Source organism: Flavobacterium longum (assembly GCF_965137575.1).
Classification (GTDB): domain Bacteria; phylum Bacteroidota; class Bacteroidia; order Flavobacteriales; family Flavobacteriaceae; genus Flavobacterium; species Flavobacterium longum.
In genome coordinates this window covers 540,624-598,294 of record NZ_CBCRZJ010000002.1, presented here as the reverse complement: position 1 = coordinate 598,294, position 57,671 = coordinate 540,624, and the positions used below count along the sequence as shown (strand labels likewise).

Genomic DNA, 57,671 nt, shown 5'->3' with positions numbered 1-57,671 from the left:
ATTAAACTACATCACATGAAAACCGCCGAACTCTTATTGCGCTATATGGACGAACTGCAACGCATTGTGGGCTACATCAATACTTGGGTTGACAGGACTTCTGAATTCTTCCTCAAAGTAAAAACCTGGGTGATGAAAGTCGTGGAATGGATCGAGCAGGCCATCGACGCACTCGTACAATCGGTCGGCGGGCGAAAAACCCAGACTGAACACTTGCTTTCTGAAGACTTCCTGTTTGTTTAAACAGGAATTTTCTTTTTCATCTCTTCTACAATCCGGAAAGCCGCCGGACAGATGGCCACATTCTTTAATGTGAGATTCGCAATTTGTTGGAATTTCTTGCGGTCGGTGTGCGGAAACTCTCGGCAGGCTTTGGGCCGGACATCGTAAATCATACAGTAATTGTCTGCGTCCAAAAAGGTACACGGCAGCGACTGCAACACGTAATCCTTGTCTTCGTCAATGCGCAAATACTGGTCGATGAACTGTTGTGGCTTTTGTCGGAAATGTTTGGCGATGCGCTCCACATCGGCCAGCGTAAACAATGGCCCGGTGGTTTTACAACAGTTCGCACACTGCAGGCAATCGGTTCTTTTGAACTCGTCATCGTGCAAATCCTGCATGAGATAGTCGAGGTTTTTCGGCGGCTTCTTTTTGAGCTTGTCGAAATACTTCTTGTTCTCGTTATGCTTATCTTTGGCGAGCTTGGGCAACGCACTCAGGAACTTTTCCATACAGCAAAATTATGAAAGATTTGATGGGCAAAGCCATTCTGGATTATCAAACCGGGAATAATCCGGAAAATCTGGTGACCGAAACCTCTATTTCAGATGCCGACGAATTGTCCGTAGACTATTTGTTCCGGGGGTTTAACGATATGCCCAAAATCGAACAGCAAGCGTTGCGGTTGGCCTCGGGGAAAGTGCTCGACGTGGGATGTGGCGCCGGAAGCCACAGCCTATATTTGCAAGAGAAAGGAATAGACGTGACAGCCATCGATATTTCGCCCAACGCCATCGAAGCCTGCCGTTTGCGCGGCGTAAAAAATGCTGAAGTGGCAAATCTGCGCGATGTGGAAGGCGTGTTCGATACCATTTTACTGCTGATGAACGGCACCGGGATTTTCGGACGATTGAAAGACGTGTCGGCTTATTTGGCCAAACTAAAATCTTTGCTTTCAGTGGGCGGGCAAATCCTGATCGACTCTTCGGACATTATTTACATGTTCGATGAAGATGACGATGGCGGACGATGGATAACTTCAGACCGTAATTATTACGGCGAATTGACTTTTTACCTCTCGTACAAAGGCGAACAAGAAACGCCGTTTGATTGGCTGTATATGGATTTCAATACGTTGCAGAATGCCGCCAACGCGCACGGGTTGCACTGCGAATTGGTGGCCGAAGGCGTGCACTACGACTATTTGGCGCGGCTGACTATTGCAGGAAATCGGTCGCAGCCTTGATTTCGGTCAATGCGGTGTAAAGCCTTTCCAAATCTGCTTCGGAATTGTATGCGTTAAGCGAAATCCTGATAAAAAAACGGTTGTTGATTTTCATCACCGGGATTTCAATCTTGTAGGTATCGATAAGCGTTTCCTTTAACGCGGTCGGGTGGCTTGTCCGAATCGGGATGCTGCACATTTGCCCCAAGAATTCTTCCGTGACCGGGCAAATCGGTTCGCTGCCGAGCAAGTCGCAAAACCGCGGATAATGTTTCCGGATCAATGCCTTGCCTATTTTCGATTGTTGCCACCAATCGTTTTCTTCAAGAAACTGTATCGCTGCCGGCGCGGTCAAGAAGGCCGCCATGTCACGCGTACCGATAAACTCATGGTAATCAAGAAATTGGTTGCCCGGCGAATCGCTTTGGTAACCCCAACTCACAACAAGCGGATCGAGCCGTTCCTGGAACTCCTTTTTCACCCAAAGAAACGAATTGCCTTTTGGCGCCAGCATCCATTTATGCATCGTCCCGGTGTAGAAATCAGCATCGATTTGTTGCATATCCAGCGGGATGTGTCCGGGCACGTGCGCGCCGTCGACGATCACGATCAAACCCAACTGCTGGGCTTTCTCGCAAATTTCCCTTACCGGGAAAATAAGTGATGTCACGCTGGAAATCTGGTTCAGGAAAACGACTTTGGTGTTGGCGTTGTAACCTTTCCAGAACTCGGAGATAATTTGTTCCTTGGACTGTATCGGAAGCGAAATCTCCTGCCGCACATACTTAGCGCCCGACTTTTTACAATAGAAATCCCAAGTGCGGTCCATGGCACCATACTCGTGGTTCGTAGCCAATATTTCGTCGCCCGGTTTCAGATCAAGGCTGCGCATCACCACATTGATGGCGAAGGTAGGATTGGACACGAAGAAGAAATCGTCTGCGTCGCAATTGATGTACCGGGCCAGCGCCTGCTTGGACGTCCTGAGATACTGCGGAAGTTTCTTGGTGATGAATGCCGTGGGCTGGTGTTCCAATTCGGCCTGCCATTTCTGGTAGTCTTCGAATATGGGTTTTGGGCACGCCCCGAACGCGCCGTGATTTAAATAAGTTATCTCGGAATCAAGCAGGAATTTTGATTTCATCGCATAAAAAATCCCGAACCAGTCGGGATTTATTGTTTGGTTATTCGCCCATGTATTTCATCATCATCGGCTGTAAGCTTTGTCCCCATTCGGCGCCGGCTGCTTGCGACTTCTCGGTCACTTCACCGGCTTTGGCGGCCATCTTTTTCCCAACCGGCGACTCATAAAAAGCAATCATGTCTTTTACATCTTGCTTGGTGTAAACCTCCATATATACTTTGGCGATTTTCTCGTAAAACGACGGAAGAGACGCATTGAACTCAATCAGGAAAGCGTCTTGCTTTGCAGCCGGAATCATCTTCAGGATTTGGGTTTTAGCGACGTCCATAGACGCACCGCTACCATTGATTTCCAAAAGCTTCATTACATCTTTCTTGAACGCTTCGTCTTGGGCCATTGACAATTGTGCAGCAAGCACGCATGCTACAACTAGAAGAATTTTTTTCATGTTTAAGGTTTTAGTTGTGATAAAAATAGTGATTAAAATGGCCTGTACTGACGGGCAATATTAAATTTTAAGGAATATTCAGGTATTTATGCGTTTGCAACGACACCCGCCACTTTGGGTTGCTCATCACATAATCCACAATCAACGGCGTCATCTCTTCCCGTTTGCTCCATTCCGGCTGTAGGAATAGAATGGCGTTCACATTGACTTTCTCGGCTTGCTGCTCGGCAAATATGAAATCGTGTTTGTTGTGGATGATGACTTTCAGCTCATCGGCGCAATCATAGGCTTCATCAACCGGAAGCTTAGTTTTTTTGGGCGACAGGCAAAACCAATCCCAATTTCCCGTGACCGGATAAGCGCCCGACGTTTCGATATGAACGCGCATACCTTGACTTTTCAGTTCGCTTGTGAGTACAGACATGTCCCAAGTAAGCGGTTCACCTCCGGTAACCACAACGGTATCGGCGTATTGCCTCGCGTGGGCGACAATCTCGCTGGTAGCCGTCGGCGGATGCAAATTGGCGTCCCAGCTTTCCTTGACGTCACACCAATGGCAACCCACATCGCAACCGCCAACCCGAATGAAATACGCGGCCGTACCGGTGTGGAAACCTTCACCTTGAATGGTGTAGAATTCTTCCATGAGCGGCAACATTTCGCCTCGGGCAACAGCTTGTTTAATTTCTTCTGACATATTTTAAAATAGTGCGCAAAGATACAGAATTGCAGTTTCGGAAATGCAATAAAAAAACCGGCAAAACTGCCGGTCTCTTTTTATTATCGCTTCAAAGTCTTTAACGATTCGGTGGCATAAGCGTTTGCCGGATCGAGCGCCAAGGTTTTGTTGAAATATTCAATTGCCTTGGCTTTGTCTGTATCGGCATAGTTTGCGGCGATCGTGTTGTAGGATTCGGTCAACTTGCTTTTGTTGGCAGGCTTCGCCAATTCTTCGGCACCTTTTTCGGTCAAAACCCTGATGTAGTCTTCATAGGCTTTCACCATCGAGACGCCATCTTCCAGCGTGCTAAACAAACGCGCTTTGTAATAGTAAGCATCTTGATAAGTCGGATACTTGGCCAAAATGGCGTCTAATCCTGCATTGGCTTTCTGGAGCGCTGCTTTGTCACGTTGCGCGACATCAAGTTTGGCATTTACGGTATTCACCGCGATGGCGTAATACAAAATGTCATCATTGTACGTTTTGGAATCTGGATTCATCATCGCAATCTCAAAAATCGCCGCTGCTTCCTTGTATTTCTTGTCGGCGAAAAACTTCTTGCCGACGTCAGACAAATCGCTGCTCATGGTGATTTCCATTTCTACCGACTTCCTTAAATCGGCAACACCAGCGGTGAACAAGGTGGCATCAACTGTACCCGTCGCGTTCGCTTTCTTCAATTTCGCCTGACCCAAATACAGATAGTCGCGGGCAATGACTTTATTGGAAGGGTTGGCGATGAAATCTTCGAGTGATTTGATGGCCACATCCACATTTCCGTTTTCGTAGGCGGAATAACCCAAGTAACGCAAAATCCTAGGATTGACTTTGTCCAGTTGCTTCATTTTTTCAGCCTCGGCTTCCAGCGCCTTGTAATCTTTGGCCAAAATCAGGAAGTCGGCATGACGCATCCTGGAATCCAGCGAATAGTCTGTCATGCTCATGTATTTTTCATAATAGGCAAGCGCCTTCTGGATGTTTTCTGTGTACTTCTTTGGTTCGTTGACGCCCCAGAGGTAATACGTTTCGGCCAACTCGCGATAGACTGGGCCGTAACTCGCATTGCTGGCGACAACTTCATTCAACGACTTTACCGCTTCATTGAAGGCGCGCGCACCTTTCAGTAAAACGCCTTGCTGCATTTTCGCCCTGATCATCGTGTTGTCGGCCATCAAGGCGTCACGATAGGCGGTATAAGCGTCGTTCTGATTTTTATCTTTGTAATAGGCATCGCCCAAAGCCAGCAATACTTGCGCATCATTTGGATTGGCGGTTTTCGCCTTGTTGAGAAAGGTCAACGCGGCTTTGTAGTCAGGCTTATCGCTGTTGGTGTACGCCTTTCCGACAGCCACCAATTCTTCGGTATCTTTCTTCTTCAGATCTTTGGTCGCGTTGGCAAAATTGGCTTGGGCGGCCGCCGTATTGCCTTTGTCAAGCTCGAGCTGGCCCAAACCGGCGTAGTTCAATTTGCTGCCTTCGGAAGCCAGAACACCTTTGTCAAAAAATATCTTGGCCGAATCGGGAACGTTTAGTTTTAGATAGATATTTCCCAAAAGATAGGCGGCGCGGCCGTTTGAAGGTTTGCTCTGCAAAATACCCTTCAACATTCCTTTGGCTTTGTCGTACTGCTCAGCATCGATGGCCTTTTTCGCTTGCTCCATGTCTTGTGCATGGCTGATTCCGGCGATTGACAACAAGGCAATGCTGAATATTTTCAATTTGTTCATTACGTTCAATTTAAAATTAATACTATTTCTTTATGGCGATTTTCCGGGTTGGAACTCTTGCGGGTAAAAGGCCGGATTTTAAAACAATCCGTTGCCCTCTTTCCCCGGCGATGAATGAGGCGAACCCCATACCAAGGCCTGAAAAACCTTGACAATTCGCGACGACCAAATCACGTGCCAAAGGATACTTTCCTTCGCCAAGGTTGTTTTGCGAAGGAAAAACGTAGTCGCCTTTATCTTTTACCCTTACCACGGAAATCTTTTCGAGATAAGGCTGCATTTCGGGCGAAGGTTGCGACAGCCAATTCAGGCCAATCACCCCGACAATACCATCGTTTTCAGACACGTATTTTATGGCTTCGGCGTTGTTATGGAAGGAATAAATCTCGGCTCGGTTTGACTTCACTCCCGCGAGATCGCTCAGGTAACGAAGTGTGCTCGAGTTCGGATTATCGAACGCCAATCCTTTAAGTGACGCAACGTTCTTGCCTTTCATGAAATCGACTACGTCCGACAAAGTTACCAACGTATCCCCTGTCTTTTTATTGCAAATCAGGGCAATGCCGTCAACAGCAAATTTGGTGACTTTCGGGATGATTTTCCGATTGGAAAAAACCTTCAACTCCTGTGGCGTAAAGTTTCGTGACAAAATGGCAACTTGTGCACTATCAACCAATAGCGCATTGATGATTTCAGCTTCAGACTTTGCTTCCAAATTGATTTTCGCATCGTATTGGCTTTCGAATATCATCGCTTGATCTTCGATTACAGGAAACACGGTTTCGTCAACCCATATAGTGACTTTGCCCTCCAATATGGTTTCTTTATTTTCCTTCTTGCCGCATGACACCATCCAAGTCAGCAGGAATACAAGGGTCAATCTGTTTAAAAAATTAGGCATCAGTGTCTTTGTTAGCGGTGAAAAATCGCATGAAGCGCAAGAACGCATACACAATCAGGATGATACCGAGCGCGATTTTATATGGCTTGGCGATGTTGAGCGGCAGGCCCTCCCAGAAAATGACGGCCAAGCCCATGAACAAGTATACAAGGAAAAACAAAATTCCTATAACGAGAAGAAATCGCTCTTTCGGCGATTTCTTCTGCTGATTTCTTTCTGAAAAATTACGCACTAGTCCGGAGATTTGATTGTAATTGGCAGCGAGTATTGTACCCTGACTTTCTTACCGTTCTGCTCACCTGGATTCCAACGTGGAGAACTTTTCAATACGCGGATGGCTTCTTTTCCGGTGCCAAAACCAATGTCACGGATGACTTTGATATCGGTAAGCGAACCGTCCTTTTCCACTACGAATGTGATGAATACTTTCCCGTTAAGGCCATCTTCTTCCGGAATACGGTAGTTTCGGCTTACATAGTCATAGAATTTCTGAAGTCCACCAGGAAAATCCGGTTTCACTTCGATACCTGCCATGTTGTGGATACTGTTGTCTTCTTCCACTACATCTGTTGGGCCATTTCCTACCGGCTCAACTGTAAGCTGCGCGTTCGGATCGCCTTTGATGTTTTCGTCACCAATCTTCTTGTTCTTGGTATCGTCAATCTTTGGCGGTTCTTCTACGACTTCTTCAGCTTTTGCGACCACCGGTTTCACGAATTTCACCTGATCCACTTTTGGCGGCGGCGGTGGCGGTGGCGGAAGGTTCTTCGGAACTTCTTTTTTCGGCGGCAGCTTTACCGTTACGATTTTCTTGTCGAGCGTGGTGTCGTCCGCACTACTTTCCGGAAGCAACTTCACCAAAACTGGGATGCTGACCAAGAAGCTGAAAATAACGCCGCCTATCAGCAAAGCCCGCAATGACGTCTTCGGATTGGTTAACCGGAGCTCGTATGCGCCATAGGCTTTGTTCCGCCCTTCGAAGACGATATCAAGCCATGTTTTCTTTAATAAATCTAGTTTCATTGCACTAAGTTTTTATCCCGGATCAGGGAGTTGCAGTTTGTTCAGCGCCGCCATCTAATTTCGCGCCAGCGTTGTCAACACCAATGAGTTTACTTTCTTCGGGAGTAAAATCGTTTACGATAGCATACGTGGGCACGTCTGTGATGGCCATTTCGTCGAGGATATCAACGAGGTTGCGATACGTAGACTTTTTTGTTGGCTTGATGATTACAATCATGCCTTTGTCTTTGTTTCCGGTGTATGCCAACACTTCCTTTTTCCTTTTCAGGATTTCCTGACGGATGCCTTCTTTGCCATAAGTGATGTCTTTCGGTGCCACTTTAGGCGTAGCCAACAACCCCATGTACATTTTCATTTTATTGTTGTCTCCGAGAAGAAGTGTCATGGTGCGGTTTTCATCCACCTTGATGTCCTTGTTTTTGGACGGATCATCGTCTTTATCTGGCAAGCCGAGATCCATAGACTGCGGCTTTGACAATGACGTGGTGAGCATGAAGAACGTGATGAGCAGGAACGCCAAGTCAACCATCGCGGTCAAATCCACTTTTGAGTTGAGCTTTTTACTCCGTACTTTTTTCGCGCCTTTCTTACCACCGCCACCGTCGCCGGTATTTAATTCAGCCATTTTTCTTTCTTTAGTAGATTAAAAATTCTCGTTCCTTAAACCGGTCACCAGGTTAAAACTGTTGATCTTTTGGTTCTGAAGAATATCCATGATTTGACGGATCTGCGGATACTGCTCCTTCGCATCGCCTTTGATGGCTATCGCGATTTCCTTGTCGTGCAGGTCAATGGTAGCCCTGCGCGCATACTGGATCCAATCTGCCAATTGGTTATTAAGAGAATCTTTTGGAATGCCGGGTTGTACGCCTTTCTTATTTCTTTCCGTGCTGTTCATCGCAATGATTTCCTTAAGATTTTGCGCCGGAACGCCAAAAGTTTCAATTAGCGCAAATCTTTTCTTCTCTTCTTCCGAGAAAGTAAGGTTATACTTTTGCGCCATCATGTTCAGGGTTTCTTCCCTGATATCCCTGTCGGTCATCCCGAAAAACACCACGCCTTTGTTGCCGATGGTAATGGTGGCCAAATTGTTTTCAGGCAACTTGGTCTGTACCGTCGATGCCGGCGTATCCACCGGAAGCGGTTCTTGCTGTTTTGCGGTGGCCGTCAGGATAAAGAACGTCAAGAGCAGGAACGCAACGTCACACATCGCGGTCATGTCAATAGACGTCATCTTTTTTGACATTTTAACTTTAGCCATCTGTTTCTTTTTAAATATTAAACGATGCTAAAATCTTAGTTCTTTGCCCTGTAGTGACGGTAAGTGTTTACAATCGTTGAAGCAGCTTCGTCGATTGAATACGTCAACGTATCGATTTTAGAAGTAAACAAGTTGTACGTGATGATCGCCAAGGCCGAAGTCGAGATACCCGTAGCGGTGTTGATCAACGCTTCCGAGATACCGTTTGCCAACATCGCTTGGTCTGGCGTACCTGCTGTTGCCAACGCGCCAAACGCCTTGATCATACCGGTAACCGTACCCAAGAGACCTGCAAGCGTACCCAGTGATACAAGTGTAGACAAAATAGTAAGGTTTTTCTCCAGCATCGGCATTTCGAGCGCCGTAGCTTCTTCGATTTCCTTATGGATGGTTTCAGCCGCTTCTTCGCTGCTCAAGCCTTCCCTTTTTACTTCCTGGTATTTCAGCAATGCCGATTTGATGGCATTCGCTACAGAACCTTGTTGTTTGTCGCAAGCGGCGATGGCACCGTCAATGTTTCCGCTGGTGATGCTTGCCTGAACATTCCTCATGAATGAATCCAGGTTGCCTTTTCCTGCAGCTTTAGTGATGACCATGAACCTTTCAATCGAGAAAACGACAACCATCAAAAGCAATCCCATCAGCACAGGTACAATTGGACCTCCTTTGTACACCATTGCAAGATAGTTGCCTGGCAGTGGGTGACCTGAATTATCGCCACCTTCAAAGTTAGAGCCGGCTCCCATCACGAATTGCCAAATGACCCATCCAATTAAGATACATGCTACAATTACGATCAATGAGAACATGCTTCCTCCATTTGATCCACTCTCTTTTTTAACGTTTGCCATTTTTCTGAATTTTAGTTTTTGAAAATAATTTATAAGTTTTTATTGATTTGTGGTTAACACGAAAGCGACAAATTTAAATTTTTACTTTTAATAAAAAAACTTTTTTTAATATTATTAGCAATAGCTTAACCCAGCCAAAAGCGTTGTAAATACTGACCTTTTGATTGATTCGCAAAAACTTTCGGGAAATGGTTTTGATTTTTAAATCCGTCTTGCATTATTCCACGTTCAGATAACGTTTCGCCTACTTTAATATTATGGAACGGCTTGATTTTTATTTTTGAAAAAGTAATACCTTGTAACAGATTTTCAACAATTCCCTAAATGAGTACGAAAGACAACTTCATCCAAACCATCAACGACGGATACGCCAGCAAAGGCGATAGCATCACTTTAGGCGCGGCCATGCTCGACGGCGCACCAATCGCAGACGCACATGTAAAAGTGCCATTGAAAACCCTGAACCGGCACGGCCTGATTGCGGGCGCTACCGGAACCGGAAAAACAAAAACCATCCAAGTGCTGTCTGAACAACTCTCCAGCTTCGGGATTCCGGTGCTGATGATGGACATCAAAGGCGACTTCAGCGGCATCGCACAACCCGGCGAAGAAAAACCGTTCATCACCGAGCGACACCAGAAAATCAACCTGCCGTTTGTCCCGAAAGGCTTTCCGGTGGAACTCATGACGCTGTCTGAAGAACACGGCGTCCGGCTTCGCGCAACCGTTTCGGAATTTGGCCCGGTGCTGTTTTCCCGCATCCTCGATTTGAACGACGTACAAGCAGGCGTCATGTCGGTCATCTTCAAATATTGCGACGACAACAAAATGGCGCTTATTGATTTGAAGGACATGAAAAAAGTCCTGAACTACATCACCGAAGAAGGAAAAGCGGAAATCGAAGAAAATTACGGCCGCATTTCGACATCCACGACCGGAATCATCCTGCGGAAAATCCTTGAACTTGAACAACAGGGCGCCGATTTGTTCTTCGGGGAAATGTCTTTCGACATCCACGATTTGATGCGGATCGACGAAAACGGCCGCGGCTACATCAACATCATCAGGTTGACCGACATCCAGGACAAACCAAAATTGTTCTCGACGTTCATGTTGAGCCTGCTCGCGGAAATCTACGACCAGATGCCCGAACAAGGCGATGCCGGACAGCCTGAACTGGTGATCTTCATCGACGAAGCGCACCTGATTTTCAACGAAGCGTCCGACGCGCTGCTCAACCAGATCGAAAGCATCATCAAACTCATCCGATCCAAAGGCATCGGCGTGTACTTCGTGACGCAAAACCCAATGGACGTGCCGTCTGCGGTACTGGCGCAGCTCGGTTTAAAAATCCAGCATGCGCTTCGTGCGTTTACGGCCAACGACCGAAAAGCCATCAAGATGACCGCGGAAAATTACCCGATTTCCGAATTCTATAAAACCGATGAACTCATCACCAGCTTGGGCATCGGCGAAGGGTTGGTTACCGCGCTCAGCGAAAAAGGAACGCCCACGCCATTGGCCGCCACCATGATGCGTGCGCCCGAAAGCCGTATGGATGTGCTCACCACGGGCGAGATCGACGCCATCAACGCCAAATCAAAACTGGTCAGGAAATACAGCGAAGTCATCGACCGTGAGAGCGCGTACGAAATGCTGAACAAGAAAATCTCGGTAGCAGAAACCGCGAAAGTGGAGGAGCAGAAACAAGTGGAACAAAAACAGCAGGAGCAAAAACAGTCTTCCGGCGAGATGAGCACCGTGACCAAATCTGCCATAAAAGTATTGACCAGCGCGACCTTCATCCGGGGCGCATTCAGCATCCTGAGCAAGATATTCAAGAAATGAGAGGGTTTTTCACGATTGGGCTGCTTGTGCTGTCCAACATTTTCATGACGTTGGCCTGGTACGGACATTTGAAGTTCAAGGAATGGAAATGGTTTGAACAGGCCGGACTCGTTACGATTGTATTGATCAGCTGGGGCCTGGCGCTTTTCGAATATTGCTTTCAGGTGCCTGCCAATAGAATGGGCTATGAAGGCAACGGCGGACCTTTTTCGCTCTTACAATTGAAAGTCATACAGGAAGTAGTCACCTTGGTGGTTTTCGTTGGATTCTCAATGCTGTTCTTTAAAAATGAAACGCTGAAATGGAACCATTTGGTGGGTTTTGTATTCTTGGTGTTGGCAGTGTATTTTATTTTTAAGAAGTGATTTTTCGACGGCGGCGCTTTTCACTCTTGAATTATTTTGCTAATTTTCAGGCAACTACCATCAAGTAATCCAATTTAAAAAAATCAATTGTATTGTGTTGCTGCTTTCGTTTGCTGTCACCACAGACAAAGGAACGAAAACACAGAAAATCATCAAGGAATAATGCCGAATTATACCATCCAGAAATCGCCCTTTGTTGTCCCGACCGACGACGGCAAGTTGATCGAGGAGCACCACGGGCTGGCCACAACCAGGAATGCGGATATTTCCATTGCGCATATGGTTGCGCCGCCGGGTTGGAGCGAGCCGTTCCAAACGCCGGAGTTTGAAGAGTACACCTACATCATCCGCGGGAAAAAGCAATTCATCATCGAAGGTGAAACCGTAGTATTGGAAGCAGGGCAATCCATCAAAATCGAAAAGAACGTCCGGGTGCAATATTCCAATCCGTTTGATTCGGAATGCGAATATATCGCCGTGTGTCGTCCCGCTTTTTCCATAGAAAAAGTTAACAGGGAAAGTTGATTCGGGGTTTATTTGCTACCTTTAAGCAAACCAAATACACATGCTCAACCGAAAGAGAATCGTCATCGTGGGTGCCGGTTTCGGCGGGCTTCGGCTCGCACAGGAACTAAAAAATGCGCACTACGAAATCTTCCTGATCGATAGAAACAACTATCACCAATTCCAGCCGCTGATGTACCAAGTGGCCACGGCACGGCTTGAACCGTCGAGCATTTCGTTTCCGCTCAGGAAAGTATTCCAACATTCCAAAAATGTCCGGATCAGGATTGCAGAAGTGACCGGCGTAGACTCGGGCGCGAAAATCCTGCACACATCCATCGGCGACTATCCTTACGATTATCTCGTTATGGCGCAAGGTTGCAAAACCAACTATTTCGGAAACGTAAATCTGGAGAAATGTGCATTTCCGATGAAATCCGTGCCCGAGGCGTTGCAGTTGCGCAACCGGATCCTGCAGACCTTTGAAGATGCCGTGATGACGCGGCCCGAAGATTTGCAATTCCTCTTGAATTTCGTGATTGTAGGCGGCGGGCCAACCGGAGTGGAACTCGCCGGGGCGTTGGCCGAAATGAAAACCAACATCCTGCCCAAGGATTATCCTGACAAAGACTTTTCGAAGCTGACGATTTACCTCATTGAAAGTGCGCCGAATGTGCTCAATGTGATGAGCGACAAATCGAAAAAAGCGGCGCGCGGTTATCTTGAAAAACTGGGCGTTATCGTCAGGACTGAATCTTTCGTGGAAAGCTACGACGGACGCACGGTGCAATTGCGCGGCGGCGACACCATCGAAGCCAAGAACGTCATCTGGGCGGCGGGCATCACTGGCGCTACCATAGACGGCTTACCGGCCGAAGCCTACGTTCGTGGCAACCGTTTGGTTGTGGACCGATTCAACAAAATCAAAACCGTTGACGATGTGTTTGCCCTAGGCGACATCGCCTACATGGAAACCGAAAAATTCCCAAAAGGACATCCGCAGTTGGCCGCAGTAGCCATTGCCCAAGCGAAAGTTATGGCCAAGAATTTCAAACTGCTCGCCGAAGGCCGGCAACCACAGGAATTCGAATACGACGACAAAGGTTCGATGGCGACCATCGGAAAGCGGAAAGCCGTCGTGGACTTGCCAAGTTTCCATTTTCAAGGAAGATTCGCATGGTTATTCTGGATGCTCGTCCACTTGATGTTGATCTTGAACATGAAAAACCGGCTCATCATTTTCATCACCTGGATGTACAGCTATTTCAACAACGACAGCACGCTGCGTGTCATGATCAAACCGGTGACGAAAGAGGTGAAAAATTAGGAATGGGCCGATCGCAAACGGCTTGCACGAATATGCAGCGGCTAACTGTGATCAAGCGGTGATTTGCGCAACAGATCTAAAATCATTTCCTCTACCGCGTCGCTGTCCCACTTTTCGAAAATATCAGGCATGGCCATGACTTCGGCCATGATTTCGTTTTGCTTGTCTCCGATGGCCAGCGCTTCGGCGTACGGCCTGTGGCTAAACGTGACGCGGCTGTACAACGGCTGCCATTTTTCGGGATATTTCGCCGAGAATTTTTTCTCGATTTTCTTCTGCAACAGGAATTTTTCGTCGGCCGTGCTCGATGACATTTCCATGAAATTGCGGTAAGACAACTCGGCGATGGCGTCGGCGTTGGGCTTGCGGCTCTTTTCGTATTCGGAGAAAATCTTCACCCAATCATCGCCATGAGTTTCGATGCATTCGTTCAGCACCGTGATGTCTTCAAAACCGGCGTTCATGCCTTGCCCGTAAAAAGGCACGATGGCATGGCAAGCGTCGCCGATGAGCGCTACCTTGTCGGCAAATGTCCATGGGAAACACTTCATGGTCACAAGCGTACTGGTCGGGTTTTTAAAGAAATCCTCGGCGAGTTTCGGGATGACATCAATCGAGTCAGGGAAATTCTTCTCGAAGAACGCTTCCACAGATTGTCTGTCAGGCAACGACGCAAACGAATTCTCGCCCTCGAAGGGCATGAACAGCGTACAGGTGAAACTGCCGTCGAGGTTCGGCAATGCAATGAGCATGTATTGCCCACGCGGCCAAATGTGGAAAGAGTTTTTGTCTAGTTTATGCGAACCGTCCGGGTTGGGCGGAATGTTCAATTCCTTGTAACCTATCTCGAGGAATTCCTGTGAATAGTTGAACATGCTCTGGCGCTGCATCCGGTGGCGTATCCGGGAAAAAGCACCGTCTGCACCGAACACCATATCGTGCTTGATGTCAGTCCATTCGCCGCGTTCGGTTTCACCAATATGCAGCGTCGCATCGGCCAAAGTGACGTCCCAGATTTTTTGCTCGAAGTGGAATATGGCACCGGCGGCTTCGGCCAGATCGATCATCTTCCGGTTCAAAACGCCACGCGAAATGGAATAAATCGCTTCGCCGTCTTTGCCGTACTGCTGGAATTTTACTTCGTTGCCGATGTGGATGGCGCGTTTGTCCATGGCAATGGCGATTTTACGAACTTCATCGCCGATGCCCACGCCGTCAAGCGCTTTCCAGCCCCGGTGTGACATGGCCAAATTTATGGAACGCCCGGAAAAAGTAATGGTGCGAATGTCCGGGCTTCGGTCATACACATGCACCGAATGGCCTTGTCTGCGCAAGTAAATCGCGAGTAGTGAACCCACGAGCCCAGAACCGACAACGGCGATATCCAACGGTTTTTGCATGCCGCAAAGCTAGCAATAATTACCCGTTCGCCCAGCATTTTCCTGCGTTTTTACACCTTCAACGATTGATAAGAATTTCATAATTCGGTGCAGGCGGCAAATCGAATCTGTATTTTTAAGCCATGAAAACCTTGCGGCTTATCTTGGGCGACCAACTCAACGCCAAACATTCTTGGTTCCGGGAAACCCATCCGGACGTCGTTTACCTGATGGCCGAAATGCGCCAGGAAACCGATTATACATTGCACCACATCCAGAAAGTAGTCGGGTTTTTCAGGGCGATGCGCGGGTTTGCGGAGTGGCTGAAGACATCCGGACACCAAGTCATTTACTATAAAATAAACGACATCAACAATCCCCAGGCGTTGGAACCGATGTTGCAAAATTTGGTGGCCGGCCGCGGCTTCGCGAAATTCGAATACCAACTCCCGGACGAATACCGTCTTGACCAATTGCTCATGGCCATCGCGGGCAAACTTCCCATTCCGTCGGAAGCGGTCGACACCGAACATTTCTTCACCACGCGCACCGAACTTGGGGAATTCTTCCGAGGCAAAAAAACGTTCCTGATGGAGCGGTTCTACCGTCATTTGCGGGAAAAGCACGGCATCTTGATGGCTGGCCCGAACCCCGAAGGCGGCCGCTGGAATTTCGACCACGACAACCGCAACCCGTACAAAGGCGAAGTCCCGATTCCCGATGCGAAACGCTGGCGCCACGAGGTATCGGATCTTCTCGCCGACATCGATAGTGCGCAGGTCAAGACATTCGGCCACATCGATGAAAAGTCATTCGATTGGCCAACGACACGGCCGGAAGCCTTGGAAACGCTCAAGTATTTTTGTTTGCATTTGCTGGAACATTTCGGAAAATACCAGGATGCAATGACCACGCAAGACAAATTCCTGTTCCATTCGCGGTTGTCGTTCGCGATGAACATCAAGCTCATTTCGCCCAAGGAAGTCATTACGACCGTTTTGAATTTTTACCGAAAGCATCCGGAAGTTGCGCTGCATGAGGTGGAAGGTTTCGTGCGGCAAATCCTCGGTTGGCGGGAATACATGCGCGGGATGTACTGGCTTCGGATGCCGGAATTCGCTGGTGAAAATACGCTCGGCAATCGTGGAAAGCTACCGAAGTATTTCTGGAACGCCGACACCAAAATGAACTGTCTGCGCCATGCCATCGGGCAAAGCCTGGACGAAGCCTACGCGCACCACATCCAGCGGCTGATGGTCATCGGGAACTTCGCGCTGTTGGCCCAAACACATCCGGATGATGTTGACGCTTGGTATCTGGGCGTTTACATTGATGCCCTTGAATGGGTGGAAATGCCCAATACGCGCGGCATGTCGCAATGGGCGGATGGCGGCTTGATTGCAACGAAACCCTATGTCGCTTCTGGGAATTACATCAACAAAATGAGCAATTATTGCAAAGGTTGCCGGTACGATGTAAAGCAGCGCGTCGGTGAAAATGCCTGCCCTTTCAATAGTTTGTATTGGAATTTCCTGGACACGCATCGGGAGCAATTCAAGGACAACCAGCGCATGACGATGATGCTGGCGCTGCTCGACAAAATAAAAGCGCCGGAACTTTCGCTCATCAGGGAAAAAGCCCGGCACTTGTTATTGCATATCGACGACCTATGATCGTCTGAATTGTATTTTTTCGCCGGTGGCCAGCCCGTTGTTCTTGGCCAGCATGCCGCACATGTGGTACAGCATCCGTGCGCCGACGTTGCCGTCCCAGTCGTCTTCGCCGGGCGCCACTTCCACCAGATCAAACCCGATGATGTCTTTGCCGCTTTCACATAGACGACTCAGTAAATAGGCTGCTTCCTCAAAGGAAATCCCGCCGGGAACAGGCGTGCCGGTGTTCGGGCAATACCACGAATAGAGGGCATCGATGTCAAAACTAACGGCTACTTTCTGTGGTAAATGTGCGATGATTTCCTCACAATGCTGCTGCCAGTTCTTGCCGCGGAAGGTGTCGGCTTTCAAGTCCATGTCTGTGTAAACCATCACACGCGAATCAGCCTGCGCAACTTCGACTTCCTGCTTGCAGAAATCGCGGATGCCCACTTGGACCAATTTGGACACTTGCGGCAATTGCAATGTGTTGTACATGATCGACGCGTGCGAATACGTAAATCCTTCGTATGCGATGCGCAAATCCATGTGCGCGTCGAGGTGCAAAATCCCAAAACTGTCATGGATCGACGCCAAAGCCTCGTAATAACCCAGCGGTGTAGAATGGTCGCCGCCCAGTAGCGCCACTTTCTTGCCACGGTTCATCCAGAACAACACGCGTTCGCGCACTTCGTCTTTGAGTGTCTTACACACTTGGTTGATGGCATCGAGATCCTTTTGCAAGGCCGGATGATTGGCTATGGTTTCGCCGCCTTCAAGCGCCTCGATAATGGGTTGCGCCAACGCCTTATATTTGACGCTATTGGTTCCCCAACGGGTAGTATGCTCACCCAAATCGAGATACATCCCAAGTTTCCACAATTCGGGAAATTCCTGATGGTGCAAATCAACCTGAAAAGACGCCTCGAGGATGGCCGCCGGGCCTTCAGACGCGCCTGCACCGTAACTTACGGTTACTTCCCAAGGCACGGGAATGATGACAATGTCGCTTTCATCGGCGGTGAAGGGCAGCCCGTAAATGCTTTGGTCGGCCAGGCCGGGTTGCGAAGGGTCGAAAGAATCTATTTTTTGTTGTTTGTTCATTGCAGTGGCTAGTTGTTAGTGGTTAGTCGCTAGTTGCTGGTGGGTGGTGACTGGTTGTTTAGTTATAATGATAAACTTAGTTCTTGATTCTTGTCTTTCCTAGTGCAACGATAAGATGCCTTGTTTGAGGATTTGGCCGAAGTCATACATGTCTTCAAAAGAACAGTACAGCGGCACGGGCGCCAGCCGGATGACGTTGGGCTCGCGCCAATCTGTAATAACGCCGTTTTGCATCAAGTAATCAAACAAAGAGCGGCCTTCGCCATGCAGGAAAACCGACAATTGGCAAGCACGCGCAGACGGATCAGATGGCGTGATGATTTCAAAATTACTGTCAACTTCCTTGTCAATTTCATGCAGGATAAATTCCAGGTATGACGTGATCTGGTTGCGTTTGGCGATGAGTGCGTCCATGCCTGCCTCGGCGAACATTTCTACCGATGCGAGATACGGCGCGAGGGTCAAAATGGGCAGGTTGCTGATTTGCCAACCGTCTGCGCCACGTACCGGATCGAAATCAGGTTCCATCTTGAAGCGTCGCTCTTTGTTGTGTCCCCACCAGCCGGCGAATCGCGGCAAGCCTGGGTTGTTATGGTGCATCTGGTGGACGAAACAGCCCGAAGCGTTGCCCGGCCCTGAATTCATGTATTTGTAACTGCACCAAGCCGCAAAATCGACATTCCAATCGTGGAGTTCGAGTTTGATGTTGCCCGCGGCGTGCGCCAAATCCCAACCGACATACGCACCGACGTCGTGGCCCGCTTGCGTGATGGCTTTCATGTCAAAGACTTGGCCCGTGTAGTAATTCACCCCGCCGATGAGCACGAGCGCCAATTCGTTTCCGACCTCGGCAATCTTGGCCAATACATCTTCGTGGCGGATGTTATGCTCACCCTCTCGGCGCTTGATCTCTACGATGGCCTCGTGTGGGTTGTAACCATGGAAACGCACCTGGCTCTGGATCATGTATTGGTCACTAGGAAAGGCTTTTTCTTCGCAGATGATTTTGTAACGCTGCGGCGTTGGCCGATAAAACGACACCATCATCAGGTGCAGGTTCACGGTGAGCGTATTCATTACGGTGATTTCATCGGGCAACGCACCGACAATCTGGCTGAGCGGCCCAGCGAAACGTTCGTGGTAATCCCACCAAGGTTTGTCTGCATAGAAATGCCCTTCGACAGCGAGCTTGGCCCAATCATCCATGACTTCATCAACGTATTGTTTGGCGCGGCGCGATTGCAGACCTAGGGAATTCCCGGTAAAATAAATGACGCGGCGGCCATTGACTTCGGGGAAGAAAAACTCATCGCGGTAGCTGGAAAGCGAATCTTGTACGTCAAGGCTGCGTGCAAATTCACGGGTGTTTTCGAAATGCATGGGTGTTGTTTTTCGGTGCGTAAAAATAGCGAGAAACGCGGGATGCGGCAAACAATCGGTCTGAAAAGTGATTCGGCTGAGGCAACTTCTCAAGTTAAATTTCAGCAAAATATTTTGCGCAACCAAAAAGTTGCGTATATTTGCAACGTATTAGTTGCATAATTGTATTTGTATGAAACGAGACATTTTTCAAGCCTTGGCCGACCCGACCCGCCGGGCCATCTTAATGTTATTGGCCACCCAATCTATGACGCCAAATGCCATAGCGGCGCATTTTGATATGACCCGGCAAGCCGTATCCAAACACATCCAATACTTGGCCGACAGCGAAATTATTGGGCCGGAGAAAAACGGGCGGGAAATTATGTACCACGTTAATCCGGACCAAATGAAAGCATTTGACCATTGGCTGGAGCAATTCAGGAACTTGTTGGAGAAACGCTTCAGCCAGTTAGACGATTTATTAAATAACTTAAAAGACTAAACATGAAAACGAATCTTTTGATGAACTTTTCCGTTGATAAGGAAAGCAACAAAATCAATGTCCAACGCGAATTTGCAGCCGCACCGGACAAAGTCTGGACGGCCTGGACCGACCCGAAATGGCTCGACCAGTGGTGGGCGCCAAAACCCTGGCAAACCGTGACGGTGTCGATGGACTTCTCGGAGGGCGGCATGTGGCTGTACTATATGCAAGGCCCGGAAGGTGAACGCCATTATTGCCGTGATGACTACAAAACGATAGATCCAGGCAAAAGTTTTTCGGCGCAGGATGCGTTTTGCGATGCCGATGGAAACATCAACGAAGAGTGGCCGCGCATGACCTGGCACAATACCTTTGAAGGACGCGGAAACAGTACGATGGTGCACATCGTTATCACGTTTGACAAACCGGAAGACTTGGAAAAGATAATCGAAATGGGCTTTAAGGAAGGCTTCACAATGGCGATGGAAAATCTCGACGGTATTTTCGGTGGCGAGTAAGTGGCCATGAAGATGAGAAGTTGCGGCTGGACTGCGTTAGGGATGGAAGCAAGTACCGCGTACTGCGGACAGCCCGGCGCAACGCGCAACGCCCAAATAAAAAGCCCATCAATAAAGATGGGCTTCTTTTTACTTTCTACTTTCGACTAAAGAATCAACATCGCGTCGCCGTAGGAATAAAAACGATAGCCTTCTTTGATGGCTTCTTCGTAGGCCTTTTTCATGAGGTCGTGGCCCATAAAAGCCGAAATCATCATGAGCAAGGTTGATTTTGGTGTGTGGAAATTGGTCACCATACACGTCGCGATGGAAAAATCGTGCGGCGGGAAAATGAATTTGTTGGTCCAGCCGTCGTACGGATTGAGCGTTTTCGAAGCCGATACCGACGATTCGATGGCACGCATGGACGTTGTCCCGACGGCGCAAATCTGTTTGCGTTTGGCGATTCCGGCGTTGACCACATCGCACGCTTCCTGGGTGATGCGCAATTCTTCCGAATCCATTTTGTGTTTGGATAAATCTTCGACTTCTACGGGATTGAACGTGCCCAAACCTACGTGCAAAGTAATTTCCGCGAGGTTTACGCCTTTGATTTCTAGGCGTTTAAGCAAGTGTTTCGAGAAGTGCAACCCGGCGGTTGGTGCCGCCACCGCGCCTTCTTCCTTGGCGTAAATGGTTTGATAACGCTCGGCATCGTCTTCATTCACCGGACGCGTGATGTATTTCGGGATTGGGGTTTCGCCCAGTTCTGTCAATTTGTTGCGGAACTCGTCATACGAACCGTCATAAAGGAAACGCAGCGTGCGGCCGCGGGAAGTCGTGTTGTCGATAACCTCAGCCACGAGTGAATCGTCGTCGCCGAAATAAAGCTTGTTCCCGATACGGATTTTCCTTGCCGGATCTACCAAGACATCCCAAAGACGTTGTTCGGCATTGAGCTCACGCAGCAAAAACACCTCGATGCGCGCACCGGTTTTTTCCTTGTTGCCGTACAAACGCGCCGGGAAAACCTTGGTATTGTTCAGGATGAGCACGTCGCCATCGTCGAAATAATCGATCAGGTCTTTGAACATGCGGTGCTCGATGGTTTTGTTCTTGCGGTTTACGACCATCAGTCTTGATTCGTCGCGGTTTTCGGCAGGTTCTTCAGCCAGCAATTCCTTGGGAAGGTTGAAGTTAAAATGCGATAGCTTCATATGTGTTTTTTACGAGAGCGCAAATATACGTTCGGCGCATGGGCGTTGTCAAGCGTTTTGCGTTTTATTTTGAAATTTGACTGAACCTCAACGGCTTACATTTCGGCGATTGAAAAACCGATGCGTCGCAGGTCATTCCAGAACTTTGGGTAAGATTTAGACACGACTTCGGCCGATTGGATGACAATCGGGACTTTTAAGGCCAGCGGTGCGAACGCCAGCGCCATGCGGTGATCGTGGTACGTTTCAATGGCGATGTTGGAATGGATCGCAGCGGGTCGCATCGTTAAACAGTCTTCGGAAATGACAACCGTGGCGCCCAGCTTTTCAAATTCATTTTTCAGCGCCAGCAAGCGGTCGGTCTCTTTTATTTTGAGCGTGTGTAGTCCGGAAAGTTCGCAGCCGATGCCCAACCCAAGACACGTAACGGCAATGGTTTGGGCCAGATCGGGCACGTTGTTTAATGGATAATGGACAATGGATAATGGACTATTATGGGCTTTGCGGATGGTGATTTTCCCGGCATTGAAAACGGTTTCTACGCCAAAATCCTTGTAGATTTCCACCAAGGCGCGATCGCCCTGGAAGCTGTTCTCCTTGAAAGTTGACAAGGTGATTTCGGTACCGATTTCGGAAAGTGCGACAATGGAATAATAGTACGAGGCCGACGACCAGTCTGACTCAACGGATAATGCACAATGGGCGACGGATACTGTCCGCTTGACGGTGATGGTTTGACTGTTGAAAGAAGTTTCCACGCCGATTTTCCGCAACAAAGACAACGTCATTTCCAGGTACGGCCGCGAGGTGATTTCGCCGTCAAGTTGCAGCTCGAGACCGTTTTCCAACTTGGGCGCGATGAGCAACAACGCCGACAGGAATTGGCTGCTGACATCGGCGCGCAACGTAACCTTACTTCCGGTCAATTTTGTTCCGGTGATGCGAAGCGGCGGAAAACCTTCGGCACCGAGATAATCGATGCGTGCGCCCAATTGCCGGAGTGCGTCCACCAAAATCCCGATAGGCCGCTCGTGCATCCGTGGCGACCCCATTAACGTAACGGTTCGGTTTTCCTGAATGGCAAAATAGGCCGTGAGGAAACGCATGGCCGTACCGGCGTGACCGATATCGATGGTGTCACTGACAGATTGGAGTGCGTTGCGCATCGCCAGCACATCGTCGGCATCTGAAATATTTTGCAACGAAATTTCCGGATACAATGCCTGCAAGAGCAACAACCGATTGGTTTCAGACTTCGACCCAGGAAGCCTCAATTGTGAGTTGTGAATGATGAATGGTGAATGGAGCCTTAAAATCATAACTTCCCGATTTTTTGTTTCATTGTTACAATGATTGAAGCGATGATTTTTTTTATTTCTGATAGGTCGCGATGCAACTCTTTGTATTGAGTGTCGTCGATGTAATTACTGTGGAATAATACATCCAGCCAATAATCTGTCTCGTTGGCTTCTTTTTGGGCTATGGATAGCTTATGGATGAAATCCGGTTTACTTTCGGCCTGCTCGGCTTCCCGTACCATGGCACCAACCGATGTTCCGCTTCGCAATAGTTGTTTGCTCAACACAAATTCCCTTTTTCCTGACAAATACACGTTAAGAGCGACAACCTTTAAAGCAAACCTAAATGACTTATTTCTGATAATATTTTCTTTCATAACGACGATTAAATGGCTAATTTACAAAAGTCAGATCGTCGCTATTACGGTAAAACCTCATTCACAACTCACAACTCACCATTCACCATTCCAATCCCTATTTCAGCTTCTCATTCCCGTGATGACGGTCGTGATCGCGCTTGGTTTTGAGTTCCATTTTCTTGTCGAAAGACGCTTGCAGGTCTACGCCGGTCTGGTTGGCCAGACAGAGCACCACGAAAACCACATCGGCCAGTTCTTCGCCGAGGTCTTTGCCTTTGTCGCTTTCCTTCTCGGACTGTTCGCCATACCTGCGGGCAATGATGCGCGCCACTTCGCCCACTTCTTCGGTGAGTTGCGCCATGTTGGTGAGTTCGTTGAAGTACCGCACGCCGTGTGCTTTAATCCAGTCATCGACGGCGATTTGTGCGTTTTTGATATCCATGTTATATTTTTATGAGGACGATTTTTTCACTGGCGGACTGTGCCATCCCATCATAAAAACGCTTCAACACCGGATAAAAATCCGATGACACGATGGCTTGATTGATTTCCAACGACGCCGTCAGTTGTATTACGTTAGTTTGCTGCTGGGCATTCATTTTATATGTCCCGACGTTTTCAGGCATGGTCAACATCACTGCCTTGGGCAACGAAGCTACCGTGTAACCAGCCGGGATCTGGATGGAGATGTTATACTTGTGCAAGGTCGGGAATCCGTAGTAAATTGGCAACACCCGCGTATCAGAAACAAACGGGTTTTTCGTGCGGGTCAGGAACAGCATCGGGTCAATATAAATTTTTTCGCCGATGACCTCAACGCTACTGCCCGAAAAGTCAAATTTTTCCTCAATCATTTGGTTTGCGGCGTCTGGAATGTCTGCGGTGTAACCCCAGATTTCGATGCCGTTTAGTTCTTTTTCCAGCCACTGCAGGTAATCGTCCTGATTTGTGCCTTTGAACTTGTCGCGAAAACCATAACCGAAATAATCCGTCTTGGACACCTTCACCTTGCCCGACAATGTTCCTGATGCGTCCACTTTTGCCATGACCGTGAACATGGCCTTTGACGATGTTTTCGGAACCAAATCGATTTGTTTGACCGAGCCGTCGTTGGCAATACGCCATCCGTGCCAATTCAAGTCGCGAAATGGCAAAATGTTGGCCGCGGAGTTTTTGTCGGTTGCATCGAAAAGCGTTGTTCTGCCGTCAATTTCGGCGGCTGCAATCACGTAATTGAAGATGGCCCGATTGGGAAAAACAGCCACGCCATTATCGACGGTACTGACCAACACGGGATGCGCCGAAACGCCTGCATAATTGAGCATGGCCACAAGCATCAGGTTGATTTCGGCCACGTTTCCCGTTCGTTCTAAAAATGCATTTTTTAACCCTTTTTTGACGAGATATCCATACTTTCCATTCCACGACATCGTACGTTGCACATATTCAAAGACAGCCGTTGCCCGCTGTAGTGGCGTTTGGTCTGGCTTTACGAAGGCCGCGAGGTAAGCCTCGAAATATTGGCGTTCCTGCAAAGGCTTTCCGAAATTCTCATTTTTGTAAATGTCATTTGCAACGGCTTCCCAAGTAGTGGCATATAGTTTCGGTTCTTCATCCGGAAATTGTATTTTTTCCAGCTCGTGCTTGACCGCGGCGCGATAATTATCGAGATTGTCTACGTAAGGTTCGTCTTTCAGTGCTGGTATGTCTTCGCCATAAAAATCGCGGCTTACCGCTTGGTAACGTATAGAAACGGACTGGCCGTGGTCGTCTTCGAAATTTTGTGAATCGTCAACGATTTTCGCCGCTGTGGCAATATTCCCAAAGCCACATGAAATAGGTTTATACTGGAAATACTGCGGGATAATAGTGTTGTAAGTACAATATTTGACGGGTATGTCATACTGGAACTCGAACGTTGGAAATTCCGTAATGTCTTCGGTACGCAACCGGTACTTGAATTCGATGACCGAGCCTACTTTTACGTTGGCCAACACTAACGTGGCTTCATCCCAATATTCGTTGCGCTTTTTCTTGAATTGGCCTTCGCGCCCAGTCTTGGTTTTCACGATTTTGCCGCTTTCGAGGTTGTAGGTTACGGCATCCGAAAATTCTAAGTAGTCGTCGTCCAGATTTTTGTATCCGGTATAATACGGCACCGGGAAATTACCCCATGACAAGCCTTCCTTCTTATAGATTTTAATCCTGAACTCGTATTCGTGATCGATGTAAAACCCAGTCTTCTTGCGGTATCTAAATTTTGAGGTCGCCTTCTTAAAAATAACGGCGGCAGGCGCAGTGGTGTCGGTTGGGCATAATTTTTCCCTCAACTCCGCTTCGGATACTTTCCCAAGTTCCATCTTTTGCGACTGCGCGAGACATACAAAAAAGCACATCAACAAACACAGTCCTTTCTCGAGTTTTAAAGCCATCGGAATCTACCTATTACAGACATCAAAAAAACAGTTTACAATTTCTTTAAGACGACTCTCTCGTTTTGCTTGTCGATCATGGCCTTAAAAAAATCGCGAAGCGCACCATAGTCATCTGGCGAAATGACCGCTTCATTGATGTCGATCGACGAAACCAGTTGCACTTGCTTGCCGTTCGAGGTAATGTTGTAGCTGAACTTGCCGGCATTGCCTAAGGTAACCATCGTTGGCGCAGGAATCGATTCGACCGCATAACCTTCCGGTAAATTGATCGTAATGGAATATTTGTCCTGATTCGGGAAGACAAAGTCAACCGGATATTCGCGCTTGTCTTGTTTGAACGGATTTTCGTGCTGGGCAAAAAACACCATCGGGAAAAAATAGATTTTATCACCAATGATTTCCGAAATGCCGTTGTGGGTAAACGAATAACTTTCTACAACTGGTTTAGAAAAGTCGTCACTGGACACAGCGTAATCGTCGGCAATCTCGAGACCGGAAAAGTGCTTTTCGAGTTTTTCCAAATAACTTTCTTTGCTAAACCCAGCGTAACGGGAACGATAAAGAAAAGCATTGTAATCAAAATATTCGTCGCGGAGTTTCCCGGTGAGCTTGCCTTGTGAATCTATCGACGCTATCATCTTGACGACGTCTTTTGAAGCGTAGGTCGGCATCAAATCCACGACCGCCGAACTCCCGTGTTCTCGAATAATCCTACCGTACCAATTCAAGGCACGTACCGGCAGAATATTCGGAAGTGCATACTTGTCCGTGGCGTCAAGCAATACGACACTTTCATTTTTTTCTATGGCACAAACCACGTAATTATAGGCAGACCTGTTCGGGAAAAACGCAATGCCGTTGTCGCGCGTGCTCACCAATACCGGGTTCGCGCTGATGCCTGCCGAACGCAACATGGCGGTCAGCATCAGATTGATTTCGGCTGCATTCCCGACCTTATCCTTGTAGGCTTTCTTGACACCGTCTGTACAAGTGTAATCATAGTAGCCGTTCCAGTTCATGCGCGATTTCACAAAATTGAAGATGGCCGCAGCCTTTTCCTCGTTCGAGACCATTCCGCTGGTGATGGTTTTCAAATCTTCCTCAAAATAGCCTGTTTTCTTGAGTTCTGCCCCGAACGATTCAGAATCGTATATGGTCTTGGCCAAGTCTTCCCAAGTTGTTGAAAGGCTTTTAATGGGCGAATTGGGATATTGAATGGCCGTCAGTTCGTGTTCAACAGTTGAAACATAGTTGTTGATGTTGCTTACAAAATCCTCGTCTTTCATGGACGGCATCTTGTTGGCAGTATAAGTGGTAACGGCTTCATTAAACGACATTTTGTGGGTGTCAAAGGACGTGCTCACGTCTTCCCCGCGCTCTTTTGTCGTGAAATTGTGAGTCCGCGTGTCGGAGGTCGTAGTGATTGTAGGCATCAGGAAACCCTTGAAATTGGTTTTGAACATAAAATACTCCGGAAATTTGGTCACGTATTTTGAATGGTTCACCGGGATCGATGATTGAAACTGCCAATCGGACACATTGCCCAAAAACGGCGAGTACAGCGTGTAACGGTATTCTATTACTGAGCCTTCTTTTACATTGGGCATTGTGATCTTTTTGGCCGCCCAAAATTTGTTGATTTTTTCATCAAACTCACCTTCAGACTTTAGCTTGGTTTTTTCGATGTTTCCGTTCACCAAATTGTATGTGACGGCCTTTGAAAAGTTTATTTGCTCGGTTGGCTTTTGTCCGATGTAGTATTTCACCGTCTTGTTTGCCCAGTCATAGCCTTCTTTTTTATAGATTTTAATCCTGATTTCCACATCGGTAACCAGCGTAAACCCTTGTGCGTCGCTATAATCCATGTACGTTTTACCGCTTTGGAACAATATGGCCGCAGGCGCGTCTGGCTCCACCGGATGCGCCGCTTCTGCTAATTCTGCCTTTGTTACTTTTCCCAATTCAAACTCTTGTGCATGACCCAAACCTGCAATCAACAAAAACACCGCTGTCCAAATTCTTGCTTTCATTTCCGTTATTTTATGTTTTCTTTACTAATACACATTTCGCATTGTCTGCCTTGGCAATCTGCTCGCGGAATTTCCTGAACTTCTCATAATCGGTTGCCGGATAATTCCCTTGTTTAATGAGCAAAGAGCGTTTGTAGGTTAGCTGTTTGGGACTGGTGACGATGCATTGCGATTTGTAGGTTCCGAAGGCATCTGTGATTTCGATGTCGTCTGGCTTGGCTTCCACGACAAATCCGTCGGGAATGTCCACGGTGAACTCGTCGTCGTCATAGAAACCGCGTTCAATTTCCACGGCATTCAACCGGGTGCGATAGCGTTGCGGAACGTTGTAAAACTGATTGAACGGATTGATGGCGAACATGAGCCTTCCGCCGCTCACAGTGGCATAACCTGGTGCGTTCAAAGTGACTTTTTCCTTGAACTCGGGGGTTTGCCGGTCATTGACCAAGTCGATCTTTTCGATATTGAGGTTGTTCACGACCACAAAATATTCCTTGTAATGCGTGTGGCGATCTGTGCCCGATTTGCGTTCCAAATCGGCGCGCAACCGGTACTGCAAACCGCGGCTCGCAATGTCTATTTGACCCGAGAGCTTCCCGTCTGCGCCGATGGCATATCGCGCTTTCGAGATTTGGGAATTCTCTTGGTCCTTGTAAACATGCGTCCGAACAATTTCGCCGCCATCGGGTTTCAGGACAAGCGCCAAACGGTCGTCGGTGAAGTTGGCCTGGAAATCAAACGGATCGGTCTGGCTGGTACATTCCACCCAACGCAATTGGTTGCCGTCCGAAATGGCTAGTGTAGCGTGGTTGCCTTGCATAGACACAAAATCAGGATCAATGTCTTCTTTGGCGTTGCCGCCGTAAATCAGGCAATAATAGGATGGCACGCCCACGGCTTCCAGTAACGCTTTGGTGTAATTGGTCAGCGCTTTACAATCGCCATAACCGAGCCTGTGCACGTCGGCTACCTTCATCGGTTTCCAGCCGCCTACCCCGAGTTGGATGCTGACGTATCTGGTTTTATTCTGCACGAAATCATAAACGATACGCGCCTTTTTGATCGGATCTTTTTCATCGCCGACCAGCGCCACGATTTTCTCACGCGCGTCTTGCGGCAGTTCGGTCGTGCCCGCGATGAGGCTTTTCTGTACCCAATTCCCGAAGGTTTTCCAGTCTGTGGCTTCACCGTTGATGCCTTCATAACTAAACTTTTCCAAACCAAACAAGACTTGCGGCGCCAAGGCATCGAAATCCGGCGAATACTGTTCATTCTTCAAGGCCGGGATATGTTTCGCCGTAAAAGTGATGCTGCCCGATTGCTCGGTTTTGGCGATGCTATAAGTGCCGAAATTCCTTGTTTTGTATTTCAGCCCAAGCGTCTCGGGGCAAGTCACGGTAATGCTCGACTGCTCCACGCTTTCAAGGCCGTCGTGCAATGGCGACCATCGGGGCAAAAAACCCGTATCGGCATCGCTGACTTCGCTTTCATAAACAATCGTAAACGGGTAGTCAGTGGGCGTGAAATCCAGATACGTTAATTTCCGGTCTGTGATGATGGAACCTTCCGAGACGGCCACTTCCTTGAAATCCTTGCGCTTGATTTTCTTGATTTCCATCCCAAGCGCATTATAAACCGTAGCGCCGATGGACTTCACGTTGCGGCTCTCTCGCGCATCGATATGATCTACACCGAGTTCGTTGAGCACGGAAACCACACGGCGCGTCTTGATTGTGACCGAGTTCCGGGATGTAATATTGACGGTGATTTCTTCACTCCGGATGACCGCATTTGCATTTTCCTTGAGTTCGGCGGGCAGTGTTAAAACGGAGTATTGGCCTTGTTGTGCCCATGCTGTTGCGACGCACAACAAAAAAAATAACACGGATTTCATTTCGGGTTGGCTTTGCCCAAATATAATTTTTTTTAAGAAATCCTTAAGATTTATTCTTTGTTTTTTGTGTCGATGACAATCGTGACCGGGCCGTCGTTGACCAAGGCCACTTTCATGTCGGCACCGAAGATTCCGGTTTGGATGGTTTGGCCGCACGCCAACTGCAATTCCGCGACAAATTGCTCGTATAAAGGAATCGCGATCTCAGGCCGCGCCGCCTTGATGTACGATGGCCGGTTGCCTTTTTTCGTGGAGGCGTGCAACGTAAACTGGCTTACCACTATGATTTCGCCCGAAACGTCGCACACAGACAAATTCATCACGCCGTTGCTGTCCCCGAAAATTCTGAGGTTCGCGATCTTGGCCGTCAGCCAAGCAATGTCTTCATCGGTATCGGCGTCTTCAACCCCGACGAGAACGAGCAATCCCGGACCGATTTCGGCCTCACGCTTTCCGGCTACAGTCACCGATGCTTCTAACACACGTTGGATAACCGCTCTCATGATTCGTTGCCCCGGCGGTCGCCATAAATATCGGTGCGGTAATTTTCGTCTTCGCCGTCGAGGATTTGCAGGTAACTTCGGTAGCGCGACCACGCGATTTCGTCCTTTTCGAGCGCATTTTTCACGGCGCATTGCGGCTCGTCCTTGTGCAGGCAATTGTTGAACTTACAGTCGTTTTTAAGCTTGAAGAATTCCGGGAAATAATCGCTGATTTCTTCCTTTTCCATATCGACGATACCAAACCCGCGAATGCCCGGCGTGTCAATGATTTGCGCCCCGAACGACAGGTCGAACATCTCGGCAAATGTCGTGGTGTGCTGGCCTTGCTGGTGCTGTTCGGAAATTTCTTTGGTCTTTAAATCCAGCGACGGTTCGAGTGCATTGATCAGCGTGGATTTGCCCACACCGGAGTGCCCGGAAAACATCGATACTTTGTCTTTCATCAACGCCTTCAGCTCGTCCAAACCTTTATTTTCCTTCGCGGAAACCTTCAGGCATTTGTACCCGATTTGAGCGTACACATATTGCAAATACAACTGTTCGTCGCGCATGTCCTCGTCGTAGGTGTCGGTCTTCGAAAATACCAGCACCGCTTCAATCCCGTAGGCTTCGGCGGTAACGAGGAAACGGTCGATGAAACTTGTAGTCGTTGGTGGATTATTGATCGTGACCAACAAGAAAACACGGTCAATGTTGGCCGCGATGATGTGCATCTGGTGCGACAAATTCACCGATTTCCGGACGATGTAATTCTTACGGTCGTGGATGTCGTAAATCGTGCCGGTGGTTTTGTCTGAAGAATCGTCTAGTTCAAAATCGACGATATCGCCCACCGCTACCGGATTGGTGCTCTTGATGCCTTTGATGCGGAACTTGCCCTTGATGCGGCATTCCCACAGCGCGCCGTCGTCGGTCTTGACCACGTACCAGCTTCCGGTTGATTTATATACAATACCTGTCATCGGCAATTCTGAATTTTAATTCCGGCCATTCGCCGACGCAAACCCAATTTAAAATTTATAATTTAAAATTTATAATTTTTTCTCCTGGTGAACGATGCTTTCCTGGTGGATGGCCTTGAATAGCCGCAGGATGAACTCCTCACTCAGGTGTTGCGCTTGCCCGGCAGCAGTCATATTTTCGAGAATTTGCTGCCAGCGTTCCGTTTGCAGAATGGACACGTTGTGCCGTTGTTTCAGCGCGCCAATTTCATCGGCAATGGCCATGCGTTTGCCCAATATGTCGATGATTTTGCCGTCGAGTTCGTCAATCTGCAACCGGAGTTTTCCGAGTTGTTTCTGGAACGAATCGGTCAAATCATTCGGTTTCCGGACGATGAGATTCGCGAGGATGTCCTTCAAGGCATCGGGCGTGACTTGCTGTGCGGCGTCGCTCCAGGCTTTGTCCGGATTCGGATGCGTCTCGATCATCAAACCGTCGTAGTTCAAATCAAGCGCTTGTTGTGATACCTGCTGGATCATGTCGCGACGGCCGGTAATGTGCGATGGGTCGCAGATCAAAGGCAAGTCCGGGAAACGGCTTTGCAATTCAATCGCGATTTGCCACTCCGGAATGTTACGGTATTTGGTTTTGTCGTATGTGGAAAAGCCGCGGTGCACGACACCCAGTTTGCGGATGCCTGCGTTGTACAGCCGTTCCACGCCGCCGAGCCACAACGCCAAGTCCGGATTGACCGGGTTTTTCACCAAGACGATTTTGTCTGTCCCGGCGAGTGCATCGGCAATTTCCTGTACGGTGAAAGGGTTTACGGTCGTGCGGGCGCCAATCCAGAAAACGTCTATGCCGTGTTCCATGGCCAACTTCACATGTGTCGCGTTGGCGACTTCAACGGCCATCAGCAAACCGGTTTCTTCCTTGGCTTTCTGCAACCATTTGAGCCCGATGGCGCCAATGCCTTCAAACCCGCCCGGACGCGTGCGCGGTTTCCAGATGCCGGCCCTGAAAATAGATACCGGCGACTCTTTGAGCGCGCGGGCCACGGCCATGACCTGTTCTTCGGTTTCGGCGCTGCACGGCCCGGCAATCACCAGCGGGTGCGAACCCATGTCATCTAACCAGCGTCGTAAGGTTTTATCGTTTTCCAAGTAGCATCAGTTTTGGGCAAAATTAGGCGCTATTTCCCAAATCGGATTTAAAAACCGGCGAAAATTTATTTTTCTGATTACTTTTGCCCCAAACCCTTCGCGCATGTCTATTGAAGTCAGCAACATCTCCAAGCATTACGGCGCACAGAAAGCGCTGGACAACGTTTCGTTTTCGGTAAAGAAAGGCGAAATTGTGGGTTTCCTCGGGCCGAATGGTGCCGGAAAATCGACGCTGATGAAAATCCTGACAACCTACATCAGCGCAGATGAAGGAACAGCTTTCGTGAACGGCCACGACGTAAGTGCCGATGCGAAAGCCGTGCAATTGTCTGTGGGCTATTTGCCCGAACACAACCCGTTGTATCTGGATTTGTACATCCGCGAATACCTTGAATTCAACGCCGGTGTTTACCACGTCTCGAAGTCACGCATTGACGAAGTGATTGCACTTACGGGCTTGACGCCAGAAAAACACAAGAAAATCGGGCAACTCTCAAAAGGTTACCGCCAGCGTGTCGGGTTGGCCACGGCGCTTTTGCACAATCCCGATGTGTTGATCCTGGATGAACCGACCACAGGCTTAGATCCGAACCAGTTGGTCGAAATACGCCGCGTGATCAAGAATGCCGGACAGGACAAGACCGTTTTCCTCTCCACGCACATCCTGCAGGAAGTGGAAGCCATCTGCGACCGCGTGATCATCATCGACAAGGGCAAGATCGTGACCGACAAAAAACTCGACAAACTGATTTCGGGCACCGAACAAATCATTGAAGTGGAATTTGACGCCAAGGCAGACCAGGCTGCGATCGCAACCCTTCAAGACCTGACTTCTTATAAAAATATTTCCGGAAACATCTGGGAATTGACTTTTACCTCAGAGGATGACAAACGCCCGGCAGTTTTCGACTTTGCTACGGCCAACGGCTTAAAAACCTTGCAACTTTCCCAAAAGACAAAAGATCTGGAGCGCGTGTTCCGGGATGTGACGAAGTAGGAAATAGTGGCTGGTTGTTAGTGGCTAGTTGCTAGAGGATTATTCTTCGTTTGTGTCGATTCTACTATTCATGTATTGTTGTACCGTTGCATCCCGATTAAGGCGTTTGAGTTTTCGAGTTGTTTAAATTGAAAATAACGCATCGGTAGACGAAACACCTAGCAACTAGAAACTAGCAACTAAACCTACTCAAAAATCAACCTTCCGGTATAATGTCGCTGGACATTCACTTCAAGAGGCTGTGTCAGGCAACGCACGTTTCCTGTTCCATAGAGGTTGCCAATAAGCGAATCTGTGGGTTTTACGATTAGGTCGTTGGCACTCCGCTGAAAAAACCTCACCTGATTGGCCGGCATTTCTGCGCCTTCAAAACGGCCAAGTCCATCGTAAAAATTCAGCCAAAGTACGTTTGTATGGCCCCGCATCTTGAACGTGGCTACGTTGTTGGTCTCAATTACCGTTTCGATGTTGTTCACATCGAGGTTAAAATCGCCGGTGCCGACGCCACCGAAATAATCCATGGCGTACAGTTCCAGTATCGGAAAAGTCAGCACGCCGCTAGACACGATTTGTTGTTCCGTGTTGGAATAGATTTTCATCACCGGAACATTCTTAGCCGTCACGAACACCGTTTTATTGCCGTACTGCCGGTTAAGATTGCACCCTGAATTGTCTTGTAATAAGAGCGAATCATTGACAATCCGTACACTGATATCGTCAATGACGTTGCTTCCGGCCTTTACAGTAATGGCGTTTTCATCGCCCTGCGCCAAAACCAATTTGATGTGCGGAAATACATAAATCTTATCGAAATGGCTTTCCAACGGTAGCGTAATAATCTTTGTTGTCGTCGCACCCGAATTCTTGAAGCAATCTTCGGAAATACTACACCCAAACAACAACACGCAGAACGAAACATACAGTATTTTTTTCATATCTTAAATCCTTATTCCGATACCCATTTCAAGGGCTTCGGCACGTGCGCCATGCGCCTTGAGCGAGAGCGCGCCATACAAAATATCGGTAATATAATATTTAGCACCAACACGCTGGTAAATGTCTATTTCGTATTTGAACGGTTTGTAAACGTAGTAGCCAAGTTGCGTTTCAACAGTCAGTTTGTTGATAAAGAGTTCATGCCCAACGAAAATGCCGACGCGCTTATAGTCAGTTTCCGGGTCAACGTACGGGCGATCAGGGTAAATGGCCGAATAATAGGCTACGAACTCCTTTAGATACTGCGAAAGGAAAAGGTCGGCGCCCAGTTGCAAAGCACTCTTTCGTCCCAATCTTTTATCTACGTATGTTCCGATATGGTAAAATGGCTTTTGTCCGGATCCTGCAATCTGGCTTTCCGAAATCCCCGATCGGAACACAAAATTAAACCGTAAAGGTTCTATGAAGTTGGCCTGCGCCGACGAATCAGGCACGCGGTATGGTGGCTTTTCATTGAGGTTGTAATGCACGCCCAGATTGACCGCGTAGGTGTTGATCCCGGTATTCGGTGACTTGATCCTGCCGTTTGAAAAGTGCGTGAATATGAAACCGGCCTGCAACCCGAACCGCCCGATGATGTTCTCCTTTTTGTAGTTGAGCATGAAAAGATTACTGCTCATGAGCGTTGAGCCGAATGCGTTGTTCTTGTAATTGTCTTCCTTGTCGTAAGGATTGGTCGTCATGCCGATGCCTTGCGAAATCCTGAACACCAAATGCCGATTCAGGAAATAGAAATTGTAGTGTGCGCCTACGGCAAAACATTTCCCCAAGATGTCGTTATGGAAATCCTGGTATTGGAATGATACGCCGTAATCGGGGAAATTGTACGCATGCTGCCATTCTTTATCGCCGAAAGTCTGGTGGTTGAAACTGAGCAAAACGCCGTCCGGATGGCCGGTGATCAAATGGTCAATGTCGTCGGTATGGCGGTAAATGTTGCCCCGGAAAAAATCAAGTTGCACATTGGTGTGCCCGTTTTGCTGGCCAGCCATGTGCAACGACAGAAACAAACATGCGATGAATATCCTCATTTTCAACGGAAAGCGCAAAGATATTCTTTTTGGCCAATTGCGAAGGAAAACTTCGGCGCCCGAAACGCATTTCTCGGCCACCGAAAAGAACGAAGAAAAATACTATATTTGACGGCCCGAAATGGGCCAGATGTATGAGACGGTTATTCACCATTTTTTTATTGTTCACCGCAGCTTTGGGCTTCGCCCAGACAAAAGTCAGCGGTATGGTCGTAGACAACAAGAACCTACCGATTCCGTTCGCGAGCGTGATTTTCAAAGGCACGACCGAAGGCACGGTCACCAACGAAGACGGCCGTTTCTATCTGGAGTCGCCCAGCGCGTATGACGCCATCGTTGTCTCTTTCACCGGTTACCAGGACAAGGAAATGGCATTGCCCAAATCGGTCAACTATGATTTCAAAGTCGTATTGAAGGAAACCGAAACGCTCAAGGAGGTCGTGATTTATTCGGGCAAAACCTCCAAGAAAAACAATCCGGCGCTCGATATTTTGCGAAAGATCTGGGCGCGGAAAAAGAAAAACGGCCTGTACATGTTTGACCAATACCAGATGGAAAAATATGAAAAGGTGGAGTTTGACATGAACACGATAGACTCGGCGTTCATGAAGAACAAGATTTTCCGCGGGATGGAATTCATCTTCAACCATGTCGATACATCGAAAGTCACCGGAAAAACCTACCTCCCGATTTTCATCAACGAAGCGCTGTCCGACGTGTACGGCGACAACAAAATGAAGAAAGTCAAGGAAATCCTGAAGGCGAACAAGAACTCCGGATTTTCAGACAACCAGCAAGTCATCGCGTTCATCAAGGATTTGTACGCAGACTACAACATCTACAACAATTACCTGACGTTTTTCGACAAGAGTTTCACCAGCCCGCTTTCCACAACCGGAATCGATGTCTACAATTACGTGTTGCGCGATACGGCGATGGTAGACGGCAAATGGTGCTACAACATCGTATTTTATCCGCGACGCAAAAACGAACTCACATTCAAGGGCGATTTCTGGGTAAACGACACCACTTTTGCCATCAAGAGCATCAACATGGCCGTGACCAAAAGCGCCAACATCAACTGGGTCAAGGACATTTACATCGAACAAGAATTCGACGTGCTCAACGATTCGGTTTTCCTGCTCACGAAAGACTACATGATGAGCGATTTCGCCTTGCGTAAAAAGGAAACTTCCCGCGGCGTGTACGGCAAACGCACCACATTTTTCCGCAACCACAAATTCAACAGGCCCAAGCCGGAAGATTTCTACCGCGAACCGGTCAATTTCATCGACCCGTCGGTGTATCAAAAACCCGATGAATATTGGGAGAAAAACCGTTTCGAAAAACTCAGCAAGGACGAGCGCGGCGTGTATCAGATGCTCGACACGCTCAAAACCAACAAGAAATTCAAACGCCTGACCTCGCTCGTGGAAATCCTCGGCAGCGGCTACGTCCAGATCGGGAATTTTGACTATGGACCGATTTTCTCCACACTCGGCTACAACGACGTGGAAGGTTTCAGGATACGCACTGGCGGCCGCACCTATTTCGGGCCAAACGATCCGTGGCGTGTACAGGCTTACACCGCATACGGCTTCAAGGACGACAAAGTCAAATATGGCGTTTCGGGTAAATTAATGGTTGATAAACGCAGCCGTGCCATTCTGTCGGGCGGCAACCGGCGCGACATCGAACAAATCGGGGCATCGCTCACCACGACCAATGATGTTTTGGGCCGTAGTTTCGCCTCTTCCGGATTGTTCACGACCAGCAACAACGGCAAACTCACCAACATTAACCTCACGAATTTCGCCTTCGAGATCGAGCCCGTCAAAAACCTGACGCTAACGGTAGGCATGTCTTACCGCACGCTCGAATCGGCCTCGCCGGTGTTCAGCCTGAGCTATTACAAGGTCAAGCCAACCGCCGAAAACCCTGCGGGCGTCGTGGAAAGCGAGGTCAAACAGGCCGAATCCAATATCCAGATCGAGTACACGCCGGGCCGAAAAATGGTAGGCTTTGGTGTAGAACGCAATGAGGTCGACAGCCCGTTCCCGCGCGTTTTCGTCAATTACAGCGCCGGAACGAAAGGCTTGTTCAATTCAGATTTCGACTATAAAAAATTGCAGTTGTACTACCGCCAGCCGCTCATTATCGGTGCCATTGGGCGCACGAACATTACCAGCGAAGTCGGTAAAACCTTCGGTGCCGTGCCGCTCGGTTTGATGAGCATCGTGCCAGGCAACCAGACCTATTTCACCATCCAGAACACCTTCAGCAACCTCAACTTCTATGAGTTCGTCGCCGACGAATATGCGACGCTCCAGATTGACCACCATTTCAACGGAAAACTGTTCGCCTACGTGCCTAAACTGCGCAAACTCAACCTCCGGGAAATCGTCTTCATCCGCGGCGCATACGGCAATGTGTCAGACGAGAGCAAAGCCATCAACGCCTCCGGCCTGGTGTATCGCGCCCCGAACCCAGCCTATTGGGAATATGGTTTCGGTGTCGGCAACATCTTTAAGGTCTTCCGTCTAGATTTCGCCTGGCGCGGCAACTACCGCGACGTCCCGAATGCTCAGAACTTTACGATCAAGGGCGAGTTTGGGTTTTATTTCTGAAGCTAGTTAGTTGCTGGTTTTTAGTTGCTAGTTTTTAGTTACTAGTTTCTAATTGTTATTTAGGTTAGCTAGTGGTGCGATAGAATTGTCCAGAAACTAGCGATCGGAAAAACAGTAGCTTTAACCGCGTGAAGGATGGCAGCGGCATCCTTTTGCGAGGGCGCGAGCAAAAGATATAGCGTACAGCCTGACGGCGTTGCAAAATCATCAATAGAGCCACGCAGCCCAATAACGCCGGCACGCCGAAAATATTCCTACAGCTATTTTCCACTTTCTTCTATCCACTAAAAACTAGCAACTACATGCACGCCCTCCGACACCTCATCGACCGCCACGACATTTTCGCGCAAATCCATGCGCAGTACGGCATGCCCTACATTCCGGTGCGGCCAGAAGGTTTCGAGACGCTGTGCAAAATCATCCTCGAACAGCAGGTGTCGCTCGAATCGGCGCGGGCTTGCTATGAGAAATTGTTAGTGCAATCTGGCGCATTCACGCCTGAGAATATATTGGAATTAGACGCGCAACAGATGCGTGACTGTGGCCTGAGTCGGCAAAAATCGACGTACGTTCGGGCGTTGGCCGAAGCCATAGTCTCGGGCTCGCTGCAGTTGGAAACCCTTTCACAAAAAACGCCCGAAGCCGTCCGTGACGAACTCATCCAGATCAAAGGCATCGGCCACTGGACCATTGATGTCTATCTGATGTTCAGCTTGCAATCGCCCGACATCATCCCGTTGGGCGACATCGGCATCCTCATTACCATAGGCGAACTCACCGGCATCCGAGACAAATCCGCCGTTGCTGAAATCACCCAAAACTGGGCGCCGTACCGCAGTTACGCTGCTTTTTTCCTTTGGCATTACTACCTCAAAAAACGCGGACGGCAAATCATCCTGTAAAACATCGTTTATTTAACGAACAAACTTGGACGAGCGTGTTGTAAGTTCTTAGTAATTTGTTAATTTTGCCCCCGATAAAAAAATAAAGAAAAACAGAATTTATGGAAAAAATGATCATGTACGTTCCTATTGCCATGGCGGTGTTGGGACTGATCTTTATGCTCGTGAAAGCTTCGTGGGTAACCAAGCAGGACGCGGGCGAGGAAAAAATGCAGAACATCTCCAAAAGCATCCAGGAAGGTGCAATGGCATTCCTCAAGGCAGAATACCGCATCCTGGCGATTTTCGTCGTCATTGCGTCGGCTGCACTTTTCACCATTTCACAGATTGTTGCCACATCACACTGGATGATCGTGGTAGCGTTCATTTTCGGTGCATTCTTCTCGGCATTGGCCGGAAACATCGGGATGCGCATCGCGACCAAATCAAACGTTCGTACCACACAAGCTGCAAGGACTTCCTTGCCAAAGGCGCTCGACGTGTCTTTTGGTGGCGGAACCGTTATGGGCTTGGGCGTGGCCGGTTTGGCCGTACTCGGACTGAGTTTGTTTTTCATGTTCTTCGTGTCGCAATTCATGACCGAAGGCGGAAACTTCTATGATAACATGACCATCGTGCTCGAGACCTTGGCTGGTTTCTCACTGGGCGCCGAATCTATCGCCTTGTTTGCCCGTGTGGGCGGCGGTATTTACACCAAGGCTGCCGACGTGGGTGCTGACCTCGTAGGTAAAGTGGAAGCCGGCATCCCTGAAGACGATCCACGTAACCCTGCGACCATTGCCGACAATGTGGGCGATAACGTAGGTGACGTGGCCGGTATGGGTGCCGACTTGTTCGGTTCTTACGTCGCTACGGTATTGGCTTCGATGGTACTCGGAAACTATATCATTAAAGACATGACCGAAGCCGGAACTGCACCCGCTGCATTCAACGGCATGGGCCCGATCTTGTTGCCATTGGTGATTGCCGGTTTGGGTATCCTTTGCTCGATCATCGGTACGTTCTTCGTAAAAATCAAGAACAACGATGCCAAGGAAGCACAAGTACAAGGCGCGCTCAACCTCGGAAACTATGTGTCTTTGGCCTTGACTGTAGTGACTTGCTATTTCCTGATCCAGTACATGTTGCCGGAAACCATCAACATGAAGTTCTTTGGTGAAGGCATGCGCGAAGTACCGCGTATGAACGTGTTCTGGTCTACATTGGTAGGCTTGGGCGTAGGTCTTTTGATCTCTGCATTCACTGAATTCTACACCGCACTGGGCAAAAAACCAGTATTGAATATTGTACAAAACTCTTCAACCGGTGCCGCTACCAACATCATTGCTGGTTTGGCTACAGGTATGAAATCAACGTTCTCATCGGTATTGCTTTTTGCTGCTGCCATCTGGGGTTCTTATGAGCTTGCCGGGTTCTACGGTGTGGCGATTGCCGCCTCTGCGATGATGGCTACTACGGCTATGCAATTGGCTATCGACGCTTTCGGACCAATCGCCGACAACGCTGGTGGTGTAGCCGAAATGAGTGAATTGCCGAAGGAAGTACGTCAACGTACAGACGTTTTGGACTCTGTGGGCAACACTACGGCTGCCGTAGGTAAAGGCTTCGCGATTGCGTCTGCTGCACTTACCGCTTTGGCCTTGTTCGCCGCTTACGTAACGTTTACCGGTATCGATGGCATCAACATCTTCCGCGCCGACGTATTGGCTGCATTGTTCATCGGCGGTATGATCCCGGTGGTATTTTCAGCCTTGGCGATGCAGTCTGTGGGTAAAGCCGCAATGGACATGGTGAACGAAGTACGTCGCCAGTTCCGCGAAATCCCGGGCATCATGGAAGGTACAGGAAAACCAGAATACGGCAAATGTGTCGACATCTCTACCAAAGCGGCACTCCGCGAAATGATGTTGCCGGGCGCCATCACGATCATCACGCCAATCATCGTTGGTGCGCTTATGGGCGCCGAAGCGTTGGGTGGATACATGGCCGGTGTTTGCGTTTCCGGTGTACTTTGGGCGATTTTCCAAAACAACGCCGGTGGTGCATGGGACAATGCCAAGAAATCTTTCGAGGCCGGTGTCATGATCAACGGTGAAATGACGTACAAAGGATCAGACGCGCACAAAGCAGCCGTAACCGGTGACACCGTGGGTGATCCGTTTAAAGATACTTCTGGTCCTTCGATGAACATCCTCATCAAACTGACTTGCCTCGTGGGCTTGGTCATCGCCCCAATCTTGGGCAACGGCAGCCACGGCACCGAAAACAAAGAGGTGAAGATGGAAATGATGATGGACAAGAAATGCGGCAAATGCGACCCTGCAAAAATGGCGACCATGACCAAAGAAGAGTGCGCCAAGATGTGCGACGAAATGGGTTGTTCTGCCGAAGAAAAAGAGATGTGTTTGTCTAACTACGACGCCAACGGAAAATTCATCGGCGACAAATCATGCTGCGCAAAACCGGGCATGACCACCGAATCGAAAGAAGTCCGCATCGAGACGACCAATAACAACGGCAAAGTGAAATCTATCGTTACGGTGAAAACCGGCGACAAGGTTGACACGCAGGTTTTTGAAGGTACAGAAGCCGAAGTAAACGCCAAACTCGATTCAATCAGGAAGTAATTTTTCCGCCGAAATATTTCAAGCGCCCGAAATCTCGGGCGCTTTTTTTTTAACGGTATCGCCGCCAGAATAATGCTGTATAAATCATTATATTAGCGCCTTTACAAAAACTAACAACCTCCCATGAAAAAAACCTTACTTATCGCCTTGCTGGCGCTCGCTTGGTATTCAGGCAATGCGCAAACAGACCGGGCGTGGACTTCGGTAAAGGAGAAGAATTTCGAGATCGCCCAAAGCGCGTCGAGACTTTCTTTCCCGACCGAATTCAAAATGTTCAGGCTCGACGCCGATGTCATCCGTCAGGCGCTGGCCACTGCCCCAACCCGCTTTGCCGGACGAGCATCCGGTGTTGTGATTTCGCTCCCGAACGTCGATGGAAACTTTGAGCGTTTTGAAATGTTCGAAGCCTCGAATTTTGATTCTGCATTACAAGCGCAATTTCCGCAAATCAGGTCGTATGTTGGCCGCGGCATCGATGATAAACTAGCGCTACTTCGCATGAGCGTTGACCCGTCGGGCATCCAGACCATGATTTTCAGGACAGACAAACGCAATGAATTCATGGAACCCTACGCAGCCGACGGTTCGGTTTACGCCGTGTTCCATTCGTCTCGCAACAAAGCCAATCTTCCTTTCGAATGCCACACCGAAGATTCGGCCTTGGCGCTCAACTTGCAACAACAAACCGGGCAAACTTCGCGGCTTTCCAATTCCGGAGAACTTTTAACCTTCCGATTGGCGCTTTCCTGCAACGGCGAATACACGGCCTATCACGGCGGCACGGTTGCCGGCGCATTGGCGGCCATGAATGCGACGATGACGCGCGTAAACGGTGTTTTCGAGAAAGACTTGGCCATCCATATGAACATCATCGCCAACAACAACTTGGTGGTTTATACCAATGCATCAACTGACCCGTACACCAATATGGGTGCTTGGAACGGCCAGCTGCAAACCACACTCACCAACATCATCGGCGAGGCCAATTATGACATCGGGCACATGTTCGGACGCACGGGCGGCGGCGGCAACGCAGGCTGTATCGGGTGTGTTTGCGTTGACGGCATCAAAGGACGCGGCATCACCTCTCCGGCCGATGGCATTCCGCAGGGCGACAACTTTGACATCGATTACGTGGCGCACGAAATGGGCCATCAATTTGGCGGCAACCACACGTTCTCGAACAACGTGGAAGGTTCGGGCGTGAATGTGGAACCAGGCTCAGGATCAACGATCATGGGCTACGCCGGGATTACCGCACAAGACATCGCCGACCATTCAGACGATTACTTCGTGTACGCGACCATCAAGCAAATCCAAGACAATATGGTAGGGAAAACCTGCCCAGTCCGCACGACGCTGACCAATACTGCACCTATCATGGATGCGGGCAAAGATTACATCATCCCGAAGAGTACACCATTTATCCTGACGGGTTCGGGCGCCGATGCCAACGGTGATGCCATTGCGTACTGCTGGGAACAAAACGACACCGCTACGACGCAAACCGGGTCAAACAGCCAAGCCAATGCCACCAAAACAGGAGGCCCGAACTGGCGCTCTTATGACCCGACGTCGTCACCGAGCCGTTACTGTCCGCCACTGGAGCGCGTAGTCGCCAACCAATTGGTTACGACCTTTAACGGCATCCGTTCGGAAGCGGTAAGTTCTGTGGCACGCGACCTGAATTTCGTACTGACCGGGCGCGACAACCTACTCGGCGTGGGTCAAACCAACACCGATGGCATGACCGTAACCGTGAGCGCAGTGGCCGGCCCATTCTTGGTGAACGTGCCGAACACCAATGTTTCCTGGGAAGCCGGAAGCAACCAAACCGTCACTTGGGCTGTGGCCGGAACGACTGAAAATGGCGTCGACGCGGCGTATGTTGACATCTATTTGTCTACCAACGGCGGCCTGTCGTTCCCGACTTTACTGGCCGGCAACGTACCGAACGACGGTTCAGAAACCATTTCTATCCCTAACAGCGTGGGTACAACCAACCGCATCATGGTGAAAGGCCACGACCACATTTTCTACGACATCTCGAATACGAATTTCGCCATCACAGCGCCATCGGCAACCTTTGCAGTTGCATCGTCGAGCAGCCAAAGCCAAGCAATCTGTCAGGGCGCATCGGCCAATTACGCCATCGCATACGAGGCGCTGGCCGGATTCAATGGCGCCACATCGTTTACCGTTTCAGGGCAACCGTCCGGAAGCACCGTGAGTTTTTCACCGAATCCGATTGTAAATAATGGTATCGTCACGGTAAGTGTCGACAACACCACGGGCAGCACGCCGGGCTTCTACCCAATCACGGTGACGGCCACATCGGGCGCGATCACCAAAACCGTGGCATTATACCTTCAATTGTACAGTTCGTCATTTGCGGGTGTGTCGTTGAACGCCCCAGCGAACGCGGCTACCGGCGTAAGCGTTACCCCTACTTTGGATTGGACCACCGATGCCAACGCTACGGAATACGATGTACAAATCGCGACGGATAATGCGTTCAACAATATCGTTGCAACGGCCACGGTAAACACCAACAGTTTCAGTGCACCTACCTTGGCCGAAGCCACAACGTATTTCTGGCGCATTTTGCCGAAGAACGCTTCATGCGCAGGCAATTTCAGCGCAACCTACGAATTCCAGACCGGGCAAGTCGCGTGTCAGGATTATGCGTCGGCAGATGTCCCGGTAGCGATTTCAGCCAGCGGTACCGACAGCGTAATCTCATCCATCGACGTTCCTGATTCTACGGCTATTTCAGGTTTGACCGTGACGGTCGACATTCAGCACACATGGGTGAATGATTTGTCCGCGAAACTCATCAGCCCCACAGGCACCGAGGTGAATTTGTTCATCAACCCATGCACGAGCGACGACCTTCAGGATATTTCCGCTACGTTTGCCGATGGCGGAACCACGCTTTCTTGCGGCAGCGGCACACCAACCATTACCGGAACACTTGCGGCGCTTTCGCCACTATCCGTTTTTAACGGCGAAGATGCCGCGGGCACTTGGTACCTGCAAGTCGACGATGCCTTCAATCAAGACGGCGGCGCTATCAACGGCTGGTCGCTCAGCATCTGCAGCACGCAAACACTGGGCGTGAACCCGGCAAGCAATTTCGACTTTTCTTTGTCTCCGAACCCGAACAACGGCAGTTTCAACGTGCAATTTACGCCGGTATCGGGCGAGGACATCACTATCAGCGTACACGACATCCGCGGACGCCAGATTTTCGGGCAAACTTACGCCACCAGCGGATTGTTCAACGAAACACTCCAGATGCAAAATGCGCAAGCCGGAATGTATCTGGTAACGGTTGAAAACGGCAACAGCAAACAGGTGAAAAAAGTCATCATCAAGTAATTAACTTACTGTATATTAGAAAAATGCCTCGCCAAAACGCGGGGCATTTTTTTATTTTATTACATTTATGTAAAAAAATTGCTGTGAAGCCGAGGTTCACGATCCAACATTTGTTGGGGGCTGAAATACCGCGGTTCACGTTAACCTTAACACCAAAAAACGTGAAAAGAACCATTACCTTACTTGGGGCGATGCTGGTTTGCTGTATCAGTATGGCCCAAAATCCGGACTGGACTTGGGGCCGCAACTACGAAAGCTTTAACCAGGAAAGCCGAAGCCTGACCGCTGCAGACCAAGACGGAAACGTCTATCTCATCGGGAATTTCCAATCTGCAAGTATTACCGTCGGGAGCAACACCTTTACCAATGGCGGAATGGCCAACACCGGCGACATCTATCTCGCAAAATTCGACACCAACGGCAACTTGCTTTGGGCCAAAAAAGACGGCGGCGCGGGTTTCGACATGGTCTATATCGTCGCGACGGACGGGCTGGGAAATGTACTCGTTGCGGGCAGTTTCAATACAGCCATCACGTTCGGAACCACGACCTTGACCCATGGGGGTGTCGGGAATTTTTTGGTCAAATACGATCCGGACGGGAATGTGCTTTGGGCGAAAAGATATGCCGCCGAAAACGAATCGCTGACCACGTACCGCGTCAAGACCGATGCATTGGGCAACATTTACATGACTGGTTATTACACATCACCGCAAATCAGTTTCGATGGCATTGTCCTGACGAATTTCAATTACGATGAAGCCATCGGTAACGGCACGCCGTTTCTTGTCAAATTGGATGAAAACGGCAACACCGTCTGGGCCAAAGGCGCCCAACGCAGCGGCAGCACGAACTTCCAGAATATTTCCAGCGATTTGGCCATTGACGGCAGCGGCAACGTGTTTATAGGCGGTTACTTTTTCTCGGAAACCATCCAGTTTGATTTGCTATCGCTCACCAACCCGAGCTTCGGGCAACCACGACCGAATGTGTTCATGGTGAAATATGATGCCAGCGGGAATACGGCTTGGGCGCGTACCGTAACGCCTGGCTCGTTCCAGAACAACTTCATCTTTAGCGTCAACGCAGATAACGCTGGGAATTCGTATTTCGGCGGCACGTTCACCTCGAGCATCACTATCGATGACACGACACTGACGGCATCAAGTTCCGGGAACAAAATGTTCGTGCTCAAACTCGATGGAAGCGGAAACGTCGTTTGGGGAAGAACCGCATCCAGCAATGGTTATAGTGGCGTTGACTGCGCGGACACCGATGCCGACGGAAATTTATACGTGGGCGGCACGTTCAACGGGTCATCGATCAACTTCGGAAGCGGCAATGTCAACGTTGCCGACCAAAGCGGAAATTTTTTCGTCACCAAATACAACGCAAGCAACGGCAGTATTGGCTGGGTAAGGCTCGGCGGCCCGACGAATATCAACAACCGCATTTCCATCGATTGTAAGAACCAGAATGAATTGTATGTTGGCGCATTCTTTTTCAGCAATACGATTACGCTGGGCAACATCACGCTCCAAAAAACGGCAACCACCGGCTACAACATTTTGGTCGCCAAACTTAATTATACGCCGCTTGGCCTGAACGATGTGGCCGACGCTGATTTGATGCTTTGGCCAAACCCGGCAACTACATCGGTTACGGTAGAAAATCTGTCGCCCGAAAGCGCATTTGATTTGTATGACAACACCGGAAAAAAAGTCACTTCGGGCATCTGGCAAGACACAACGGAATTGCTCGACACAGACGGCTTACCCACGGGCGTTTACCTGCTCAAAGTCAGCAGTAGCCAAGGTGAAACAGTCGTTAAGAAAATCGTGAAAGAATAAAAAAATGCCCTCTTGGTGAGGGCGTTTTTATTTAGAATAATCCGTTGACTTCGGCGTTCACTTTATTGAAGATGATGCCCATGTCTTCGGGGTTGTTTACAAAGTCGATATTGTCTACGTCGATGATGAGCAACTTGCCCTTGGTGTACGTGTGTATCCAGGCTTCGTAGCGCTCGTTAAGTCGGCTCAGATAATCGATGGAAATCGAGTTCTCGTAATCGCGGCCGCGCTTGTGGATTTGGCTCACCAGGTTCGGGATGGAGCTGCGCAGGTAAATGAGCAGATCGGGCGAGGCCACGAGGGTTTCCATCAGTTCAAAAAGCGAGGTATAATTCTGGAAGTCGCGGTTGGTCATCAAGCCCATCGCATGCAGGTTCGGGGCAAAGATGTGCGCGTCTTCGTAAATCGTACGGTCTTGGATGATGTTCTTGCCGCTTTCACGGATCTGCAAAATCTGGCGGAAACGGCTGTTGAGGAAGTAAATCTGGAGGTTGAAAGACCAGCGCTCCATCTGGTGATAAAAGTCATCGAGATACGGGTTGTCTACGACATCCTCAAAATGCGGCTCCCACTTGAAATGCTTGGCCAGCAAGCGCGTCAAGGTGGTTTTGCCCGCGCCAATGTTTCCTGCTACTGCGATGTGCATTATGGTAAAGTAATTTTATAATTCGTAATTCCGAAGTTTGTAAAAATAGCTAAAATTTGCGCTTCGCAATAAAATTTTTTTGGCGAATTCTCGGTGCCTAAAACCGTTTGTACCGTGCCCGATTTCCCGTCACGGAACAGCAATTTCCCGTCGGTCGTAAAAAGTATCGATTGCCCGGAAAGGAACAGCATTGCGTCGTTTGGCGGGACTTTCCCCATCGCGGTCACTTTGCCGAAAACATCTATAACGTACGCGTCGTCCTTGGCATCGATCCAGTAAAAATTATTGAAGTCCGACTGATAGGTTTTCACCGTTTCCTTGAGCGGCGTGGCCAGCGGCGTCAGCGTGTTCTTGAGATAGTCGAACAACATGATTTGCTGCGTCAGGGTGTCGAAGAGCCACAAACGATTTTGGCCCGCCATGCCCAGCGCGTGCGCCACAACCGGCGATGACAGGTCGTTGAAACGGATTTCCCGAACTTCGTTCAGTTGGTTGTCGAGCAAGACGGCGGCGTTGAAATCTTCGTAGAACAAGACCATCAACAATGGGTTCTGAATATCGGCACGGGTAATTTTCCCGAACGCGATTTTCTTGTACTCGAATTTGTCCTTGCCGTTGCTCTTGATAAACGCATTGTCCTTGATGAAATACTGGAATCCGAACGCATCGAACCCGGCGTAATCATCGGCTTTGAAATAAAACGTTCCGGTTTTCACGGCCGTAATCGGGCTTTGCGCCATCGTCGCCGTGGCGTACAAGAACAGTAGCAGCCATTTCCTCATACCCGCGAAGATACGATTCTTTATCGGCAAACCGAACCGAAATATTTGCTATTTTTAACGTTTCGTTGGGCACCGATATGCGCCGTTTCGGCCATCTTTGCCCGGTTAAACAGCACGTCATGAACAAACTAGCTTTCACATTCCTACTTATTATCACATCCGCCATCGGGTTTTCACAAGAATTCCAGGGTATGGCCGTTTACGAAACCAAAACCAGCACGGCCGACATGATGAAACGCGTGCAATCGAACCCCGATCTTACGCCTGAGATGCAAAAGATGATCGAGGAACGCATGCGAAAGGCTTTCGAAAAAACTTTTATCCTGAATTTCGACAAAGTAGCGTCGATGTACAAAGAGGAAGAAAAACTCGACGCGCCCGGGCAAGGCGGCGGTGGCATGCGGATGATGATGTCGGTCATGGGCGGCGGCCCGATCTACAAGAATGCGAAAAACAAATCATACGCCGTGGCCAACGAATTCATGGGCAAGGAATTTCTCGTGAAAGATTCGCTCCCGAAAATCAATTGGCAAATGACCGGCGAGAGCAAGCAAATTGGCGGCTACAACTGTTTCAAGGCGACCGCCGTGATGCCTGCGCCGAAGTCTGACTTCCGGAATTTCAGGATGCGCGACGGCAAGAAAGACGAGAAAAAAGAAGCCAAGGCAGACGAAAAGAAAACCAACTTCATGGAAGACGTCGAGATGCCTACCGAAATCACCGTCACGGCTTGGTACGCGCCGGAAATCCCGGTGAACCAAGGGCCGGAGAAATATTGGGGTTTGCCCGGTTTGATCCTCGAAGTGAGCGACGGCAAAACCATCATCCTATGTTCTAAAATCGTCTTGAACCCGAAAGACAAAGTGGCCATCAAGGAACCGACTGCCGGCCAAGTGGTTTCCCAAAAAGAGTACGATGAGATCGTGATCAAAAAAGCCGAAGAGATGCGCCAACAGTGGCAGAATGGAAGTGGCCGCGGCAATATGCGCTTTCCGCACTAACCGTCGATGAGTTTGTAGCCTAATCCGCGGACATTCAAGATTTGGATGTTCGGGTCGCGGCTGAGTTTCTTGCGGAGTTTGGTGATGAACACATCCATGCTGCGCCCGTTGAAGAAATCGTCGTCGCCCCAGATTTTCCGCAGTACGGCCGAACGGTCCAGCACTTCATTCCTATTCTCGATGAGCAACGCCAGCAATGCGGATTCGCGATGCGTCAATGCCATCACATCCTGTCCGAACTGCAACGTCTGGCGCACGGCATCGAAGAGAAAACCGCCTAGGGCAATCGTCTCGGTTTTTTCACCGCCAATCCGACCGAGCAAAGCATCGATCCTGACAATCAATTCCATCATGCTGAACGGCTTTTTAAGGTAATCCTGCGCGCCGGCATGGAAACCGTCCACCACGTCCTGCGCCTGCGATTTGGCCGTCAGAAAAATGATCGGGATGTGTTTGTCTGTTTTCCGGATGTCTTTGGCCACCGATAAACCGTCCTTTTTGGGCATCATGATATCCAGCACGAGCAAATCGGGTTTCTTGCGGTAATATTCGGTTAGCGCTTCTTCCCCATTGGCGCAACTACGCACCGAAAAACGCCGTGTCTCCAGGCTTTCCTTGATGATCATCGCCAGCGCGGCTTCGTCTTCGGCCAACAGTATTTCAGTCATACGGCAAAGTGATTTTAAAAATGGTACGTTCGCGATCCGGCAAAAGTTCCAGCCTGCCATTGTGTTTTTCGATGATTTTCCGCGAATAGAACAGCCCAATCCCGAAACCTTTTACGTTGTGGACGTTGCCCGTCGGGATGCGGTAGAACTTCTCGAAAATGCGCTCGCGGTGCCAATTGTCGATGCCCGGGCCGTCGTCTGCCACGGAAATACACACGTGCGTTGTTCCGCTTTCGAGTTTGATGTCGATGTGTTGCCCGCCATACTTCACGGCATTGTCGATGATGTTCGCGATGGCGTTTTCCAGGTGGAATGCATCGGCCTGCACGACAATGGGATCGGCCATTTGCGGCGGCGCAATGACTTTGGTTTGGTTGCCCACGGTGTATTTTTCGGTAATCGACTGCAGCATCGCGGTAAGGTCAACCGCTTCTTTTTGCAGGACCAGCGCGTCGGTATCGAGCGTTGCCGTATCGAGTAGTTTATCGACCATGCCTTGCAACTTCTCCATCTGGCGCTGCGAAATGTCGAGATAGCGATCGGTTTTCTCTTTGTCGTTTTCGGCGTTGAAATTCCGGATGCCTTCAATGGCTGAAATGACCGTGGTGATCGGCGTCTTGAATTCGTGGGTGATGTTGGCGATCAAATCGTTCCGAATTTCATCGATTTTCTTTTGGCGGTTGATGACTTTGAGCAGGTAAAGCAGACAACCAATGACCATCAGTGAAAACAACAATGACAGGATGATTTCGCTGGAACTCCGTTGTAAAATCAGTTTCGTCGGGCTGGAATAAACGAGTTGAAGCTGTTGCCCCGGTGGAAGGAAAGTCGATTTCGCGGACGTTTTGAGCTTGAAAAAATCTTGCGGATGGCCTTTTTTCGGTCCGGTTTTTTTCAGATGCCTGATGTCGTGCGCGATGTTGACGCCTTTGCGCTCCAGTTCGCTGGTGACGGCGGCATCGAGACGCGTCAGGTCCATCGTGTCGCGCATCATCGATACGAAAATCCGGTTGGCGAATTCGCGTATTTCGGGCGGTGCATGCTCGTTCAGTATTCGGTCGGGCGGCGGTAATCTCATCCTGATGGAATCGAGTATCAACTGGTCGCCGGTAATCCGGATGGTCGTTGACCGCGTCTCAGATTTCCCGCGTTTGACGTACATGATTTTTCTCGTAAACACGGAGTCCAAAACCGGGATACTGTCGCTGTGGAGCCGCCGGACAGTAGGCTCTTTATCGCCGATAAACATCGTGATTTCCTTTTTGGCGGTTTCGGCAAAGTAGTTTTCGACGCCATTGTCAAAAGCAATCTGGATGTCGTTGAGCAGTCGTCGCCGGTTCTCGTCATAGTTTTTTACATTCCAGTGGAACTGCAGGCCAATCGTCGCGATGATGGCCACCGTAATGAAAATCAGCAGTATGCGATGCGTGGACGATTTCATGTTCCAAAAATAGGAACAAAAACACACCTTCGGCACCGGTTAACACTCGTTAACAGAGTTTAACCCAAAGTCCACAATGCCCGGCGTTACTTTGCCAACAATCAATAACCATCAAAATCATTCTTATGAAGACATTCGTAATCAAACTGGCACAGGCGGCGTTGTTGCTTTGCGCCCAAACTATCCTAGGACAGCAGTTTTACGGGAAGGCCGTTTATGAAACCAAAATGCGGCCGCCGTCCATGGAAGTCAAAGGCAACACGATGTCGCCGGAAATGCAGAAAATGATCGAAGCGCAACTCAAGAGCCAGCTCGACAAAACCTTTCTGCTGACCTTCAACCAAACCGAATCCAACTGGGAAGAAGAACAAAAACTAGACGCACCGCAACCCAACATGCCGGGCGTCAACGTGAAAATCGTCAACAGCGGCGACGGTCGCCGTTATACCAGTTTGAAAGACAAATCATCGGTATCCGAACAGGAAATCATGGGCAAGGAATTCGTCGTCTCCGAAAAACTGCCCGTCTGGGAATGGAAGATTACCGAAGAAAGCAAGAAAATCGGGAACTACACGTGCTACAAAGCCACGGCCATCGTGAAAGTCACGCCCGAAGAACGCGCAGCCTACGAGCGCAATAAAGCCGAAATGGCGCAAAATCCAAAGCGCGTGATCATCATCGACGAGCCGCAGGACTATGAAATCACAGCCTGGTTCACGCCCGATATCCCGGTAGGCCACGGCCCGGAAAATTTCTGGGGATTGCCGGGACTGATCTTGGAAACCAACGATGGCCAACGCGTGACCTTGTGTTCAAAAATCATCCTCAATCCAGCCGAAAAACCAAAAATATTCGTCCCGAAAGACGGCGAAAAAGTCACGCTGGAAGAATTCGAGCAAATCCGCGAAAAGAAAATGAAGGAGATGCAGGACATGCCGCAGGGTCGCGGCGAAAGGCAAGTGATCAGAATTGGGGGTTAGTGGTTAGTGGTTAGTGGCTAGTTGTTAGTGGCTAGTTGTTAGTGGCTAGTGGCTAGTGGCTAGTGGCTAGTGGCTAGTGGTTAGATAAATGTACTTGACGGATGTTTATTCTCCAATAAAGACTTGCTATAAGCACAATGGCCTGACGATAAAGAATGGACGATGTATTCACTCAATTGATCGCGATGTACCAGCCAGACAAAATATCTAGCTACTAGCCACTAACAACTAAAAACCTCAGCTATTAACTTTCCGCTAACATCCTCAAACCCCGAAAATCCGCTACTTTTACCGCGACAAAAAATTCCAATGAAAAATTTCTACTTCCTGTTATTGTTCTTGTTTCCGATACTTTCAAACGCCCAAACGAGCATCAGGCTGGAGGGCACGATCCAAGACCAGAACGGCGCACCGCTCGAAATGGCCAACGTCATGGCGGTGAACAACGGCACGAAAGCCATGGATTCTTACGTGATCACGAACGACAAGGGCAAGTATTCGCTTGTGCTGAAACCCAATTCGGCCTACACGGTGAAAGTGAGTTACCTCGGGATGCAAACCAAGGAAGTACAAATCAACACGACTACCGAAAACCTGTCGCAGAATATCGCACTTGAATCAGGCGGCATTGATTTGCAAGGTGTTGAAATCGTCCAAGAAATGCCCGTTTCCATCAAAGGCGATACGATTATCTACAACGCCGATTCTTTTACGACCGGCACCGAACGCAAACTGGGCGACGTGCTCAAAAAACTGCCTGGCGTGGAAGTGAATGCCGATGGTGAAGTGGAAGTCGAGGGCAAGAAAGTGTCGAAACTTATGGTGGAAGGCAAGGATTTCTTTGACGGCGACACCAAGCTGGGCGTGAAAAATATCCCGGCGGATGCGATCGATAAAGTACAAGTCTTGCGCAATTACAACGAAGTGTCGCAGATGAAAGGGCTTGACAACAACAACGACGACATCGCGATGAACATCAAACTCAAATCGGGGAAAAAGAATTTCTGGTTTGGCGACATGAATGCCGGCGTGGGCGTGGCCGACGATGAGACGCGCTACAACATCAACCCGAAGATTTTTTATTACAACCCAAAGTATAGTATCAACCTCATCGCCGATTTCAACAACATCGGGGAATTGCCCTTTACGATCCAAGACTATTTCAAGTTTACGGGCGGTTTTAGGCGGATGATGGCCAAAGGCGGCACGAACTTTAATGTGTCGTCCAGCGACTTGGGCTTGTCGCTGATGCGGAACAACCGCGCGAAGGAAATCGATACGCGTTTCGGGGCGGCGAATTTCTCGTACAACGTCACCAAAAACTGGAGTTTGAGCGGTTTCGCGATTGCATCGTCCACGATTACCGATTTGGAAACCCAGACGCGCACCACAACGTTACAGTCGCCGTTCAACCCAGTGGAAACCACCGAATCGCGCACCCAGAAAACCCATCAGAAAAGCGACCTCGGTTTGTTCAAGCTCAGCTCGACCTACAAACCCAGTACGAAATTGCAATTCGATTACGACGCGCTCTTGAAAATGTCTGCGCAGGATGAAGACGGCGATTTGTTTTCGGATGTGATTTCGGATGCGGGCAACGTGAGCCAGTCGATTTTTTCGGCCAAGGAACAAAGCCCGGTGTCGTTCAACCAAAACCTCGATTTGTATTATACGCTGGGCGACAAACACGTGTTTGCCTTTGGCGCGCAACACTTGTACAACGACGAAGATCCGTTCTACAACCCGAACTTGGGCGTGAATCCGTTCCCGGACAGCATCGTTCCTGAAGAATCGCAATACAACCTGGGCATTCTGCCGCAAAGCCGTTACGACATCAACCAACAGCGGTATGTGCGCACCAACAAGCTCGACAGTAAACTGGACTATTATTACATGCTGACGCCAAAAAGCAACATCAACGTCACGCTCGGCAACACGTATTCGCACCAACGGTTCAATTCCTACATTTTCCAGTTGCTCGACAACGGCACGACCAACGATCTGAACGACAATACAGACAACGACGTCACGTATAATTTCAACGACATTTTCCTCGGGTTGCACTACAAGTTCATCACCGGGAAATTCACGTTCAACCCTGGGTTCAGCGTGCACCGATACTTAACGTACAATGAACAGTTGGGGCAAAAAACCACGGACAATTTCACCCGGATTCTACCCGACATTTATGCGTTGTATCAAATCAAGAAATCGGCGTCGCTGACCTATACTTTTGCCTATACGACTGATTTTACCGACGTAAACCGATTCGCCGAAGGCTACACCTTTTCTGATTACAACTCGTTGTTCCGCGGCAACCGTTACCTGGAAAACGCGCTGATGCAGACGCATTCACTCCGGTATTTCAATTTCAACATGTTCAATTTCACGAACATTTTCGCCAACATCAACTATTCCCGGAAGACCAACGCCGTGAAATCCAGGACGTTCTTTGAAGCCAACAACCAAGTGTCGCAGGCCGTGAACATCGGGTCGAATTTCGCGGATGAAACCTTGTCGAGCAGCGCGAGCTACGGCCGGTCGTTCCTGAAATACTACAAGGCATCGGTTGGGCTGAACCTCAACTGGTCTAAATTCAACAACATTTTGCGCGCGGCGCAGAACAGCACGGCCGAACGCATTGAAACCACCGAGTCGTTCACACAGAACTACAATATTGAGTTTTCGACCAATTTCAATAAAATCCCGAATATTGGCCTGGGCTACAGCCTGTCGGTGAACAACTACAACGACACGAATTTTTACACTGAAACGCCGTCGGTAACGCTTGATTATTATTTCTGGGACGCGTTTTCCTTCAACGCAGAGTACGAATTTTACCATTACACCAGCAACGACGATGATTTCCCGGTAGACAATGAATACGATTTCCTGACGGCCAGCCTGATCTACCAGAAAAAAGACAGCCATTGGGAATACAAACTCAGCGGCACGAACCTGCTCAACACAACGTCTTTGAACGACGACAACTTCAGCCAGTTCAGGACGAGTTCATCCCGCTACATCGTGCAGCCGCGGTATTTGATTTTCTCGGTGAAATACAATTTATAATGACGTGGGCAATCGCCGAAAATCCATCGCGAAAAAATAAAACAGGACTGCGGCGCAAGTGCAATTTATTGCTATTTTTGCCTCTCAAATTTAATCGAACCATTCCATGAGAACGATACAATTCCGTGAAGCGATAGCCGAGGCGATGAGCGAAGAAATGCGCCGCGACGAATCCATTTACCTGATGGGCGAAGAAGTCGCCGAATACAACGGCGCGTACAAAGCCTCGAAAGGCATGCTCGACGAATTCGGTGCGAAACGCGTCATCGACACGCCGATTGCGGAACTTGGTTTTGCGGGCATCGCAGTAGGTTCGGCCATGAACGGCTGCCGCCCGATCGTAGAATTCATGACCTTCAACTTTTCGCTTGTGGGCATTGACCAGATCATCAACAACGCGGCAAAAATGCGCCAAATGTCGGGCGGACAATTCCCGATGCCGATGGTATTCCGCGGCCCGACTGCTTCCGCGGGGCAATTGGCGGCCACGCACTCGCAGGCGTTCGAAAATTGGTTCGCCAACACGCCGGGATTGAAAGTCGTCGTACCTTCAAACCCATACGATGCAAAAGGACTTTTGAAATCGGCCATCCGCGACAACGACCCGGTCATTTTCATGGAATCTGAACAGATGTACGGCGACAAGATGGAAGTGCCCGAAGGCGAATACCTGATTCCGCTGGGTCAGGCCGACATCAAACGCGAAGGGAAAGACGTGACCATCGTGTCGTTCGGAAAAATCATCAAGGAAGCATTCATTGCCGCCGACGAATTGGCCAAAGACGGGATTTCATGCGAAATCATTGACTTGCGCACGGTTCGCCCGATGGATTACGACGCCATCATCAATTCGGTAAAGAAAACCAACCGGTTGGTCGTGCTTGAAGAAGCTTGGCCGTTTGCGAGCGTGGCTTCGGAAATCACGTATATGGTTCAGGAGCGCGCCTTCGATTACCTGGACGCGCCGGTGCAACGCATCACCACAGCCGATACGCCAGCGCCCTATTCACCGACATTGCTGAAGGAATGGTTGCCGAACGCCACCGATGTGGTCAAGGCCGTCAAGAAAGTCATGTACAAGAAATAGTTTTTTCAGACCATAAAAAAAAGCCGGAATCATCCGGCTTTTTCTTTTTCCTTTCGCGTCAGAACACTTCTTTCGCGATTTGGCGGATGTTGCCGGCTTTCCCCATCGAATAGTAATGCAACACCGGAATCCCGGCTTTTACCAGTTCTTTGCTCTGGGCAATGCACCACTCGATCCCGATTTGCTTGATGGCATCGGCGTCTTTGGCTTTTACGACGGCCATGACCAGATCATCGGGCAAATCAACACTGAAACGGTGCGGAATCTGGTTGAGTTGCTTCTTGGTTGAAATCGGTTTCAAGCCAGGAATGATGGGCACAGTAATCCCGGCCGCGCGGCATTTATCCACGTAATCGAAATATTTTTTGTTATCAAAGAACATCTGCGTGATGACGTAATCTGCGCCGTTCTTGATTTTCTGTTTCAGGAAATAGATGTCGCTGTCCAAACTTGGCGCTTCCATGTGTTTTTCCGGATAACCGGCAACACCGATGCAGAAATCCGTGGCGGCGGTATTTTGCAGGTCTTCGTCCAGATAAATCCCTTTGTTGAGATTCGTGATTTGGGAAACAAGTTCGGACGCGTATTCATTGCCGTCTTTTTCGGGCTTAAAGTACGTTTCGCTTTTGACCGCATCACCGCGCAACGCCACGACGTTTTCGATGCCGAGAAAATCCATGTCGATCAGGAAGTTCTCCGTGTCTTCCTTAGAGAATCCGCCACACAGGATATGCGGAATCGCGTCTACACCGTATTTGTTCTGGATGGCGGCGCAAATGCCCACGGTTCCGGGGCGTTTCTTGACGATTTTCTTCTGCAGCAAACCATTGGGCAATTCCTTGAACTCATACTCTTCGCGATGGTAGGTCACGTCGATGAACGGCGGATTGAATTCCATCAGCGGATCGCAACTGTCAAAAATAGATTGGATGTTCTGGCCTTTAAGCGGCGGCAGGATTTCGAAGGAGAAAAGGGATTTGCCGTTGGCTTTGGTGATGTGTTCGGTGACTTTCATATCAGTGGCTAGTGGTTAGTGGCTAGTGGCTAGATAACCATTCTTATATTAGTATTTTGTGTAATGGTTGATGAAGCCATTTAATAGTCGTTTGCAGTTCTGTATCGATTCGAATACCGACTTAAATTCTTGTTCTTTAATGTATTTTCGATCCAATGCCAAATAGCATTGTGTTTCTATTTCGAACAGCGAACCTCTTGAAAAATAAAGGAATCGCAATGTTTCCTTAATGCTTTTTCTTCCGCATCCTTCGGCTATGTTTGAAGGTACCGACACTGCCGCACGACGCATTTGATCTGAAAGCCCGAACATTTCCTTTTTCGGAAATTGCTCACTTAAATCATAAACCGCATTCACTAATGTTCTTGACTGAATCCAAACATTGAGTTTCGTATAATCCATAATTTGCTTTTCTCGACAATCTCGCAAAAAGCATTTTTATGTTATTACGGTAATCCCGCATTTAGTCAAAATATCTAGCCACTAACAACTAGCCACTATCTACTTCTCCGCAACATTTGACCCCAACCACTTCCTCGCTTCCTCCACAGAAATCCCTCTTCTAAGCGCATAATCCGCCACTTGGTCTTCCTTGATTTTTCCGAGTCCGAAATACTTGCTCTGCGGATGCGCGAAATAGTAGCCCGACACGGATGATGCCGGCCACATCGCCATGCTTTCG

General features: G+C 49.1%; 53 protein-coding genes (1 of these 53 only partly in view). 20 read left to right on the top strand and 33 right to left on the bottom strand.

Annotated elements, in window-relative coordinates:
• Window positions 1-15: 15 nt before the first annotated feature.
• Window positions 16-243 carry a hypothetical protein gene (locus tag ACM9J1_RS05620; RefSeq protein WP_415580989.1) on the top strand — a complete coding sequence of 76 codons (228 nt, stop codon included), beginning with the start codon at window positions 16-18 and terminating at the stop codon, window positions 241-243.
• On the opposite strand, the gene ACM9J1_RS05615 is transcribed toward ACM9J1_RS05620, so the two are convergent.
• On the bottom strand, window positions 240-734 hold the full coding sequence (locus ACM9J1_RS05615) for a YkgJ family cysteine cluster protein (RefSeq protein ID WP_415580988.1): 495 nt from the start codon (window positions 732-734) through the stop codon (window positions 240-242). The two genes, ACM9J1_RS05620 and ACM9J1_RS05615, sit on opposite strands and share 4 nt — an antisense overlap.
• Window positions 735-745: 11 nt before the next feature.
• On the opposite strand from ACM9J1_RS05615, the gene ACM9J1_RS05610 reads away from it, so the two are divergent.
• Window positions 746-1,468, top strand: a complete 723-nt coding sequence (locus tag ACM9J1_RS05610; RefSeq protein WP_415580986.1) for a class I SAM-dependent methyltransferase — start codon at window positions 746-748, stop codon at window positions 1,466-1,468.
• On the opposite strand, the gene ACM9J1_RS05605 is transcribed toward ACM9J1_RS05610, so the two are convergent.
• The 10 genes from ACM9J1_RS05605 to ACM9J1_RS05560 form a co-directional block, all read right to left on the bottom strand.
• Window positions 1,440-2,591, bottom strand: coding sequence for an aminotransferase class V-fold PLP-dependent enzyme (locus ACM9J1_RS05605; RefSeq protein ID WP_415580985.1), 1,152 nt, complete (start codon window positions 2,589-2,591; stop codon window positions 1,440-1,442). The genes ACM9J1_RS05610 and ACM9J1_RS05605 overlap by 29 nt on opposite strands.
• A 40-nt stretch (window positions 2,592-2,631) precedes the next feature.
• Window positions 2,632-3,039 (bottom strand): DUF2059 domain-containing protein, encoded by a 408-nt coding sequence (locus tag ACM9J1_RS05600; RefSeq protein WP_415580984.1) that lies wholly within the window; start codon window positions 3,037-3,039, stop codon window positions 2,632-2,634.
• A 67-nt stretch (window positions 3,040-3,106) separates the two neighbouring features.
• Entirely contained in the window at window positions 3,107-3,736 is a 630-nt protein-coding gene (locus tag ACM9J1_RS05595; protein WP_415580983.1) for a 7-carboxy-7-deazaguanine synthase QueE, read from the bottom strand.
• Window positions 3,737-3,819: 83 nt separating this feature from the next.
• Entirely contained in the window at window positions 3,820-5,487 is a 1,668-nt protein-coding gene (locus tag ACM9J1_RS05590) for a tetratricopeptide repeat protein (RefSeq protein WP_415580982.1), read from the bottom strand.
• A gap of 22 nt (window positions 5,488-5,509) precedes the next feature.
• The gene (locus ACM9J1_RS05585; protein WP_415580981.1) at window positions 5,510-6,388 is read right to left on the bottom strand and encodes a PstS family phosphate ABC transporter substrate-binding protein; all 879 of its coding nucleotides are present in this window, start codon (window positions 6,386-6,388) and stop codon (window positions 5,510-5,512) included.
• Window positions 6,381-6,548, bottom strand: a complete 168-nt coding sequence (locus tag ACM9J1_RS05580; RefSeq protein ID WP_415580980.1) for a hypothetical protein — start codon at window positions 6,546-6,548, stop codon at window positions 6,381-6,383. The genes ACM9J1_RS05585 and ACM9J1_RS05580 overlap by 8 nt, the downstream gene beginning before the upstream one ends.
• Window positions 6,549-6,619: 71 nt before the next feature.
• Window positions 6,620-7,411 (bottom strand): energy transducer TonB, encoded by a 792-nt coding sequence (locus ACM9J1_RS05575; RefSeq protein WP_415580979.1) that lies wholly within the window; start codon window positions 7,409-7,411, stop codon window positions 6,620-6,622.
• 22 nt (window positions 7,412-7,433) lie between these two features.
• The gene (locus ACM9J1_RS05570; protein ID WP_415580978.1) at window positions 7,434-8,036 is read right to left on the bottom strand and encodes an ExbD/TolR family protein; all 603 of its coding nucleotides are present in this window, start codon (window positions 8,034-8,036) and stop codon (window positions 7,434-7,436) included.
• An 18-nt stretch (window positions 8,037-8,054) separates the two neighbouring features.
• Entirely contained in the window at window positions 8,055-8,672 is a 618-nt protein-coding gene (locus ACM9J1_RS05565) for an ExbD/TolR family protein (RefSeq protein ID WP_415580977.1), read from the bottom strand.
• Between the two features lie 35 nt (window positions 8,673-8,707).
• A complete protein-coding gene (locus ACM9J1_RS05560) occupies window positions 8,708-9,523 on the bottom strand; it encodes a MotA/TolQ/ExbB proton channel family protein (RefSeq protein WP_415580975.1) in 816 nt (271 codons plus the stop codon).
• Between the two features lie 324 nt (window positions 9,524-9,847).
• Between ACM9J1_RS05560 and ACM9J1_RS05555 the strand changes: the two genes are divergently transcribed.
• From ACM9J1_RS05555 to ACM9J1_RS05540, 4 genes are all read left to right on the top strand, one after another.
• A complete protein-coding gene (locus ACM9J1_RS05555) occupies window positions 9,848-11,371 on the top strand; it encodes a helicase HerA-like domain-containing protein (RefSeq protein WP_415580974.1) in 1,524 nt (507 codons plus the stop codon).
• Window positions 11,368-11,736, top strand: a complete 369-nt coding sequence (locus tag ACM9J1_RS05550; protein ID WP_415580973.1) for a DMT family protein — start codon at window positions 11,368-11,370, stop codon at window positions 11,734-11,736. Before ACM9J1_RS05555 ends, ACM9J1_RS05550 begins: the two co-directional genes overlap by 4 nt.
• A gap of 162 nt (window positions 11,737-11,898) precedes the next feature.
• Window positions 11,899-12,261, top strand: a complete 363-nt coding sequence (locus ACM9J1_RS05545) for a cupin domain-containing protein (protein WP_415580972.1) — start codon at window positions 11,899-11,901, stop codon at window positions 12,259-12,261.
• A gap of 40 nt (window positions 12,262-12,301) precedes the next feature.
• The gene (locus ACM9J1_RS05540; RefSeq protein ID WP_415580971.1) at window positions 12,302-13,567 is read left to right on the top strand and encodes an NAD(P)/FAD-dependent oxidoreductase; all 1,266 of its coding nucleotides are present in this window, start codon (window positions 12,302-12,304) and stop codon (window positions 13,565-13,567) included.
• 41 nt (window positions 13,568-13,608) lie between these two features.
• Here the strand turns inward: ACM9J1_RS05540 and ACM9J1_RS05535 are convergent, their stop codons facing one another.
• On the bottom strand, window positions 13,609-14,967 hold the full coding sequence (locus tag ACM9J1_RS05535; protein ID WP_415580969.1) for an FAD-dependent oxidoreductase: 1,359 nt from the start codon (window positions 14,965-14,967) through the stop codon (window positions 13,609-13,611).
• A 122-nt stretch (window positions 14,968-15,089) separates the two neighbouring features.
• On the opposite strand from ACM9J1_RS05535, the gene ACM9J1_RS05530 reads away from it, so the two are divergent.
• On the top strand, window positions 15,090-16,619 hold the full coding sequence (locus ACM9J1_RS05530) for a cryptochrome/photolyase family protein (RefSeq protein WP_415580968.1): 1,530 nt from the start codon (window positions 15,090-15,092) through the stop codon (window positions 16,617-16,619).
• Here ACM9J1_RS05530 and ACM9J1_RS05525 read toward each other — a convergent pair.
• Both ACM9J1_RS05525 and kynU read right to left on the bottom strand, forming a co-directional pair.
• On the bottom strand, window positions 16,614-17,702 hold the full coding sequence (locus ACM9J1_RS05525) for an agmatinase family protein (protein ID WP_415580967.1): 1,089 nt from the start codon (window positions 17,700-17,702) through the stop codon (window positions 16,614-16,616). The two genes, ACM9J1_RS05530 and ACM9J1_RS05525, sit on opposite strands and share 6 nt — an antisense overlap.
• 99 nt (window positions 17,703-17,801) lie before the next feature.
• On the bottom strand, window positions 17,802-19,082 hold the full coding sequence (gene kynU / locus ACM9J1_RS05520) for a kynureninase (RefSeq protein ID WP_415580966.1): 1,281 nt from the start codon (window positions 19,080-19,082) through the stop codon (window positions 17,802-17,804).
• A gap of 172 nt (window positions 19,083-19,254) precedes the next feature.
• Between kynU and ACM9J1_RS05515 the strand changes: the two genes are divergently transcribed.
• Both ACM9J1_RS05515 and ACM9J1_RS05510 read left to right on the top strand, forming a co-directional pair.
• Window positions 19,255-19,566: an ArsR/SmtB family transcription factor gene (locus tag ACM9J1_RS05515; RefSeq protein WP_415580965.1), complete on the top strand. Its 312-nt coding sequence runs from the start codon at window positions 19,255-19,257 to the stop codon at window positions 19,564-19,566.
• Window positions 19,567-19,568: 2 nt separating this feature from the next.
• The gene (locus ACM9J1_RS05510) at window positions 19,569-20,066 is read left to right on the top strand and encodes an SRPBCC family protein (protein ID WP_415580964.1); all 498 of its coding nucleotides are present in this window, start codon (window positions 19,569-19,571) and stop codon (window positions 20,064-20,066) included.
• Between the two features lie 146 nt (window positions 20,067-20,212).
• Here ACM9J1_RS05510 and queA read toward each other — a convergent pair whose 3' ends face one another.
• The 10 genes from queA to ACM9J1_RS05460 all read right to left on the bottom strand — a co-directional run bounded on the left by queA (window position 20,213) and on the right by ACM9J1_RS05460 (window position 31,886).
• Complete coding sequence (gene queA / locus ACM9J1_RS05505; RefSeq protein ID WP_415580963.1) at window positions 20,213-21,262, bottom strand: tRNA preQ1(34) S-adenosylmethionine ribosyltransferase-isomerase QueA; 1,050 nt, start codon at window positions 21,260-21,262, stop codon at window positions 20,213-20,215.
• Window positions 21,263-21,357: 95 nt separating this feature from the next.
• Complete coding sequence (locus tag ACM9J1_RS05500; protein WP_415580962.1) at window positions 21,358-22,581, bottom strand: 3-phosphoshikimate 1-carboxyvinyltransferase; 1,224 nt, start codon at window positions 22,579-22,581, stop codon at window positions 21,358-21,360.
• Window positions 22,578-22,937, bottom strand: coding sequence for a four helix bundle protein (locus tag ACM9J1_RS05495; RefSeq protein ID WP_415580961.1), 360 nt, complete (start codon window positions 22,935-22,937; stop codon window positions 22,578-22,580). Before ACM9J1_RS05495 ends, ACM9J1_RS05500 begins: the two co-directional genes overlap by 4 nt.
• A gap of 97 nt (window positions 22,938-23,034) precedes the next feature.
• Window positions 23,035-23,361 (bottom strand): nucleotide pyrophosphohydrolase, encoded by a 327-nt coding sequence (locus ACM9J1_RS05490; protein ID WP_415580960.1) that lies wholly within the window; start codon window positions 23,359-23,361, stop codon window positions 23,035-23,037.
• A gap of 1 nt (window position 23,362) precedes the next feature.
• Window positions 23,363-25,351 carry a DUF3857 domain-containing protein gene (locus ACM9J1_RS05485; protein ID WP_415580959.1) on the bottom strand — a complete coding sequence of 663 codons (1,989 nt, stop codon included), beginning with the start codon at window positions 25,349-25,351 and terminating at the stop codon, window positions 23,363-23,365.
• Window positions 25,352-25,386: 35 nt separating this feature from the next.
• Complete coding sequence (locus tag ACM9J1_RS05480; protein ID WP_415580958.1) at window positions 25,387-27,384, bottom strand: DUF3857 domain-containing protein; 1,998 nt, start codon at window positions 27,382-27,384, stop codon at window positions 25,387-25,389.
• Window positions 27,385-27,394: 10 nt separating this feature from the next.
• Window positions 27,395-29,278: a DUF3857 domain-containing protein gene (locus ACM9J1_RS05475; protein WP_415580957.1), complete on the bottom strand. Its 1,884-nt coding sequence runs from the start codon at window positions 29,276-29,278 to the stop codon at window positions 27,395-27,397.
• A 50-nt stretch (window positions 29,279-29,328) separates the two neighbouring features.
• Window positions 29,329-29,781, bottom strand: coding sequence for a D-aminoacyl-tRNA deacylase (gene dtd, locus ACM9J1_RS05470; protein WP_415580956.1), 453 nt, complete (start codon window positions 29,779-29,781; stop codon window positions 29,329-29,331).
• Window positions 29,778-30,743, bottom strand: a complete 966-nt coding sequence (gene rsgA, locus ACM9J1_RS05465) for a ribosome small subunit-dependent GTPase A (RefSeq protein ID WP_415580955.1) — start codon at window positions 30,741-30,743, stop codon at window positions 29,778-29,780. Before rsgA ends, dtd begins: the two co-directional genes overlap by 4 nt.
• 69 nt (window positions 30,744-30,812) lie before the next feature.
• Complete coding sequence (locus ACM9J1_RS05460; protein ID WP_415580954.1) at window positions 30,813-31,886, bottom strand: chorismate mutase; 1,074 nt, start codon at window positions 31,884-31,886, stop codon at window positions 30,813-30,815.
• A gap of 103 nt (window positions 31,887-31,989) precedes the next feature.
• Between ACM9J1_RS05460 and gldA the strand changes: the two genes are divergently transcribed.
• Window positions 31,990-32,883 carry a gliding motility-associated ABC transporter ATP-binding subunit GldA gene (gldA, locus tag ACM9J1_RS05455; RefSeq protein ID WP_415580953.1) on the top strand — a complete coding sequence of 298 codons (894 nt, stop codon included), beginning with the start codon at window positions 31,990-31,992 and terminating at the stop codon, window positions 32,881-32,883.
• Between the two features lie 185 nt (window positions 32,884-33,068).
• Here gldA and ACM9J1_RS05450 read toward each other — a convergent pair whose 3' ends face one another.
• Together ACM9J1_RS05450 and ACM9J1_RS05445 are read right to left on the bottom strand one after the other, a co-directional pair.
• Entirely contained in the window at window positions 33,069-33,818 is a 750-nt protein-coding gene (locus tag ACM9J1_RS05450) for a GIN domain-containing protein (RefSeq protein ID WP_415580951.1), read from the bottom strand.
• Window positions 33,819-33,821: 3 nt separating this feature from the next.
• Complete coding sequence (locus tag ACM9J1_RS05445) at window positions 33,822-34,910, bottom strand: acyloxyacyl hydrolase (protein WP_415580950.1); 1,089 nt, start codon at window positions 34,908-34,910, stop codon at window positions 33,822-33,824.
• Between ACM9J1_RS05445 and ACM9J1_RS05440 the strand changes: the two genes are divergently transcribed.
• From ACM9J1_RS05440 to ACM9J1_RS05415, 6 genes are all read left to right on the top strand, one after another.
• Window positions 34,897-35,022, top strand: coding sequence for a hypothetical protein (locus ACM9J1_RS05440; protein WP_415580949.1), 126 nt, complete (start codon window positions 34,897-34,899; stop codon window positions 35,020-35,022). The genes ACM9J1_RS05445 and ACM9J1_RS05440 overlap by 14 nt on opposite strands.
• A 22-nt stretch (window positions 35,023-35,044) precedes the next feature.
• Window positions 35,045-37,537: a DUF5686 and carboxypeptidase-like regulatory domain-containing protein gene (locus tag ACM9J1_RS05435; protein WP_415580948.1), complete on the top strand. Its 2,493-nt coding sequence runs from the start codon at window positions 35,045-35,047 to the stop codon at window positions 37,535-37,537.
• A 302-nt stretch (window positions 37,538-37,839) separates the two neighbouring features.
• On the top strand, window positions 37,840-38,439 hold the full coding sequence (locus ACM9J1_RS05430; protein WP_415580947.1) for a DNA-3-methyladenine glycosylase family protein: 600 nt from the start codon (window positions 37,840-37,842) through the stop codon (window positions 38,437-38,439).
• A gap of 101 nt (window positions 38,440-38,540) precedes the next feature.
• Window positions 38,541-41,066, top strand: a complete 2,526-nt coding sequence (locus ACM9J1_RS05425; RefSeq protein ID WP_415580946.1) for a sodium-translocating pyrophosphatase — start codon at window positions 38,541-38,543, stop codon at window positions 41,064-41,066.
• Between the two features lie 123 nt (window positions 41,067-41,189).
• Complete coding sequence (locus ACM9J1_RS05420; protein ID WP_415580944.1) at window positions 41,190-44,447, top strand: zinc-dependent metalloprotease; 3,258 nt, start codon at window positions 41,190-41,192, stop codon at window positions 44,445-44,447.
• 161 nt (window positions 44,448-44,608) lie between these two features.
• Window positions 44,609-46,297, top strand: a complete 1,689-nt coding sequence (locus ACM9J1_RS05415) for a T9SS type A sorting domain-containing protein (protein ID WP_415580943.1) — start codon at window positions 44,609-44,611, stop codon at window positions 46,295-46,297.
• 31 nt (window positions 46,298-46,328) lie between these two features.
• On the opposite strand, the gene ACM9J1_RS05410 is transcribed toward ACM9J1_RS05415, so the two are convergent.
• Both ACM9J1_RS05410 and ACM9J1_RS05405 read right to left on the bottom strand, forming a co-directional pair.
• The gene (locus ACM9J1_RS05410) at window positions 46,329-46,943 is read right to left on the bottom strand and encodes a deoxynucleoside kinase (protein WP_415580942.1); all 615 of its coding nucleotides are present in this window, start codon (window positions 46,941-46,943) and stop codon (window positions 46,329-46,331) included.
• Window positions 46,943-47,725, bottom strand: a complete 783-nt coding sequence (locus tag ACM9J1_RS05405) for a hypothetical protein (protein ID WP_415580941.1) — start codon at window positions 47,723-47,725, stop codon at window positions 46,943-46,945. The genes ACM9J1_RS05410 and ACM9J1_RS05405 overlap by 1 nt, the downstream gene beginning before the upstream one ends.
• Before the next feature lie 119 nt (window positions 47,726-47,844).
• Here ACM9J1_RS05405 and ACM9J1_RS05400 point away from each other — a divergent pair, with 119 nt between their 5' ends.
• Window positions 47,845-48,726, top strand: coding sequence for a GLPGLI family protein (locus tag ACM9J1_RS05400; RefSeq protein ID WP_415580940.1), 882 nt, complete (start codon window positions 47,845-47,847; stop codon window positions 48,724-48,726).
• Here ACM9J1_RS05400 and ACM9J1_RS05395 read toward each other — a convergent pair.
• Both ACM9J1_RS05395 and ACM9J1_RS05390 read right to left on the bottom strand, forming a co-directional pair.
• Window positions 48,723-49,394 carry a response regulator transcription factor gene (locus tag ACM9J1_RS05395; protein ID WP_415580939.1) on the bottom strand — a complete coding sequence of 224 codons (672 nt, stop codon included), beginning with the start codon at window positions 49,392-49,394 and terminating at the stop codon, window positions 48,723-48,725. The genes ACM9J1_RS05400 and ACM9J1_RS05395 overlap by 4 nt on opposite strands.
• Window positions 49,387-50,835, bottom strand: coding sequence for a sensor histidine kinase (locus ACM9J1_RS05390; protein ID WP_415580938.1), 1,449 nt, complete (start codon window positions 50,833-50,835; stop codon window positions 49,387-49,389). The genes ACM9J1_RS05395 and ACM9J1_RS05390 overlap by 8 nt, the downstream gene beginning before the upstream one ends.
• A gap of 125 nt (window positions 50,836-50,960) precedes the next feature.
• Here ACM9J1_RS05390 and ACM9J1_RS05385 point away from each other — a divergent pair, with 125 nt between their 5' ends.
• From ACM9J1_RS05385 to ACM9J1_RS05375, 3 genes are all read left to right on the top strand, one after another.
• On the top strand, window positions 50,961-51,815 hold the full coding sequence (locus ACM9J1_RS05385) for a GLPGLI family protein (protein WP_415580937.1): 855 nt from the start codon (window positions 50,961-50,963) through the stop codon (window positions 51,813-51,815).
• Window positions 51,816-52,124: 309 nt separating this feature from the next.
• Entirely contained in the window at window positions 52,125-54,887 is a 2,763-nt protein-coding gene (locus ACM9J1_RS05380; protein WP_415580936.1) for a carboxypeptidase regulatory-like domain-containing protein, read from the top strand.
• 106 nt (window positions 54,888-54,993) lie between these two features.
• Window positions 54,994-55,974, top strand: a complete 981-nt coding sequence (locus tag ACM9J1_RS05375) for a pyruvate dehydrogenase complex E1 component subunit beta (RefSeq protein ID WP_415580935.1) — start codon at window positions 54,994-54,996, stop codon at window positions 55,972-55,974.
• A 58-nt stretch (window positions 55,975-56,032) separates the two neighbouring features.
• Here ACM9J1_RS05375 and metF read toward each other — a convergent pair whose 3' ends face one another.
• From metF to metH, 3 genes are all read right to left on the bottom strand, one after another.
• Window positions 56,033-56,989, bottom strand: coding sequence for a methylenetetrahydrofolate reductase [NAD(P)H] (metF, locus tag ACM9J1_RS05370; RefSeq protein WP_415580934.1), 957 nt, complete (start codon window positions 56,987-56,989; stop codon window positions 56,033-56,035).
• 48 nt (window positions 56,990-57,037) lie between these two features.
• Complete coding sequence (locus ACM9J1_RS05365; protein WP_415580933.1) at window positions 57,038-57,391, bottom strand: four helix bundle protein; 354 nt, start codon at window positions 57,389-57,391, stop codon at window positions 57,038-57,040.
• A gap of 99 nt (window positions 57,392-57,490) precedes the next feature.
• A protein-coding gene (gene metH, locus ACM9J1_RS05360) for a methionine synthase (RefSeq protein WP_415580932.1) crosses the window boundary here: on the bottom strand, window positions 57,491-57,671 show its 3' portion. 2,510 nt of this gene lie beyond the right edge of the window; only the last 181 of its 2,691 coding nucleotides appear in the window; its start codon lies off the right edge, out of view; it ends in the stop codon at window positions 57,491-57,493.

What these genes read in the sequence shown, in the direction of transcription:
- ACM9J1_RS05620 (WP_415580989.1), top strand. Translation starts at nt 16, where the DNA reads ATGAAAACCGCCGAACTCTTATTGCGCTATATGGACGAACTGCAACGC.
- ACM9J1_RS05615 (WP_415580988.1), bottom strand. Translation starts at nt 734, where the DNA reads ATGGAAAAGTTCCTGAGTGCGTTGCCCAAGCTCGCCAAAGATAAGCAT.
- ACM9J1_RS05610 (WP_415580986.1), top strand. Translation starts at nt 746, where the DNA reads ATGAAAGATTTGATGGGCAAAGCCATTCTGGATTATCAAACCGGGAAT.
- ACM9J1_RS05605 (WP_415580985.1), bottom strand. Translation starts at nt 2,591, where the DNA reads ATGAAATCAAAATTCCTGCTTGATTCCGAGATAACTTATTTAAATCAC.
- ACM9J1_RS05600 (WP_415580984.1), bottom strand. Translation starts at nt 3,039, where the DNA reads ATGAAAAAAATTCTTCTAGTTGTAGCATGCGTGCTTGCTGCACAATTG.
- ACM9J1_RS05595 (WP_415580983.1), bottom strand. Translation starts at nt 3,736, where the DNA reads ATGTCAGAAGAAATTAAACAAGCTGTTGCCCGAGGCGAAATGTTGCCG.
- ACM9J1_RS05590 (WP_415580982.1), bottom strand. Translation starts at nt 5,487, where the DNA reads ATGAACAAATTGAAAATATTCAGCATTGCCTTGTTGTCAATCGCCGGA.
- ACM9J1_RS05585 (WP_415580981.1), bottom strand. Translation starts at nt 6,388, where the DNA reads ATGCCTAATTTTTTAAACAGATTGACCCTTGTATTCCTGCTGACTTGG.
- ACM9J1_RS05575 (WP_415580979.1), bottom strand. Translation starts at nt 7,411, where the DNA reads ATGAAACTAGATTTATTAAAGAAAACATGGCTTGATATCGTCTTCGAA.
- ACM9J1_RS05570 (WP_415580978.1), bottom strand. Translation starts at nt 8,036, where the DNA reads ATGGCTGAATTAAATACCGGCGACGGTGGCGGTGGTAAGAAAGGCGCG.
- ACM9J1_RS05565 (WP_415580977.1), bottom strand. Translation starts at nt 8,672, where the DNA reads ATGGCTAAAGTTAAAATGTCAAAAAAGATGACGTCTATTGACATGACC.
- ACM9J1_RS05560 (WP_415580975.1), bottom strand. Translation starts at nt 9,523, where the DNA reads ATGGCAAACGTTAAAAAAGAGAGTGGATCAAATGGAGGAAGCATGTTC.
- ACM9J1_RS05555 (WP_415580974.1), top strand. Translation starts at nt 9,848, where the DNA reads ATGAGTACGAAAGACAACTTCATCCAAACCATCAACGACGGATACGCC.
- ACM9J1_RS05550 (WP_415580973.1), top strand. Translation starts at nt 11,368, where the DNA reads ATGAGAGGGTTTTTCACGATTGGGCTGCTTGTGCTGTCCAACATTTTC.
- ACM9J1_RS05545 (WP_415580972.1), top strand. Translation starts at nt 11,899, where the DNA reads ATGCCGAATTATACCATCCAGAAATCGCCCTTTGTTGTCCCGACCGAC.
- ACM9J1_RS05540 (WP_415580971.1), top strand. Translation starts at nt 12,302, where the DNA reads ATGCTCAACCGAAAGAGAATCGTCATCGTGGGTGCCGGTTTCGGCGGG.
- ACM9J1_RS05535 (WP_415580969.1), bottom strand. Translation starts at nt 14,967, where the DNA reads ATGCAAAAACCGTTGGATATCGCCGTTGTCGGTTCTGGGCTCGTGGGT.
- ACM9J1_RS05530 (WP_415580968.1), top strand. Translation starts at nt 15,090, where the DNA reads ATGAAAACCTTGCGGCTTATCTTGGGCGACCAACTCAACGCCAAACAT.
- ACM9J1_RS05525 (WP_415580967.1), bottom strand. Translation starts at nt 17,702, where the DNA reads ATGAACAAACAACAAAAAATAGATTCTTTCGACCCTTCGCAACCCGGC.
- kynU (WP_415580966.1), bottom strand. Translation starts at nt 19,082, where the DNA reads ATGCATTTCGAAAACACCCGTGAATTTGCACGCAGCCTTGACGTACAA.
- ACM9J1_RS05515 (WP_415580965.1), top strand. Translation starts at nt 19,255, where the DNA reads ATGAAACGAGACATTTTTCAAGCCTTGGCCGACCCGACCCGCCGGGCC.
- ACM9J1_RS05510 (WP_415580964.1), top strand. Translation starts at nt 19,569, where the DNA reads ATGAAAACGAATCTTTTGATGAACTTTTCCGTTGATAAGGAAAGCAAC.
- queA (WP_415580963.1), bottom strand. Translation starts at nt 21,262, where the DNA reads ATGAAGCTATCGCATTTTAACTTCAACCTTCCCAAGGAATTGCTGGCT.
- ACM9J1_RS05500 (WP_415580962.1), bottom strand. Translation starts at nt 22,581, where the DNA reads ATGATTTTAAGGCTCCATTCACCATTCATCATTCACAACTCACAATTG.
- ACM9J1_RS05495 (WP_415580961.1), bottom strand. Translation starts at nt 22,937, where the DNA reads ATGAAAGAAAATATTATCAGAAATAAGTCATTTAGGTTTGCTTTAAAG.
- ACM9J1_RS05490 (WP_415580960.1), bottom strand. Translation starts at nt 23,361, where the DNA reads ATGGATATCAAAAACGCACAAATCGCCGTCGATGACTGGATTAAAGCA.
- ACM9J1_RS05485 (WP_415580959.1), bottom strand. Translation starts at nt 25,351, where the DNA reads ATGGCTTTAAAACTCGAGAAAGGACTGTGTTTGTTGATGTGCTTTTTT.
- ACM9J1_RS05480 (WP_415580958.1), bottom strand. Translation starts at nt 27,384, where the DNA reads ATGAAAGCAAGAATTTGGACAGCGGTGTTTTTGTTGATTGCAGGTTTG.
- ACM9J1_RS05475 (WP_415580957.1), bottom strand. Translation starts at nt 29,278, where the DNA reads ATGAAATCCGTGTTATTTTTTTTGTTGTGCGTCGCAACAGCATGGGCA.
- dtd (WP_415580956.1), bottom strand. Translation starts at nt 29,781, where the DNA reads ATGAGAGCGGTTATCCAACGTGTGTTAGAAGCATCGGTGACTGTAGCC.
- rsgA (WP_415580955.1), bottom strand. Translation starts at nt 30,743, where the DNA reads ATGACAGGTATTGTATATAAATCAACCGGAAGCTGGTACGTGGTCAAG.
- gldA (WP_415580953.1), top strand. Translation starts at nt 31,990, where the DNA reads ATGTCTATTGAAGTCAGCAACATCTCCAAGCATTACGGCGCACAGAAA.
- ACM9J1_RS05450 (WP_415580951.1), bottom strand. Translation starts at nt 33,818, where the DNA reads ATGAAAAAAATACTGTATGTTTCGTTCTGCGTGTTGTTGTTTGGGTGT.
- ACM9J1_RS05440 (WP_415580949.1), top strand. Translation starts at nt 34,897, where the DNA reads ATGAATATCCTCATTTTCAACGGAAAGCGCAAAGATATTCTTTTTGGC.
- ACM9J1_RS05445 (WP_415580950.1), bottom strand. Translation starts at nt 34,910, where the DNA reads ATGAGGATATTCATCGCATGTTTGTTTCTGTCGTTGCACATGGCTGGC.
- ACM9J1_RS05435 (WP_415580948.1), top strand. Translation starts at nt 35,045, where the DNA reads ATGAGACGGTTATTCACCATTTTTTTATTGTTCACCGCAGCTTTGGGC.
- ACM9J1_RS05430 (WP_415580947.1), top strand. Translation starts at nt 37,840, where the DNA reads ATGCACGCCCTCCGACACCTCATCGACCGCCACGACATTTTCGCGCAA.
- ACM9J1_RS05425 (WP_415580946.1), top strand. Translation starts at nt 38,541, where the DNA reads ATGGAAAAAATGATCATGTACGTTCCTATTGCCATGGCGGTGTTGGGA.
- ACM9J1_RS05420 (WP_415580944.1), top strand. Translation starts at nt 41,190, where the DNA reads ATGAAAAAAACCTTACTTATCGCCTTGCTGGCGCTCGCTTGGTATTCA.
- ACM9J1_RS05410 (WP_415580942.1), bottom strand. Translation starts at nt 46,943, where the DNA reads ATGCACATCGCAGTAGCAGGAAACATTGGCGCGGGCAAAACCACCTTG.
- ACM9J1_RS05405 (WP_415580941.1), bottom strand. Translation starts at nt 47,725, where the DNA reads ATGAGGAAATGGCTGCTACTGTTCTTGTACGCCACGGCGACGATGGCG.
- ACM9J1_RS05400 (WP_415580940.1), top strand. Translation starts at nt 47,845, where the DNA reads ATGAACAAACTAGCTTTCACATTCCTACTTATTATCACATCCGCCATC.
- ACM9J1_RS05395 (WP_415580939.1), bottom strand. Translation starts at nt 49,394, where the DNA reads ATGACTGAAATACTGTTGGCCGAAGACGAAGCCGCGCTGGCGATGATC.
- ACM9J1_RS05390 (WP_415580938.1), bottom strand. Translation starts at nt 50,835, where the DNA reads ATGAAATCGTCCACGCATCGCATACTGCTGATTTTCATTACGGTGGCC.
- ACM9J1_RS05385 (WP_415580937.1), top strand. Translation starts at nt 50,961, where the DNA reads ATGAAGACATTCGTAATCAAACTGGCACAGGCGGCGTTGTTGCTTTGC.
- ACM9J1_RS05380 (WP_415580936.1), top strand. Translation starts at nt 52,125, where the DNA reads ATGAAAAATTTCTACTTCCTGTTATTGTTCTTGTTTCCGATACTTTCA.
- ACM9J1_RS05375 (WP_415580935.1), top strand. Translation starts at nt 54,994, where the DNA reads ATGAGAACGATACAATTCCGTGAAGCGATAGCCGAGGCGATGAGCGAA.
- metF (WP_415580934.1), bottom strand. Translation starts at nt 56,989, where the DNA reads ATGAAAGTCACCGAACACATCACCAAAGCCAACGGCAAATCCCTTTTC.
- ACM9J1_RS05365 (WP_415580933.1), bottom strand. Translation starts at nt 57,391, where the DNA reads ATGGATTATACGAAACTCAATGTTTGGATTCAGTCAAGAACATTAGTG.